Source organism: Candidatus Methylacidiphilales bacterium, assembly GCA_030054035.1.
Lineage (GTDB): Bacteria > Pseudomonadota > Gammaproteobacteria > JASGCS01 > JASGCS01 > JASGCS01.
On the sequence record JASGCS010000009.1, the window covers coordinates 1 to 57,671 of the forward strand.

The 57,671-nt window shown below is 35.2% G+C and carries 50 protein-coding genes, 1 tRNA gene and 1 rRNA gene (1 of these 52 running past the window's edge); 38 read left to right on the forward strand and 14 right to left on the reverse strand.

All coding sequences use genetic code 11. The features are described from left to right. The 3 genes from QM538_06235 to QM538_06245 form a co-directional block, all read left to right on the forward strand. Positions 1–991, forward strand: a 991-nt coding sequence (locus QM538_06235) for a hypothetical protein (GenBank protein ID MDI9348087.1), incomplete at its 5' end; no start/stop codon positions are given. A 48-nt stretch (positions 992–1,039) separates the two neighbouring features. Beyond that, positions 1,040–1,753: an MBL fold metallo-hydrolase gene (locus QM538_06240; GenBank protein MDI9348088.1), complete on the forward strand. Its 714-nt coding sequence runs from the start codon at positions 1,040–1,042 to the stop codon at positions 1,751–1,753. A gap of 9 nt (positions 1,754–1,762) precedes the next feature. Beyond that, entirely contained in the window at positions 1,763–2,623 is an 861-nt protein-coding gene (locus tag QM538_06245) for a cytochrome c oxidase subunit 3 (GenBank protein ID MDI9348089.1), read from the forward strand. On the opposite strand, the gene QM538_06250 is transcribed toward QM538_06245, so the two are convergent. Continuing rightward, on the reverse strand, positions 2,620–2,817 hold the full coding sequence (locus tag QM538_06250) for a twin transmembrane helix small protein (protein ID MDI9348090.1): 198 nt from the start codon (positions 2,815–2,817) through the stop codon (positions 2,620–2,622). The two genes, QM538_06245 and QM538_06250, sit on opposite strands and share 4 nt — an antisense overlap. 20 nt (positions 2,818–2,837) lie before the next feature. On the opposite strand from QM538_06250, the gene QM538_06255 reads away from it, so the two are divergent. The 4 genes from QM538_06255 to cyoE are packed head-to-tail and all read left to right on the forward strand — an operon-like array spanning position 2,838 to position 6,025. Next, positions 2,838–3,611 carry an SURF1 family cytochrome oxidase biogenesis protein gene (locus QM538_06255; protein MDI9348091.1) on the forward strand — a complete coding sequence of 258 codons (774 nt, stop codon included), beginning with the start codon at positions 2,838–2,840 and terminating at the stop codon, positions 3,609–3,611. Further along, positions 3,595–4,104: a hypothetical protein gene (locus QM538_06260; GenBank protein ID MDI9348092.1), complete on the forward strand. Its 510-nt coding sequence runs from the start codon at positions 3,595–3,597 to the stop codon at positions 4,102–4,104. Before QM538_06255 ends, QM538_06260 begins: the two co-directional genes overlap by 17 nt. Continuing rightward, the gene (locus QM538_06265) at positions 4,101–5,147 is read left to right on the forward strand and encodes a COX15/CtaA family protein (protein ID MDI9348093.1); all 1,047 of its coding nucleotides are present in this window, start codon (positions 4,101–4,103) and stop codon (positions 5,145–5,147) included. The genes QM538_06260 and QM538_06265 overlap by 4 nt, the downstream gene beginning before the upstream one ends. Then, entirely contained in the window at positions 5,144–6,025 is an 882-nt protein-coding gene (gene cyoE / locus QM538_06270) for a heme o synthase (protein MDI9348094.1), read from the forward strand. The genes QM538_06265 and cyoE overlap by 4 nt, the downstream gene beginning before the upstream one ends. Here cyoE and rpoH read toward each other — a convergent pair. From rpoH to QM538_06285, 3 genes are read right to left on the reverse strand one after another with little or no spacing between them, the layout of a single operon-like run. Further along, positions 6,018–6,941 (reverse strand): RNA polymerase sigma factor RpoH, encoded by a 924-nt coding sequence (gene rpoH / locus QM538_06275; GenBank protein MDI9348095.1) that lies wholly within the window; start codon positions 6,939–6,941, stop codon positions 6,018–6,020. The two genes, cyoE and rpoH, sit on opposite strands and share 8 nt — an antisense overlap. Positions 6,942–6,988: 47 nt before the next feature. Next, entirely contained in the window at positions 6,989–7,885 is an 897-nt protein-coding gene (locus QM538_06280; protein MDI9348096.1) for a permease-like cell division protein FtsX, read from the reverse strand. Beyond that, positions 7,882–8,574 carry an ATP-binding cassette domain-containing protein gene (locus tag QM538_06285; GenBank protein ID MDI9348097.1) on the reverse strand — a complete coding sequence of 231 codons (693 nt, stop codon included), beginning with the start codon at positions 8,572–8,574 and terminating at the stop codon, positions 7,882–7,884. Before QM538_06285 ends, QM538_06280 begins: the two co-directional genes overlap by 4 nt. A gap of 114 nt (positions 8,575–8,688) precedes the next feature. On the opposite strand from QM538_06285, the gene QM538_06290 reads away from it, so the two are divergent. Genes QM538_06290 through QM538_06310 form a run of 5 tightly spaced genes read left to right on the forward strand, consistent with a single transcriptional unit; the run spans position 8,689 to position 12,611 of the window. Beyond that, positions 8,689–9,945, forward strand: coding sequence for a pitrilysin family protein (locus QM538_06290; protein ID MDI9348098.1), 1,257 nt, complete (start codon positions 8,689–8,691; stop codon positions 9,943–9,945). 55 nt (positions 9,946–10,000) lie between these two features. Continuing rightward, complete coding sequence (locus tag QM538_06295; protein ID MDI9348099.1) at positions 10,001–11,281, forward strand: pitrilysin family protein; 1,281 nt, start codon at positions 10,001–10,003, stop codon at positions 11,279–11,281. Next, positions 11,278–11,832 carry a 16S rRNA (guanine(966)-N(2))-methyltransferase RsmD gene (rsmD, locus tag QM538_06300; protein MDI9348100.1) on the forward strand — a complete coding sequence of 185 codons (555 nt, stop codon included), beginning with the start codon at positions 11,278–11,280 and terminating at the stop codon, positions 11,830–11,832. The genes QM538_06295 and rsmD overlap by 4 nt, the downstream gene beginning before the upstream one ends. 14 nt (positions 11,833–11,846) lie before the next feature. After that, positions 11,847–12,338 (forward strand): pantetheine-phosphate adenylyltransferase, encoded by a 492-nt coding sequence (gene coaD, locus QM538_06305; protein ID MDI9348101.1) that lies wholly within the window; start codon positions 11,847–11,849, stop codon positions 12,336–12,338. Positions 12,339–12,359: 21 nt separating this feature from the next. Next, positions 12,360–12,611, forward strand: coding sequence for a YfhL family 4Fe-4S dicluster ferredoxin (locus QM538_06310; GenBank protein ID MDI9348102.1), 252 nt, complete (start codon positions 12,360–12,362; stop codon positions 12,609–12,611). Here the strand turns inward: QM538_06310 and QM538_06315 are convergent. Then, positions 12,578–13,765, reverse strand: coding sequence for an anhydro-N-acetylmuramic acid kinase (locus tag QM538_06315; protein ID MDI9348103.1), 1,188 nt, complete (start codon positions 13,763–13,765; stop codon positions 12,578–12,580). The two genes, QM538_06310 and QM538_06315, sit on opposite strands and share 34 nt — an antisense overlap. Then, positions 13,762–15,132: a M23 family metallopeptidase gene (locus tag QM538_06320; GenBank protein ID MDI9348104.1), complete on the reverse strand. Its 1,371-nt coding sequence runs from the start codon at positions 15,130–15,132 to the stop codon at positions 13,762–13,764. The genes QM538_06315 and QM538_06320 overlap by 4 nt, the downstream gene beginning before the upstream one ends. 231 nt (positions 15,133–15,363) lie before the next feature. Here QM538_06320 and QM538_06325 point away from each other — a divergent pair. The 3 genes from QM538_06325 to katG all read left to right on the forward strand — a co-directional run bounded on the left by QM538_06325 (position 15,364) and on the right by katG (position 19,431). Then, positions 15,364–16,914, forward strand: a 16S ribosomal RNA gene (locus tag QM538_06325). Between the two features lie 87 nt (positions 16,915–17,001). Continuing rightward, positions 17,002–17,078 (forward strand) — tRNA-Ile (locus tag QM538_06330). Positions 17,079–17,145: 67 nt separating this feature from the next. After that, entirely contained in the window at positions 17,146–19,431 is a 2,286-nt protein-coding gene (gene katG, locus QM538_06335; protein MDI9348105.1) for a catalase/peroxidase HPI, read from the forward strand. A 24-nt stretch (positions 19,432–19,455) separates the two neighbouring features. Here katG and QM538_06340 read toward each other — a convergent pair whose 3' ends face one another. Further along, a complete protein-coding gene (locus tag QM538_06340) occupies positions 19,456–19,668 on the reverse strand; it encodes a hypothetical protein (GenBank protein ID MDI9348106.1) in 213 nt (70 codons plus the stop codon). 2 nt (positions 19,669–19,670) lie between these two features. Next, on the reverse strand, positions 19,671–20,990 hold the full coding sequence (locus QM538_06345; protein ID MDI9348107.1) for an SEL1-like repeat protein: 1,320 nt from the start codon (positions 20,988–20,990) through the stop codon (positions 19,671–19,673). 124 nt (positions 20,991–21,114) lie between these two features. Between QM538_06345 and QM538_06350 the strand changes: the two genes are divergently transcribed. From QM538_06350 to QM538_06385, 8 genes are all read left to right on the forward strand, one after another. Beyond that, positions 21,115–21,987 (forward strand): DMT family transporter, encoded by an 873-nt coding sequence (locus QM538_06350; GenBank protein MDI9348108.1) that lies wholly within the window; start codon positions 21,115–21,117, stop codon positions 21,985–21,987. Between the two features lies 1 nt (position 21,988). Continuing rightward, positions 21,989–23,368, forward strand: a complete 1,380-nt coding sequence (locus QM538_06355; protein ID MDI9348109.1) for a mannose-1-phosphate guanylyltransferase/mannose-6-phosphate isomerase — start codon at positions 21,989–21,991, stop codon at positions 23,366–23,368. A 12-nt stretch (positions 23,369–23,380) separates the two neighbouring features. After that, the gene (locus QM538_06360) at positions 23,381–24,331 is read left to right on the forward strand and encodes an FAD-dependent oxidoreductase (protein ID MDI9348110.1); all 951 of its coding nucleotides are present in this window, start codon (positions 23,381–23,383) and stop codon (positions 24,329–24,331) included. A 101-nt stretch (positions 24,332–24,432) separates the two neighbouring features. After that, a complete protein-coding gene (locus QM538_06365; GenBank protein ID MDI9348111.1) occupies positions 24,433–24,660 on the forward strand; it encodes a hypothetical protein in 228 nt (75 codons plus the stop codon). 18 nt (positions 24,661–24,678) lie between these two features. Continuing rightward, positions 24,679–25,857: a hypothetical protein gene (locus QM538_06370; protein ID MDI9348112.1), complete on the forward strand. Its 1,179-nt coding sequence runs from the start codon at positions 24,679–24,681 to the stop codon at positions 25,855–25,857. Between the two features lie 250 nt (positions 25,858–26,107). Continuing rightward, complete coding sequence (locus tag QM538_06375) at positions 26,108–27,667, forward strand: hypothetical protein (GenBank protein ID MDI9348113.1); 1,560 nt, start codon at positions 26,108–26,110, stop codon at positions 27,665–27,667. A 33-nt stretch (positions 27,668–27,700) separates the two neighbouring features. Further along, positions 27,701–29,278, forward strand: coding sequence for a hypothetical protein (locus QM538_06380; protein ID MDI9348114.1), 1,578 nt, complete (start codon positions 27,701–27,703; stop codon positions 29,276–29,278). Positions 29,279–29,308: 30 nt separating this feature from the next. Further along, the gene (locus QM538_06385) at positions 29,309–30,802 is read left to right on the forward strand and encodes a hypothetical protein (GenBank protein MDI9348115.1); all 1,494 of its coding nucleotides are present in this window, start codon (positions 29,309–29,311) and stop codon (positions 30,800–30,802) included. Position 30,803: 1 nt separating this feature from the next. Here the strand turns inward: QM538_06385 and QM538_06390 are convergent, their stop codons facing one another. Then, positions 30,804–30,950 (reverse strand): DUF262 domain-containing protein, encoded by a 147-nt coding sequence (locus QM538_06390; protein ID MDI9348116.1) that lies wholly within the window; start codon positions 30,948–30,950, stop codon positions 30,804–30,806. Positions 30,951–31,150: 200 nt separating this feature from the next. On the opposite strand from QM538_06390, the gene QM538_06395 reads away from it, so the two are divergent. From QM538_06395 to QM538_06405, 3 genes are all read left to right on the forward strand, one after another. Further along, a complete protein-coding gene (locus QM538_06395; protein MDI9348117.1) occupies positions 31,151–31,702 on the forward strand; it encodes a YdeI/OmpD-associated family protein in 552 nt (183 codons plus the stop codon). Positions 31,703–31,869: 167 nt separating this feature from the next. Then, positions 31,870–33,672 (forward strand): WG repeat-containing protein, encoded by a 1,803-nt coding sequence (locus tag QM538_06400; GenBank protein MDI9348118.1) that lies wholly within the window; start codon positions 31,870–31,872, stop codon positions 33,670–33,672. Positions 33,673–33,767: 95 nt separating this feature from the next. Continuing rightward, positions 33,768–33,917 carry a hypothetical protein gene (locus tag QM538_06405; GenBank protein MDI9348119.1) on the forward strand — a complete coding sequence of 50 codons (150 nt, stop codon included), beginning with the start codon at positions 33,768–33,770 and terminating at the stop codon, positions 33,915–33,917. A 535-nt stretch (positions 33,918–34,452) separates the two neighbouring features. Here QM538_06405 and QM538_06410 read toward each other — a convergent pair. Then, positions 34,453–34,659, reverse strand: a complete 207-nt coding sequence (locus tag QM538_06410) for a hypothetical protein (protein MDI9348120.1) — start codon at positions 34,657–34,659, stop codon at positions 34,453–34,455. A gap of 135 nt (positions 34,660–34,794) precedes the next feature. Between QM538_06410 and QM538_06415 the strand changes: the two genes are divergently transcribed. From QM538_06415 to QM538_06445, 7 genes are all read left to right on the forward strand, one after another. Continuing rightward, complete coding sequence (locus QM538_06415) at positions 34,795–35,346, forward strand: YdeI/OmpD-associated family protein (GenBank protein MDI9348121.1); 552 nt, start codon at positions 34,795–34,797, stop codon at positions 35,344–35,346. Between the two features lie 157 nt (positions 35,347–35,503). Beyond that, positions 35,504–36,241: a hypothetical protein gene (locus tag QM538_06420; protein MDI9348122.1), complete on the forward strand. Its 738-nt coding sequence runs from the start codon at positions 35,504–35,506 to the stop codon at positions 36,239–36,241. 19 nt (positions 36,242–36,260) lie between these two features. Beyond that, positions 36,261–36,737: a hypothetical protein gene (locus tag QM538_06425; protein ID MDI9348123.1), complete on the forward strand. Its 477-nt coding sequence runs from the start codon at positions 36,261–36,263 to the stop codon at positions 36,735–36,737. Positions 36,738–36,918: 181 nt separating this feature from the next. Continuing rightward, on the forward strand, positions 36,919–38,505 hold the full coding sequence (locus QM538_06430; protein MDI9348124.1) for a type I restriction-modification system subunit M: 1,587 nt from the start codon (positions 36,919–36,921) through the stop codon (positions 38,503–38,505). A gap of 9 nt (positions 38,506–38,514) precedes the next feature. Continuing rightward, the gene (locus tag QM538_06435) at positions 38,515–39,777 is read left to right on the forward strand and encodes a restriction endonuclease subunit S (protein ID MDI9348125.1); all 1,263 of its coding nucleotides are present in this window, start codon (positions 38,515–38,517) and stop codon (positions 39,775–39,777) included. 3 nt (positions 39,778–39,780) lie between these two features. Then, a complete protein-coding gene (locus tag QM538_06440; protein MDI9348126.1) occupies positions 39,781–42,831 on the forward strand; it encodes a type I restriction endonuclease subunit R in 3,051 nt (1,016 codons plus the stop codon). A gap of 771 nt (positions 42,832–43,602) precedes the next feature. Then, positions 43,603–43,974: an ASCH domain-containing protein gene (locus tag QM538_06445; GenBank protein ID MDI9348127.1), complete on the forward strand. Its 372-nt coding sequence runs from the start codon at positions 43,603–43,605 to the stop codon at positions 43,972–43,974. A gap of 187 nt (positions 43,975–44,161) precedes the next feature. On the opposite strand, the gene QM538_06450 is transcribed toward QM538_06445, so the two are convergent. Next, positions 44,162–46,030 (reverse strand): DUF262 domain-containing HNH endonuclease family protein, encoded by a 1,869-nt coding sequence (locus QM538_06450; protein MDI9348128.1) that lies wholly within the window; start codon positions 46,028–46,030, stop codon positions 44,162–44,164. Positions 46,031–46,359: 329 nt separating this feature from the next. Here QM538_06450 and QM538_06455 point away from each other — a divergent pair, with 329 nt between their 5' ends. Beyond that, positions 46,360–46,476, forward strand: coding sequence for a transposase (locus QM538_06455; protein ID MDI9348129.1), 117 nt, complete (start codon positions 46,360–46,362; stop codon positions 46,474–46,476). Positions 46,477–47,302: 826 nt separating this feature from the next. Then, positions 47,303–48,544 (forward strand): Abi family protein, encoded by a 1,242-nt coding sequence (locus QM538_06460; GenBank protein MDI9348130.1) that lies wholly within the window; start codon positions 47,303–47,305, stop codon positions 48,542–48,544. A 119-nt stretch (positions 48,545–48,663) separates the two neighbouring features. Here the strand turns inward: QM538_06460 and QM538_06465 are convergent, their stop codons facing one another. Continuing rightward, positions 48,664–51,789 (reverse strand): AAA domain-containing protein, encoded by a 3,126-nt coding sequence (locus QM538_06465; GenBank protein MDI9348131.1) that lies wholly within the window; start codon positions 51,787–51,789, stop codon positions 48,664–48,666. A 445-nt stretch (positions 51,790–52,234) separates the two neighbouring features. Here QM538_06465 and QM538_06470 point away from each other — a divergent pair, with 445 nt between their 5' ends. From QM538_06470 to QM538_06480, 3 genes are all read left to right on the forward strand, one after another. Continuing rightward, positions 52,235–53,776, forward strand: coding sequence for an RNA-directed DNA polymerase (locus QM538_06470; protein ID MDI9348132.1), 1,542 nt, complete (start codon positions 52,235–52,237; stop codon positions 53,774–53,776). Positions 53,777–53,948: 172 nt separating this feature from the next. Next, entirely contained in the window at positions 53,949–54,551 is a 603-nt protein-coding gene (locus QM538_06475; protein ID MDI9348133.1) for a DUF4433 domain-containing protein, read from the forward strand. A 4-nt stretch (positions 54,552–54,555) separates the two neighbouring features. Next, entirely contained in the window at positions 54,556–55,626 is a 1,071-nt protein-coding gene (locus tag QM538_06480) for a macro domain-containing protein (GenBank protein MDI9348134.1), read from the forward strand. A 173-nt stretch (positions 55,627–55,799) separates the two neighbouring features. Here the strand turns inward: QM538_06480 and QM538_06485 are convergent, their stop codons facing one another. Together QM538_06485 and QM538_06490 are read right to left on the reverse strand one after the other, a co-directional pair. Further along, the gene (locus tag QM538_06485; GenBank protein MDI9348135.1) at positions 55,800–56,315 is read right to left on the reverse strand and encodes a Panacea domain-containing protein; all 516 of its coding nucleotides are present in this window, start codon (positions 56,313–56,315) and stop codon (positions 55,800–55,802) included. 426 nt (positions 56,316–56,741) lie between these two features. Continuing rightward, a protein-coding gene (locus QM538_06490; protein MDI9348136.1) for an AarF/UbiB family protein crosses the window boundary here: on the reverse strand, positions 56,742–57,671 show its 3' portion. 621 nt of this gene lie beyond the right edge of the window; 930 of the gene's 1,551 nt are visible here — the last part of the coding sequence; the start codon falls outside the window, past its right edge; the stop codon is at positions 56,742–56,744.

Sequence of the window (57,671 nt, forward strand, 5' to 3'; positions counted from 1 at the left end):
TTTCTCCCTAGTACAAACCTCTGGCAATCTAACCCTCGCATCAGCATTAAACCTATCTAGTGCAACGATTAGACTCACTACCTCAGGCGCCAATGCAAACATTGATCTCGGTGCAAATGCCATTACCGCAACATCAATCTACCTTACTGCAGCAGGCAATATCATCGGCACAGGAACGCTTACCATAGGTACTAGTGGCAGCCTTAATGTAACTTCATCAAGTGGCTCTATCGGTACTGCAAGTAATGCAATCGCAATTGCTCGCACCTCGGGCATATGGGCATCAACCAATCTCATACTCTCAGCAACCAATGGTTCTATCTATATTAAGACCGCAACATCTGATGCTCTTGCAGCACTCTCTGCTGCTTCCTTTAGATTGCTTGCAACAGGAACTTTCTTCCTAGAGCAAACTGCAGGTACGCTCACACTTGCATCAGCGCTTACCTTCCCAACCGCAACCATCATTATTAAAAATAATGGAGCAATCCAATTTAATGCTTCAGCATCAATTACTGCAGCTGCTATTACCCTCAGTGCTACAAGTTTTACCACTGCAAATCATAGTGCCTATCATCTTCGTGCTCCATCATTATCCATTACTAGTAGTGCAGGTGATATTGCTTCAGAAACCAGCAAGCTAGTTATCTCAAGTGCTTCATCAGAAGTACCTGATTTTACTTCGCTCGTAGTTCGCACCCCAACCAGCAACAAAGCCTACCTCATTAGACTTGGAACAAAAGATACTGCTACGAATGCACTCAATCTCATAAAGCAAAGCACCTCACCAAATGGAACCATTATCTTTTATGATCAAATCAATCCTACGCAATTACTAGCCACTACTAGCTCAGCTACAAAGAAAAAACAATACGAAGGGTTTGTCTCGCAATTACTCTTTAATCTACTTGGCTCACTTGGCGCTGATTGTAGCAAGACTGGATTGCTTGCTTCCCTAATCGCAAAACCACTGTGCTCATTGAAGTTGTAGTGCGCAGGTTGTATGATCTAAGTGTCATGGTAAGATTATAATAGTAGCTTGAGTTTAATTTTTAGACAGTTATTTGATGCTTCTAGTTCAACGTTTACTTATATAGTAGGCGATTCTAGTGATGGTTCTGCTTGTATCATTGACCCTGTTCGGGATAATGCAGAATTATATATTCGTTATGTTTCACAGTTACAATGTCGATTATTGCTGAGTGTAGAAACACATGTCCATGCGGATCATATCAGTGCTGGTGATACGCTGAGAGAATCCACAGGGTGCGCAACAAGGATTGGCAAAGAATCTAAAGTAAACTGTAGTTCAGGTTTTTTCTCTGATGGTGAAAAGTTACAGATTGGAGCAATTACTTTGGTATGTTGGTACACCCCTGGACATACAGAAGATAGTTATTGTTTTTACAATGAAAGCACTAAACAATTATTTACTGGTGATACGCTATTGATACGAGGTTCTGGGCGAACTGATTTTCAAAATGGTAGCGCAGTCCATGCTTATAAAAGTTTGCAAAGATTATTACAATGTTCTGATGATACCATCGTGTATCCAGGGCATGATTATCATGGGTTAACAATGTCAACCATTGGTGAGGAACGGATGTATAACCCTAGATTACAATTTCCAAATGAACAGGAGTTTGTGAGTCACATGAATTCCCTTAACTTCCCAAAACCAGAACGTATGGATATTGCTGTTCCTGCTAATCAAGCCTGTGGAAAGATTGTAAATAATAACTATATCGGTTAAAATAATTATATGAAAAGTGAAGGCTATTTTGTTCCACACCATGCGTATTGGCCAATCGTTGGGTCAATTGCTTTGTTCATGGCTTTTATTGGTGCGAGTAACTGGTTAAATGGCAATATTGATGGCTCGTTTTTATTATTTGGCGGGTTAATTCTGTTGTTGGTAATGATTTTTGGTTGGTTTTCAAAAGTAGTCGCTGAAAGTGAGGCTGCTATGTATAACAGTCAGGTTGATCGCTCATTTCGCTGGGGAATGGCATGGTTTATTATTTCTGAAATTTTTTTCTTCGCTGGTTTTTTTGGCGCTCTTTTTTATATTAGACAATTTTCATTACCTTGGATTAGTGGAGAAGGTCATGGTTTTTATACTTTTACTGAGCTATGGAATTCATTTGTATATACTTGGCCTTCAAATGGTCCAGCTGGATTAGGCGGTGATTTTAAAGCTATGCCTCCTTGGGGAATTCCTGCGATAAACACAGCGCTGTTGTTAACTTCTGGAGTAACAATTACATTGGCGCATCATGCACTAAAAGAAAATCATAGAAAAGCACTAGTGTTGTGGATGATGGCAACAATACTTTTAGGCGTACTTTTTGTTGGATTACAAGGGTATGAATATTATCACGCGTGGTCAGAATTAAACTTGACATTAAGCAGTGGTGCGTACGGCTCTACATTTTATTTATTAACTGGGTTCCATGGATTTCATGTTACCATTGGTGCGATCATGCTGATCGTTGTAACGTTTCGTTGTGCGTTAGGTCATTTTAAACCTGAAAGTCATTTTGCTTTTGAGGCCGTAGCTTGGTATTGGCATTTTGTTGATGTGGTGTGGCTCGGTCTGTTTGTATTTGTCTATTGGCTCTAGATTCCATGCGGATGGAGATATCCGAGGCGATAACTGACAAATAAAATTACAAAGATTGTGACTGATAAGCCGATTCTGATAGTGAGAGAACGAAGTAGTCTATTCTTTTTGCTAGAATCTTTAATCAAGAAAAATAGTCCAGCGCCTAGTGCAATAATCGTAAAGATGAGAAGTATTGAAATTATAACTTTCATAGGATGCCCAATATAATACCATGAAATTAAATTCTGGCAAAATGTTTAGAAGACTCAGTCAGTTGCTATTTATTTTTATTGGAATTATCTGTTTATCAGCATCATATTGGCAGTATCAGCGTGGTCTTACCAATCAAGCCTTATCCCTCGGTCTGTCTTCAGTTAATCGTACGGGGTACCACCAAAGCACAGGCAAAGAATTATCAGATCTAGGCTCCGAGATATCTCATGTTTTAATTGACTTACAATTTGATGAGATGAACCCTCAGTTTTTTTTAGAACCTAGGTATCGTGATGGGGTGGAAGGCAGAGAATTGTTAACACCATACCAAGCTGATAATATGATTATAATGGTCAATCGTGGATGGATAGCAATGCAAGATAGTCAAGTTTCAGAGTATGTAAAAAAACCACCTGAGCAGATACAGGTGAAAGGGTATTGGTTGCGCTATAAAAAACCAATCAATTGGCTACTAAATACCCAAGCTGAGTTGTTCTACCCTAATAGTCTAATTCGAAGGATTGCTTTGTATGATCTTGAATATCTAAAAAGATTTTATCAATTTCCAATTGCCAGTGGGATTTTGTTAGCTCAATCAGCAAAGCTTATGGTTGCGGAGAAAGATCGCTTACTTGCGCCGATTCTTACCAACCATGTTGCGGAGTTACCTACCCCGTATCCTGCGTACAAAAATTACGGTTATAGCGTGCAGTGGTTGATATTTTCTTTTTTTGCTTTTGGATTTTTTATCAGGACAGTATATCTGGAGAAACGAAATGAAAAAATCAAATAGAACGTTACTGTATCTGATCTGTGCGGTATTTACTCTACCCTTCATCAGCAGTTTTTTTGTTTTAAGGTATTATCACAATAATCCACAATCGTTTGATACCAAACAACATGGAGTGTTAGTTTCAGGATCTGTGGTGGTACCAACATATAAGCAAAATACTACCCCATTCTCGTTAGTCTTGATACAAGATAAGTCTTGCAATGAGATTTGTGCAAAAACTAAAGCAATCGTATCTAGAGTAATTATGCGGCTAGAAAAACAAGCGTCGCTAATTCAATTACTAGAAGTAGAATTGAAGCGAGATGATGCTTGGCAAATTGAATTGATGGGCCAATTAAAAAAGACGCAACATTCACAAACTGAATCAAGTACGGAAAGTTTCCTGGTCTTGTTTGATCACCAAGGGTTGGCCGTGCTTGTCTATCCTATTGTTGTTCCACCTAAAGATCTTCTTGACGACCTTAAATCTATTTTAAAAATTTATAAAAAATGAATTATTCTTTTGGCGCGCCGCGATTATTTTGGATTGTAGCATTTATTCTGAGTATTACCATCATAGTATTAGGTATTACGACAAGATTGTTTGATGCGGGATTATCCTGCCCAGATTGGCCATTATGTTATGGAAAGGTTACCCTGGTTTTTGATGAAACAGTACACCAAGAGATCAATCAAGGTAATCCAGATGTTCCATATGATTTGTTTCGAGTTTCTCTCGAATTTATCCACAGAGCGTTAGCAACGCTACTTGGTTTAATCAGCGTTGGTTTGTTGCTCTATAGAGTTACTCAGAAACTTACTTTTTCATTTCACCCCTCGTTTTTACTTATACTCGTAGCTTCCCAGGGTGTGTTTGGAATGTACACAGTTACCCTGAGTTTAGTTCCTTGGGTCATTGTTGTTCATTTGCTTTTGGGGTATGTAACCGTAAGTTATCTTTGGGCGCTATCAGTCTCTTCAGTTATTCAAAGACATAAACTTCAGTTTTATCCAATGTGGGTTTCACGGGGGTTATTGATTTGTATTCTTGTTTTGGTAATTCAGATTGGCTTAGGTGGCTTGGTAACTGCTACTGGCGCGTCACTGGCTTGTGTGGGGTTTCCCGAATGCAATCAATATTTTATTCCGCCGTTGGAACTGAACGCTGATATTTTATTTTTACCAGCAACACTTGAACAGTTGCAAACCATTCATTTTATACACCGAGTTTTTGCCTTTATCGTTACCACTATTTTAATACTATATATGGTGCTAGTTTTTCGCTTATGCGCAATGTCGCATATTAATTCTCAAAATCCATTGGCGTTACCAAATCATTTTCAATGGAAACCACTGCGTCAAGGACTGTTACTACTAGCAAGTTTACTTGCTTTGCAATGGCTTTTAGGTGTTTTAAATGTCGTTATCGCAAGGCCATATGTAGTAGCATTGCTCCATAGTATCAATGGCTTAACCATGGTGTTGTTATTGTTGTTTTTGTATATTAAGATTACTCCACAGAAACGATCTCTTTCAGATTTAATAGCTAAACCATGATCAGACCCTTTCTTGATTTAATTAAATTGAGAGTGGTTAGCATGCTAGTATTTACTGCTTGGGCAGGTATGATAATCGCAGTGTTACACAATCATCTAATGCCATCAATGATGGTATTGGTATATGCTACGATTGGGATTTTTTTTGCATCTTCTTCTTCTGCTTGTCTGAATCAGATCTTTGAGCGCTATATTGATGAACGCATGAAGAGAACCGCACTGCGTCCATTGCCAACTGGCTCTATATCTCCATTTGTTGCTATAGTAATTGCAATCGTTTTATTTTTAATTTCAATGGGCGTTTTGTATTATTTAGTAAATCCCATTACCTGTCTGCTGACATTATTCTCATTTATTTTTTACAGTTTTATATATACACTTTTCTTAAAAAAAAATACTGCACAAAATATTGTAATTGGAGGTTTGGCTGGGGCACTTCCTCCTCTGCTTGGTTGGACTGCAGTTACTGGTACTATTGATCCTTTTCCGTTGCTATTAACCGGTATTATTTTTATTTGGACCCCATCTCATTTTTGGGCGTTATCAGTAGCGAGAAGAGCGGAATATGCTACAGTAGGATTGCCTATGTTACCAGTAATGTACGGTGTCCCCTTTACAAAAGCCTATGTGCTTTTATACTCCATACTACTGGTAGTAGTGAGTTTGTTACCTTGGATAGGTACATTTGCAGGTATTATTTATTGTGGTGGCGCAATTGTATTGGGCGTTCGTTACTTATATCTTGCGTTTAGGCTGTATGCTGAGCCAGCAGATCAAGATAGTTTTGCTATGCCACTGTTTAGATTTTCAATACAGTACATTATGTACTTATTTGCTGTACTAGTACTTGATAAAATATTTTCTTATTTGTTTAACTAACTAAGGGAAGTGAAACTCGCTCACGCATTGTAGATAATGCTCTTGATTCAAGTTGGCGAACGCGTTCAATGGAAATCTTAAACTCCTTAGCAATTTCATCTAGCGTTGATTTTTTATCACTTAAGTATCTGAGTTGAATTAATTTTCTGCTTCGTTTGTCTAAACCCATCAGAGCAACTGAGAGCAACTCATGTTTAGTAGCATCTTCATCTTGTTCGCTAGCAAGTTCAGTGGGTTGCAAATGTTTCGGAGCCGATAAATAAATTGATTGAGGTTTGTTTGAACCGCTCTCATTGCCGTCACTTTTGTTTTCAATAGCTATATCAATAGATGAGTCCGATTGACACAACCTTTGCTCCATCATCCTCACTTCTTTCGTTCCGACTTTTAATTCTTTGGAGATTAAATTGATTTCGCCATTACTAAACCATTGCTTTTCTTTTTTCATCGCTCGTAATCTATAAAATAACTTCCTCTGTGCCTTGGTGGTAGCGATTTTTACAATCTTCCAGTTTTTAATAATAAACTCATGGATCTCTGCCCGTATCCAGTGAATGGCAAAGGTAATTAAGCGAACTTTATGTTTTGGATTAAACCGTTTAATTGCCTTGATTAGGCCAATATTGCCTTCTTGAATTAAATCCTGTAATGATAATCCATAACCCTGATATTTTTTTGCGATATGTATGACAAAGCGTAAATTAGATAAAACTAGCTTTTCAGCAGCGATCCTGTCGTTATTTTTAATCACCTTATTCAAAAGCAATAGCTCATCTTCAGCGCTCAAAAGGGGGTGTTTTCTAACTTCATTAAGATACTGCTTAAATTGAGCATTCCCGTTATCGCCACCTTTGTAAGGGATAAGTGAAACTGAGCCTATTATTTGAGGCAAATTAGCATTAAGTGCGGTATTCATACAATAATTATAACACCCTATGAGCTATTTTTCAAGTAATACTTAAGTTAGCTTAATTTTATAGCTTCTTTTAAGTGATTTTCAATTGAAAGATGGGCTGAAAGCCAACCCACAAGACAGCCCAGCATTATCATAGTGATGGAATAGCCAGCTAATGATGGAGGCTCATGGTTAGGCAGGATAGTTGGCAGGTCCTGTATGTAATACGAGCAGAGTAACAACAAGGCAGTCGCTGTCATAGAACCAAGTAATCCTACCATTAAACCAAAATAGTAGTATGGTCGTTTGATGAAGATAAAACTAACCCCACAGACCACTTGTACTTTAATAAATCTGCTCTGTTTGTGAATCTCATTACTAATGCTGTTGCTCATAATAAGCACCATGCCCATGAGCAGCAGTATTCCTATAATTGAGATAATCCGATTTGCTATAGTTGAATAGGCATGGATTGTAGCAAGCCATGTACGATCAAGTTGAATAGTATCTATTAAGGTAAGCTCGGCAATTTGTTTTTGGAGTTGTTCTATAAATTGGTTATTGTTATGATTAATATTTAAATGAATGATGAATGAGTAGGGCAGAGGACTGCCGCCATCTAGCAAAGAATCTTGTAGCTCTTGGTCTGGCATATTGCTGGTTAATTGTTTGAGAAGTTGGTCTGGAGACAGTACCTGAATTTCTCGCACCTGTGGAATTGCTTTTAATTGATTGCTTAATGTAATAATGTCTTCTTCTTGTGCGCCATGTTTGGCAAATGCAGTAACGGTGTAGGCATCTTGCCAGTCTTGTTTAATAGATGAAAAGTAGTTTGTAATGATAAAAAAACCACTTGGCAGAAAGATAGCAATTGCTACTGCTAAGATGGTTAGTGAGCTGGTGATTTTGCTATGCGTGAGCATGGTTATGCATTGTCTAATTGCGTATATTTGTTCTTGCATCATGTCTGAAGTTGAGTAGTGCTGTCAATTTGGATTTTACCTTTGCTTAGTGAAATATGTCTACCTGGGTAATGTCGCATTAATGAGATATCGTGGGTGGCAAGTAGCACGGTACATTTATTCTGATGTATTTTTGCAAAGAGCTCTAGGATATTTCTTTTGAGTTGTTCGTCAAGGTTTCCGGTAGGCTCATCTGCTAGGATTAGACTCGGAAGATTTGCAACAGCTCTTGCAATACTAACTCGTTGCTGCTCACCACCTGAGAGGGCGTTGGGCATGCTTTTTGCTCGGTGATCTAATTGGACTAGCCGTAATGCGGCATAGGCCCTATCTTGTATGTCATGTTTGGTATACCCTGAAGACTGCAAGGCAATAGCAACATTATCATGTACCGTGAGGTATTCAATAAGTTTAGGTTGTTGGAAGACAAAGCCAATTTTCCTTCTCAATTGCTGTAGTTGGGATGGGGTGATAGATGAAACATTTCTTTTGTTGAAAAGAAGAATGCCGGTATTAGGCTTCTCCATTCCAACGATAAGTTTTAACAATGTAGATTTTCCTGCTCCTGAATGTCCTGTCAGATAGCAGAAAGTCGACCTCTCAATGTTCATAGTTATTGAGTCAATAGCGTTCCCAGTTTCTGCGTAAGATTTGGTTACCCTAGAGAATTCTAATATGGAGTTGTCTTGCATAGAAAGTAATTAGTATATAATAACACCGCCTGTATGTTTCGTGATATCCTTTTAATTATCTTGGGCTTTTGTGTGACATCGATAACGGAAGGTGCCGAGAAAATGCCTAATTCTATGAGTTCCGAAAGAGTCTATAGTAAAAATTTAACCAATGGATTAAAGGTCTTAGTTAAAGTTGACCAACGCTCCCCATTAGTAACTCACCAAGTTTGGTATCACATTGGTTCAGCCGATGAGACGCCAGGAACCACTGGAAAAACTCATTTACTAGAGCATCTCATGTTCAAGGGTACGAAAAAATATCCTAAAGAATCAATTTCAAAAACTGTATCAAAACTTGGAGGAAATGACAACGCTTTTACTTCCAGTGATTATACGGCTTATTTTCAGAATATCCCCAAAGAACATCTTGCTACGATGATGGAGATAGAAGCTGATAGAATGGCCAATTTAAAAATATCAAAAAAAGAGTTTGAAAAGGAATTACAAGTAGTGAGAGAAGAGCGTCGTCTCAGGGTATCAGATAATCCGCAAAGTAAACTCTATGAAAATTTTCTCTCGGCGGCCTTTGCTAATAGCGGTTATAAAATACCAGTGATAGGATGGGATGAAGATTTAATTTCTCTGCGAGTAGAAGATGTGCAGAGTTGGTACGATCAATGGTACGCCCCAAACAATGCTACGCTAGTTGTGGTTGGAGATGTAATTCCCAAAGAAGTATTTGCGTTAGCCCAAAAATATTATGGAAAAGTTAAACCTAAACATGGTATTCGCCGTCAGCGTCCGATTGAACCACCTTTAAAACATTCTGTGCACATTGACATGAAAGCAGAAAATGTTTCACCACTAGTTATTGTCGGCTACCATGTCCCAGGATATTTAGCAAGTAAAGAAGAGAGCCTTGCGCTCGCCATGCTTTCAATGGCATTTGCAAATGGAGAGAGTGACTGGTTGTACCGTACGCTAGTATTAGAAGAAAAATTAGCACTAACGGTAGAAGCACATTATGAGTTAGAAGATCGCGGCACTACCCTTTTCACTATAAACGCAGCGCCGACACCAGGTGTATCTTTAGTAACGCTACGAGATCGCATCAAAACCCTTGTATCACAAATTCCCGACTCATTATTTTCTTCTCAAACTAGAAATAAAATAAAAAATCAATTGCGCTCTGCTAAAGTATTTGCACGAGATTCAATTTTCTACCAGGCGATGCAATTAGGCGTACCTGAATCAGTACAAATTGCTTGGGATGAATATGCTTCAATTGAAAATGCTATTGAAGCTATTTCTGAAGAAACCTTGCGTGTGACTGCAAAAAAATGGTTTCAAATTGATGCGACGGTAACCGCAACGTTAAACCCACAATGATATGTTGCTTAGAGGTTGGTGTTTTATTTTCATTGTATTACTCTCAGGAGTGCCAATGACTAAATCTATTGCAGTGAGTTTGCCGATTCAAGAATGGAGAGATGAAACAGGAGCACGAGTGTTATTTGTTCCTCTCAACCATATTCCTATGGTTGATATTCAGGTGATACTCCCTGTCGGTTCTTTTTTAGATGGAAAAAAAATTGGCTTAGCTACTGTAGCCAGCAAATTAATTGGCACGACTCTGACCACAATGTCGCGAGTGCAATTTGCAGCGGCGTTTGAATCCACTGGCGCTTCTATTGATGTCCAAGCAGGTAATACCGCAACTACTCTTAGTGTTAGATCATTACAAGATGAACATATACTCAGTGAAGTAGAGCGACTAATCTCATTAGCACTTTCAGAGCCGAATCCAACTGAATCTGATTTGCGCCAAGTAAAAGATAGCATCCTGCATCAACTAGAAAATCAAAAATCTGATGCTGGAGATCAGGCTTTTAAGAAAATAAATCAATTACTTTTTGCTGGCCACCCATTCTCAAATCCAGTGCTTGGAGAAATTCCTACCGTGCAATCAATTGAATTAGCTGAAGTAAAAAAAATCTATTCCTCTCAATACACTTCAGCAGGCAGTATTGTTATTATCGTTGGTGATTTGACCAAGGCCCGAGCACAGAAACTTAGCAGCACAATTCTAAATGCATTACCAAAAAATCCAATCACACCTCTACCTCCACTACCTAAAGTGCCGGAAGAAAGCACCGCTAAGCCTGTATCCGTAGCAATGAATACCGAACAAACTCATCTACTCTATGCGATGCGTGCTCCCAATCAACAAAGCGATGATTTTTACCCACTAATGATCGTTAATCATATATTTGGAGGGAATGGATTTTCTTCTAAACTGATGAAAAGTATCAGAAGCGATGAGGGGCTGGCATATAGTGCGTCAAGTTGGTTGCAACCTGTAGTGGGAGGCGGAGTACTGTATATCTATGTGCAAACTAAAAATAAAAGCAAAGAACGCGTGCGTCAACTTATTTCACATGAATTAAATAATTTTAAACAAAACAAAGTATCAAAGGCAGAGTTTCAGGATGCGCTTGATAATTTAATTCGTAAGGAAGCTTTTTTGACAAACAGTAATAAAAAAATCGTTGAGCTTCTGGCAACTATTGCGCTCTACAATCTCCCTTTAGGGTATCTTGAAATGCGAACAAAACGATTAACTTCTATTTCTCAAAAAACTGCATTAGAAATATGGAACACCCACTTGAGTAAACAAGCGTGGGTTGAGGTCTCTGTGGGACCAATTGAATCCTCAGTGCCGTGACCATTCGTATTTCTGGTGGTGAGCTTAATTCAAGATTGCTCCAAACCAATCTAGATAAAACGTTAAAACCGACAACTAATTTCCTTAGACAGGTACTATTCAATTGGTTAGGTCTTGAAGTGCACGGTGCACATATATTGGATCTCTGTGCTGGAAGTGGTGCAATTGGGATTGAGGCACTTTCCAGAGGTGCTTCGCATGCAACCTTTGTAGAGAAGCAAAGTATGCTTTGTAAAGGGATTGAAGATAATTGTAGAAATTTCAAAATTGAGCAAACTAAATTTGAAGTGGTTTGTTTAGATGTAATATCTTATTGTGAGCGTGTAGCGAAAAAATACCATGTCGTATTTATTGATCCTCCATATTCAGAGCATGCACTAATACCGCAATGTATTGATGCGTTAATTCGTTCAGAAAGTCTTACTCATCAGGCAAGTATTATTTGCGAGACATACGCAAAAACCCCTCCCTTTCAAAGTGCTTTTGTGAAAATGCTTAAAAGAAAGCAAACTAATACGAGTGCGCTTACTTTGTACATGTATCTAGCATAAAATACCTAATTACCATGTCTAAGACTGCAATTTATCCAGGCACCTTTGATCCAATTACCCTCGGGCACATTGATATTGTCCAGCGTGCAAGTATGTTATTTGACCATGTCGTGCTAGCAATTTCTGCTAATCCTTTAAAAAAGACTTGTTTTAGCGTAGAAGAACGGGTAGAAATGTCCCGCGAAGCGCTAGGATTTTTAAAAAATGTACAAGTAGATAAGTTCCACACCCTTGCGGTTGATTTTGCCACTCAGGTTGGTGCAAAAATCATCGTGCGTGGATTGCGGGCTATTTCAGATTTTGATTATGAAATTCAAATGGCAAGTATCAATAGTCAATTAGAAGGAACTGTGGAAACGATTTTTTTAAGTTCCGCTAAAGAATTATCTAATGTTTCTTCAAGTATGGTTAAACAAATTACATTCTATGGCGGAGATTATTCAAAATTTGTTCACCCCGCTATTATTCCCTATCTATCAAATGTTTCAAAAGAAAAGCTGTTGTAACTAGAATTACTAATTATATAAATGACTTTAAGAATTACCCAAGAATGTATTAACTGCGATGTGTGTGAGCCAGTTTGTCCTAACAAAGCTATCTATATGGGCAAGGAGATATATGAGATTAATCCAGATTTGTGTACAGAATGTGTAGGGCACTTTGACAAACCCCAATGTCAAGTAATCTGTCCAATAGATTGTATTGAAGTTAACCCTTTAATACCAGAAACTAAAGAACAACTTCTTCAAAAATTTAAACGATTAGTTAATGTGCCATAACAATCAGTAATTGAACCATGCACAAGATGGGTGCGTGAACCAGTTACTGAGCTTAAGTCAATTGAGATATTCCTAAGTTTACAATCGGCAAAATAAGCAAAGGCCATTGCTTCGCAATAATCAGATGGAATCCCAAAACCATCCGAGCGCTCTACTAAACATGGATCGGATATGGCAGTGATTCTCTCCATGAGAAAATTATTTTTAACACCGCCACCACAAATAATAATTCTTTCGAGAGAATCGCCATACTTTTGGCAAGCTTGTACACAGGTCTGAGCAGTGAGCTCAACTAATGTGCTAAGAATATCACCTTTTGTGCAATGCGGATACTTATTTAAAAATTTTTGTAGCCAACCTATATTAAAGTATTCTTGACCAGTGCTTTTAGGTGGTCGTTGATGAAAATATGCTTCGCTGAGGAGCTCTTCTAGTAATGTATGTTGAACATTACCTTTTCGGGCAGTTAAACCTTCTGCGTCATAGGACATACCGTATTGCGTTCTGCACCATTCATCAATGAGTGTGTTGCCAGGTCCGGTATCAAACGCTATCATTGATTCGGAATTTTCCGTTGGGAGGAATGTTACATTCGCTATACCGCCTAGGTTTATAACTGCTCTGCGTTCTTGATTATGCGCAAATACCGTTCGGTGAAAAGCTGGAGTCAGTGGTGCTCCTTGTCCGCCATTAGCAATATCACTTTGACGAAAGCCACTAATGACAGGAATCGCAGTTACGCTATTAATTAAATCTGCATCTATTAACTGAAAGCTAAATGGCGCATAGGATAAAGGTTGATGCCTAATCGTTTGACCTTGATACCCAATGGCATGAACAATTAAATCTTTGAAAGGATCTGTCCTGAGCCTTTCATCAATAATCTCACAGCACACTTTTGCGATTTCTTGGCTCAAGCCATAGCAAGTTTGTAATGACACTTGATCGCCAGATTCACGAAGTTGTCGCAAACGGTTTTTTAGAGATATATTAAATTCACTAAATGCGCTATCTAATAATCGTACGGTTGCGTTTGTGCATTCAACCAAGACATAGTCCACCCCATCAAGACTAGTGCCAGTCATTAAGCCTACGATATTCCTAGGCTTATCTCGTTCAAGCTCGGTGACTTGTTTGCTGGGATCATTGTTCATCGGTAAATACTCCCTTGCGTTGCTCCATTATTAATTTCATTTTCTTTGTTTTCTTTTAAAAGTAAAAATCGCTCATACGCAATACGCGAAAACTCTCGCCTCTGGGTTGCGGGTATATCTTTGCCACTAGGGAATTCTACCTTACTTGGGTCGACATATTTATCATTAATTAATAATTCAAAATGGACATGAGGGCCAGACGACAAGCCTGTGTTACCAACATATCCAATAATATCTTTTTGCTTGATATATTTTCCTACATAGGTGCCTTTGGCAAATCTTTGCATATGCCCATATAAGGTGGTGTAGTTGCCAGTATGCTTAATTTTTATGAGATTACCGTATGAACCTTTATACCCTATGTATTCAATTCTACCATCTGCAACAGCATAGATAGGAGTCCCTATGGCAGCAGCATAATCAACACCAAAATGACCTCGCCAAACTTTAAGAGTGGGATGATAACGATTAGTGCTGAATCGTGAAGAAAGTCTGCTCAAAGCAGGATCTACAGGCTGCCGTAGAAAACTTTTTTTAATATTCTTCCCCTTGTCATTATAATATTCTCCTTTGCCTCTGTCATCTTCAAAGTATAGCACTTTAATGGTTTTTTTCTTTTGATGGACCGGAACATACTCAGCTATCAGTATCTTATTATTTTTATAAAACACCCCATCTCGGTAAATTGTTTCATAGATAAAGTTAAATACATCTCCTTTCTGTAATTCGTTGCTAAAATCTAAGTCCCAGACAAACAGCTCTAATAATTTTCTAACTACTGCTTGAGATATATTTTTTCTATTTCCTTCAGCAATGATAGAGTCTCGGATGGTTAGACTTACAAATGTATCTCGGTAATCTAGTGGGATTGATTTGAGCACTGCAGAATAATTGGATTCATTTTGAGTAATGACAAGTTGTTTAGTGTCATTGAGGTCATACTCAAGCTCAAGAATTGCACCGTCTATAGATCGTAGCAGTCTAATGTATTTACCTGGGCTTAAATCCTTGGTTACTTTGCGCACGAGGGGGATGTTGTTTATTTTATTTATAATCTCAGATTTTATTTTTGCCATAGTAAGTATATCAACTAATTTTTGATTTTTTGAAATTTTTAAATTGTACCAAATCCCCGTGCCTCGGTTAGCGACATCAATGTCAATTGAAGAATTTTCTAATGTGCTTAAAGGTATTTGAATTTCTTCTTGAATTAACGTGGGGGGCGAGAAGTAAAGATATATCAATCGAAGTGAAAATAATAAAACAAATCCAATGCCTCCTCCAATAACTATCTGAGCAAGCAATGGGCCCCTATAGAATCTAATTGCGGTTTTTGAAAAGCCCTTAAATGGGTTCTGTGAAAACATAACTATTTTGACTAAATGTCTTTGTAATATCTTACCTTTTTAGAGTATAATAATGAACCCAAAACTAACTTTGGTTAGTTTTTTCTTTTACAGTTTAAAACGCATAGTCAGTAGTAATAACAAAATTAAACATATTTGTTCGGGCATTTGATTAAGGTCATTCATTAGAATCGAACTATGGAGATATTCTGAATTTATTTAGAATATTGAAGTAGTTCAAAATATTAAAAAAATACGAAGAGTTTGATCATGGCTCAGATTGAACGCTGGCGGCATGCCTAACACATGCAAGTCGAACGGTAACGCGAGTAACAAGTCCGCAAGGATGAGTTGCTTGGCGACGAGTGGCGGACGGGTGAGCAATACATGGGAATTTTCCGTATAGTGGGGAAAAACTTGGAGAAATCCAGGCTAATACCGCATAATCTCTACGGAGGAAAGGGGGCGCCGAAAGGGCTCTCGCTAAACGATAAGCCCATGTCCGATTAGCTAGTTGGTAGGGTAAAGGCCTACCAAGGCGACGATCGGTAGCTGGTCTTAGAGGACGACCAGCCACACTGGGACTGAGACACGGCCCAGACTCCTACGGGAGGCAGCAGTGGGGAATCTTGGACAATGGGGGAAACCCTGATCCAGCAATGCCGTGTGTGTGAAGAAGGTTTACGGATTGTAAAGCACTTTCGGCGGGGAAGAAAATAATGGGGCTAATACCTTCATAAATGACGTTACCCGCATAAGAAGTACCGGCTAATTCCGTGCCAGCAGCCGCGGTAATACGGAAGGTGCAAGCGTTAATCGGAGTTACTGGGCGTAAAGGGTGCGTAGGTGGTTATGAAAGTCAGATGTGAAATCCCCGGGCTCAACCTGGGAACTGCATTTGAAACTCCATAGCTAGAGTGCGATAGAGGAAAGTAGAATTTCTGGTGTAGTAGTGATATACGTAGATATCAGAAGGAATACCAACGGCGAAGGCAACTTTCTGGATCGACACTGACACTGAGGCACGAAAGCGTGGGGAGCAAACAGGATTAGATACCCTGGTAGTCCACGCCTTAAACGATGAGAACTAGCTGTTAGGGACTTGATCCTTAGTGGCGTAGCTAACGCGTTAAGTTCTCCGCCTGGGGAGTACGGCCGCAAGGTTAAAACTCAAATGAATTGACGGGGGCCCGCACAAGCGGTGGAGCATGTGGTTTAATTCGATGCTACGCGAAGAACCTTACCAGGGCTTGACATCCAAGGAATCCTGCAGAAATGTGGGAGTGCCGCAAGGAACCTTGAGACAGGTGCTGCATGGCTGTCGTCAGCTCGTGTCGTGAGATGTTGGGTTAAGTCCCGCAACGAGCGCAACCCTTGTCCTTATTTGCCAACAGGTAATGCTGGGAACTTTAAGGAGACTGCCGGTGACAAGCCGGAGGAAGGTGGGGATGACGTCAAGTCATCATGGCCCTTATGCCCTGGGCTACACACGTGCTACAATGGTCGGTACAGTGGGCAGCCAACCCGCGAGGGGGAGCAAATCCATAAAGCCGATCTCAGTCCGGATCGGAGTCTGCAATTCGACTCCGTGAAGTCGGAATCGCTAGTAATCGCGTATCAGCCATGGCGCGGTGAATACGTTCCCGGGCCTTGTACACACCGCCCGTCAAACCATGGAAGTTGACTGCACCAGAAGTCGTGAGCCTAACCGCAAGGAAGGCAGCGCCCACGGTGTGTTCAATGACTGGGGTTAAGTCGTAACAAGGTAGCCGTAGGGGAACCTGTGGCTGGATCACCTCCTAAAGAGAAGAACCTTAGCGAATGCCCGGATAAGTATTTTTAGTTTTTTATTATTACACTATCGTTTAACTGTATATTTCAATCTCACTTGGGTCTGTAGCTCAGGTGGTTAGAGCGCACCCCTGATAAGGGTGAGGTCGGTGGTTCAACTCCACCCAGACCCACCAATAACCACCAAATTAAATGCAATATATAAATTAAGTAAGATTATAATTTATGTTATAATATTTTAGAATGATTATAAATTATGGAGAACAAATGAAAAATTTAATTAAAGTATCAAAATATAGTTCAATTAGTTTATTTGTAGGGTTTACCACTACATTATTGTTAATGCTTTCAACTCAAAATGTTTTGAGTGAAACTTACAAAGATGAATTTAAACCGAGAATAAACCAATCATGGTGGCCTAATCAGATTGACTTATCGGCATTAAAAACTGGCGATAAAAGATTAAATCCTTACGGAAGCGATTTTAACTACGCAAAAGAATTTAGTAAATTAAATTTGGTAGCCGTTAAACAAGACATTAATAAACTACTAACTACCTCACAACCCTGGTGGCCAGCAGATTATGGTAACTATGGACCTTTCTTCATCAGAATGGCTTGGCATAGTGCTGGTACATATCGTACTATTGATGGAAGAGGTGGTGCAGATGGTGGGCAACAAAGACTTGATCCGTTAGCAAGTTGGCCTGACAATGGTAATTTAGATAAAGCGAGAAGATTATTATTACCCATTAAATTAAAATATGGCAGATCCCTTTCATGGGGTGATCTTATGGTTTTAGCAGGTAATGTAGCCTTAGAAAATATGGGATTTCAAACTGCAGGGTTTGCTGGTGGTAGAACAGATGATTGGGAGCCAGAATTAGTATTTTGGGGTCCAGAAGCAAAATGGATGGGAAGTGACCGAAGAGACAAAAAAACTGGTGAGTTAATGAAACCGCTCGGCGCAGCACATATGGGTTTGATTTACATTAATCCAGAAGGACCACAAGGCAAACCAGATCCAGTCGGTTCTGCAAAAGATATCAGAGAAACTTTTGCTCGTATGTCAATGAATGATGAAGAAACTGTTGCCTTAATTGCTGGTGGGCATGCCTTTGGAAAAATGCATGGCGCAGTAAAAGGAAATTGTAATTCAGTTGAACCTGGTGCGGCACCTATTGAACAGCAAGGGTTAGGTTGGAAAAATTCTTGTGGCAAAGGTAACGCAGAAGATACACTAACGAGTGGATTAGAAGGCGCTTGGACTCAAACTCCAGTTAGATTTTCTACTCTGTACCTAGCTAATCTTTTGAACAATGATTGGGAAATATCAAAAAGTCCAGCTGGTGCAATTATATGGACATCAAAAAAATTATTAAATGCCGCGCCTGACGCTCATGTGCCTGGTAAAACAGCACCAGTGGTTATGAATACTGGCGATATGGCCCTTAAAGCTGATCCTGCTTATAACAAAATTGCAACTAGGTTTTTGAATAACCCAGAAGAGTTCAAAAAAGTATTTGCTAATGCTTGGTTCAAACTTGTCCATAGAGATATGGGACCAAGAGATCGATACCTTGGCAATGATGCTCCGAAGCAAATTTATATTTGGCAAGATCCAATTAGTAAGCCAAATTATAAAACTCTCTCAGATACTGAAATTGAAACTTTAAAAGCAAGTATAGCAAACTCAGGTTTGACTGTCTCGCAGATGGTAAAAACTGCTTGGGCAGCTGCTTCAAGTTTTAGAGCGAGCGATATGCGAGGTGGTGTTTCCGGTGCAAGGATCAATCTACTCCCACAAAAAAATTGGGAAGTTAACGAACCTCAGGAGCTCAATAAAAATCTTGCAGTGTTAAAAGCTGTACAAGATAAATTTAATGAGGCTAGTTTAGGCATAAAAGTTTCACTAGCAGATATTATTGTATTGGCTGGTGTAGTTGGAATTGAAAAAGCTTCATTAAACGCTGGAGTAAAAGTAAGAGTTCCGTTTACTTCTGGAAGAGGTGACGCTACTCAAGCTCAAACCGATGCTAATTCTTTCATGTATCTAGAGCCAACAGCAGACGCATTTAGAAATTATTACAGTAAGAAAAGTTTGCGACCAGAATTAGACATGATGGTGGATAAAGCAAGTCAATTAAATCTCACTATTCCTGAGATGACTGCACTGATCGGTGGTTTGAGAGTAATCGGAGCTACCTATGCTAACACTAACCTTGGCGTCTTGACCAATAAACCTGGTGCTTTGAGCAATGACTTTTTTGTCAATCTGTTAGATACGGCACATGTCTGGGAAAAGAGTGCTTCAGACAATACCTATGTCATTAAAGATAGAAAGACCGGCGCAATTAAATACACTGCAACTTCAGTAGATTTAATCTTCGGTTCAAGTGCAGACCTTAGAACGATTTCTGAAGTCTACGCCTCGTCAGATGGTAAGCTTGAATTTATTAAGAATTTTGTTTTAGCATGGAGCAAAGTTATGGATTTAGATAGATTTGATCTAAGACATGACTTACCGTAGCAAAACAGCGCAGTAATTATTAATTTACTGGTTTGAATTATTTTGGTTAGTGTTACTCGCTTTTTGTTTAGCGAGTAACCACCAAATAAAAAGTATTGGAACCCCAACTATCGGAATCCAAAAAATTACAAATTTAACCGCGACTAGTATTAAGCCACCAGCAAAGGTAAAAATTTTTATTTCAAGATATATTGATCTTACATAGCGTATCAATGCTTGTATTTTTGACTTACCCATTGTTATCTCTGAAGTTCTTTTATCGCATCTGGATAGCCTTGATTGGCGGCGACCTTGAGATATTCTTTAGCTTTGCTAAGATCTTGCGTGACCCCTACTCCTTGTTGGTACATAAGGCCTAGACTAAATAGCGCGTGGGGTTGTAATTGTTTAGCGGCGGCTTCGTAATAGTAAATAGCTTTACTTAAGTCAACTGCCACTCCTTTGCCTTGAGAATAAATAAATCCTAAAAAATCTTGTGCATCAGCATGTTCCTTTGCGCTTGCTTGTTCAAAGTACTCTTTTGCTTTTTGATAGTCTTGCTTCAAACCAAGTCCATTAAAGTACATCAGCCCTAAAGTAAACTCTGCAATTGGACTGTCTTTAATTGCAGCTAGCTCAAAGTATTCTTTGGCTTTACTAAAATTCTGTGGGGTGCCTTGCCCAATGTAATACATTAAACCAAGGTAGGTTAATGCCTGAACATTAAGTTTTTCTGATGCCTGTTCAAAATATGTTCGTGCCACTGCAAAGTCTTGAGGCACACCTTGTCCTAGGTAGGATAAAAATCCAAGATTCAGCTGCGCTTGTTCGTCTCCTTGCAAAGCGGCTCTTTTGTACCACTGCACAGCAATCTGGTAGTTTTGAGCTACGCCTTGCCCGAGCTGATACATTCTGGCAAGGTTGCTTTGTGCATGGGCGTTGCCTTGCGCCGCAGCAATTTCATAATGCTCACGCGCTTTGCTAAAGTCTTGAGATACTCCTTGACCTTGCGAATAAAGATACCCTAAGTAATCTCTCGCTTCACTATTGCCAAGCAGAGCTGATTTTTCAAACCACGAAAACGCAACCTTTGGTTGTTGAGCTACACCCTGTCCTTTAAAATACATCAAGCCTAAATTATATGGCGCAAGATTATCTCCCTGCGCAGCGGCCTGTTCAAAATAAGCTCTAGCTTTTTGAAAGTCTTGGCTCACACCTTGCCCATACAGATACATCAGTCCTAAATTGTTTTGGGCGTCAGTGTTACCTTGTGAGCTGGCTTGAATATAATAATCTTTTGCTACGGAAAAATTTTGAGAAACGCCTAACCCCTGCGCGTACATTAATCCAAGTTGGAATTGTGCTTTTGAGTTTCCCTGCAAAGCAGCTTGTTCAAAGTACCCTCTTGCTTTTTTATAATCTTGAGAAACTCCTAATCCTTGTGCGTACATTCTGCCTAAGTAAACTTGTGCGTTGGAGTTACCTTGTTTTGCTAATTCAATTTGAGTTTCAATGGACGAAGTGTCGTTTGCCAGTGCAGAGGTTATTAAAAAAATTGAAATGATTAATTGTAGCAACATTAATAAGGTATATTTTACTCATTTATACATTTTTATATTGTGTAAAATACAACAATACCAATACAGTTGAATCAATAGACAAACAGAGAATCAATAGGTGATAAAAAACTATAAAGGAATTATCATGTTAGTTACTTCAGTACTAGGGTGGTCATTAGGCACGGTATTTTCAAAAATGGCATTACTTGAAGGCGCCTCGGTATTACCATTGTTTGTTGTGCAACTAGTTACTAGTTTTATTTTTGTTGTACTATTTGTAATAGTATTTGAAAGGAATGGGCAAGACCACTCTAAACGATACTGGTGGTTAGGATTATTAGAGCCAGGGCTGGCATATTTAGTTGCCACCTATGGTCTAGCGCTCACCAGCGCGACAAATGCTGTAGTAATTCAATCCTCAGAAAGTTTTATGATCGTACTAATTGTTTTTATGGTATTTAAAAGTAGAATTACCATTATTCAGCTCGGCGCAGGCTGTGTGTTATTTATAGGAGCATTATTAGTATGTGTTCCTGATCTGAGCAAATTGTTACACCTTGATGAATATGGCAAAGGTGATTTGTTGATTTTAATCGGTACCTTTTGCGCGGCTTTATATGTTTCTTTGACTTCTAAAATAATTAAAGGCAATGTCATGCCTGGCCGATATATGATGTTTCAGTTGGGTGTGGCATTGGTAAGTTTAATCTTATTCGTGAGTATAGTTGATAGCCCATCTTTGTTTCAAGTAATACCTGCAATAAACAAATGGTCAATTGGCTCAGGAGTGCTCACCTTTGGAGTATCGTTTATTTTATATCTCTACGGAATGCGGTATACCTCGGTTGCAACCAGCGCATTTGTTTTATGTTTGACTCCAGTATTTGGAATAGTATTTGCCTTTAGCATCATCGGTGAAAAATTCCAAACCCTAGTAGCGTATGCTGGCTTTGGGTTAGTGTTGATAGGTATGTTAACCATGTCTTACGAAGAGAAAAGATTGGAAAAAATTAGTTAACATGTTAGGGGTGATTTTAGCAGGAGGTTCAGGAACTCGGTTGTGGCCACTCTCACGAGATGAGTTTCCTAAACAATTTTTAACCTTAGTGGGCAATTATTCACTCTTTCAAGATGCCGTGCTACGAGCTAAAACGATATGCGATACCATTATTATAGTTGGCGCAGTAGAGCATAAGTTTATCATTCTAGATCAGTTAAAACAAATCAAGCAAAGCGATACCTGCAAATTACTTTTAGAAAGTAATAAAAAAAATACCGCACCGGCAATAGTAACCTTAGCAAAAATATTACTGGGTGGTGCTTTCGCTGAAGTCCCGATGCTAATCTTGAGCGCAGACCATAGTATTGAAACCTCAGATAGATTTAATAGCGCTGTGATTAAGGCAGGGGAATTAGCTAAAGAAAATAAAGTAGTATGCTTTGGAATAGTTCCAACCCACGCCCATACTGGGTATGGTTATTTGGAAGTAGATGCGCATTCGGTAATTTCATTCAGAGAGAAACCAGATAAAGCAACTGCGGAATCTTTTTTAGCGCAAGGCTCATATCTTTGGAATGCCGGGATCTTCTGTTTTAGTGCAAAAACTTTAATCGCTGAAGCTACACAACATTGTCCAGATCTTCTCAATGAAATTTCAAAACTCTCTCTACCAGTAACGTTAGAAGCCATAACAATTTTAGAAAAGTACCCTAGTACTATGCAGACGATTTCTGTTGATTACGCAATTATGGAACGCACGAAGAACCTAGCGTATGTATCACTTCAAAATGCTTGGAGCGATATAGGGTCATGGGATGCGCTTACTGCGCAATTACCCCATAGCCAAGATAATTGTGCTATCGTTGGCGAAGTAATAAGCACAGATTGTCAACAAAGTCTTTTATATGCTACGAGCAAACCTATCGTAGCAGTAGGATTGCAGCATATCGCAGTCGTTGATACTCCCGATGTTTTGTTAGTAGCTTCTTTAGAAAAATCACAACAACTCAAGGCAATTGTAGAAACCGTAAGGGAAAAATATCCTAACCTCACTAGGGAGGCAAATACCACGCATAGACCATGGGGTACTTATACCATTATTCAAGTCGGAGAGGGATATAAAATAAAAAAGATCATGGTTTTGCCCAACCAAGCATTATCACTTCAATCGCATGTTCATAGAAGTGAACACTGGGTAGTTATTACTGGAGAGGCAACGGTTACTAATGGAGAAGAAATTCTCGTTTTGCGCGTTAATCAATCTACCTTTATCCCGGCAGGGAACAAACACCGTTTAGAAAATAAAACTTCGCAACCGTTGATACTTATTGAAATTCAAACTGGCAGCTATCTTGGCGAAGATGACATTAAAAGATTTGATGATAATTATAATCGGTAGCTAATAGTATTTATGAATATTTTAGTCATCGGCTCTGGATTGGTTGGTAAATTGTCAGCGCTAGAGTTAACCAAGCGAAACCATTCAGTACAAATACTAGCGAACCACTCCCAAAAAAATATTGCCAGTAGCAATGCAGCTGGGATACTCTTCCCACTGCAACCTCAACTGGCTTCGCAGCAGATCATTACCTATCTAGAGAAAAGCCATATTTGGTATGATTCCTTTGCATCTAATCTTTCACAACGCAGTAGAGCGCAACTACGGTATCGGCAAAGTGGCATGCGAGCCTTGCTTCAACCATTTGACACTACGCATAAGATTTTTCAGCACACCATAAAAGAGAATGGTATTTATTTTTCTAAAGGTAAAACCATTGATCCTAGGGGGCTCCTAACTACTTTAGATGAAGTATTGCTAGACAATAATGTCCAATCAATCAATGGTGAGATTAATCATGTCATAATTGATCATGATCGTATCTACGGAGTTTCAATAGGTCACACGGTACTAAGTGCAGATGCATATATATTTTGTCTGGGAGCTTGGACCTCTAGCTACCTACCTGCCATCCCTAAAGTTGTGCCAACCAGAGGTATATTATTACTCTGCTCATCAAACCATTGGCTAGTTGAAACCCCTCTGGTGTTTGACAACGGATACATTGTCCAACATGCTATCCATCAAGTAATCATTGGCACTACGAGTGAAGCAGTCAATTTTTCAACCCAGTATGACAACAACATCATTTCCCAACTTAAAAAAAATGCAGAAAAACATCTACCCTCAATTCAACAATTGACCGTAGATTCTATATTGCTAGGCTTTCGACCTACCTGTGATCAGATTCAGTGTGGCAGGCATCAAGACCTAGTCAATTGCTACTTACACTATGGGCATGGTGGGCATGGGGTAGCTTGTGCGCCAGCGAGTGCATGTGATTTAGCTGAGAAAATAAAGTAAATGAACTCAAAAGTTGACTCAAAAATTTGACTCAAGTGTTGTAAAATAAAAAAATATTATTTTAAAGTAAATTATTAGTAAGAATAAAAAAAGGAGGAAAAATGGAACATCAAGTTAAAATTACTAAAGAAAAGCTAGAACTTTATGCTAAAAGTATATATCGCTCCAGTGATACTAAGCTTTCAGATACAGCCAATCCTACTACTGAAAGTTGTGCTAATAATAATAAATCAAATTCAACTGAAAGTGACTCAAAAAAATTATTTGACGCAATGCCTGAGGGCATGGGCTTTATCGAGTTATTGAAGAATCTTCCTCCGGCAAAATAGGATACTTTCCTGTAGATAATGACAATAGAAGTAGTCACTTCTAATAAGTTTGGTATCGCCATAGCTAGTGAATGTCAGTTCATTACAAAAGGGAATTCCAAAACGCAAACGCCAGTGCATATTATCAGAGATAGTGCAAATAAAATATTTCAAATTCATAATAGCATTCCTATAGGTATTTTCTATACTGGGTCCTCAGCTATATGCGGTATTGCAATTGAACAAATCATTAAGGGATATAGAAATAGCAAATATCCAGATAGTCTTACAGACATAACGTTGGAAGATTATGTAGAAGGATACGCAAAATCATTTGTTATCTATTTGAATGAGTTAATTAGAGATGAAAATAAAATAATTGATAATGATAATGTACTTAATTATCTTAAAAAAGAAATTAATTACATTGAAAACATAGAAAATCAGAAATCTGAAACCACTTCTACAGATTGTTACGAATCTAAAGATCAAGAAAGTAATATCACTTATGAATTTATAAAATTAAATTATAGTAAATCTAAGGAGGAACTAAAAGAGGAACTAAAAAAAAGATTAGTCGGTATTGATACTAAAGATTTATATAAAAAAATAGAAGAAGTGAGTTTAGAGCGTTGTAGGAGAGCAGGACGCGCTAATGATAATGTGACAATTTATTTCATTGGATATGGAAAGAATGAAATATCTCCTACAAAAGTTTCAGTAGCTATTGAGGAGAAAAAAGAATTTAATATGATTGTAACAAGAAGAACTGACTCTGAGTATATAAAATCTTTAGAAGTATTTGGAAAAGACTGTCCTTCTGTCACTTTAAAAGAACCTGTATATAACCCAGATGAAATCAAACAGGGAATATTAAATCGAGTTTATGAAAGTGGTAATGCGCCTGACGATTATTCGACAGAACAATTGGCAAAGAATTTTTTTCAATATTTTGATATAAATTTAAAATTAATTATGAATCCCTATATTGATGAGATAAAAGAAAGAATTAAGAATATTGAAAATATGTCCCCAATGCAATTAGCAATTTATACAGAATCATTATTAGTTGATCTTTCTACTACTATTGATGAATACTGCTTTCCCCATACTATTGATGTTGTGTTAATAACAAAATACGAAGGTTTGTCATGGGTAAAAAAGAAATTCCAGTTTCAAATTAAGGACAAACATAAGTTTGTTAATCAATATCCTTAAAATAAGCTAACGCCATAGCACTATGGGCATGGCGGGCATGGGGTAGCTTGTGCGCCAGCGAGTGCATGTGATTTAGCTGAAGCAATAGGTCTTGAATAGAAAATATTTATCCATGATCTTGAGCGCTGTGTTCGGATACGAAGTATGTAGCGTAAGTAACTGTGTTAAGATGTCTTTTACGATCTAATTCAATCAAAAGATCAAATCCAACCAGAAAACCAAATCCAACCAGAAAACCAAATTCAAAATTATGGGCTCAAAACATACCGCAAACGATTTTTATACTTTAAGTTATCAGTACCCTTTAATTCATTCTCATTCTGAGACACTGGGTGCCGCATTTGTTGAGATTGAGATTTATAAAAATATAAATGCAAAGAACTTAAAAACTGTGAATGGGTACATAGTTCATATGAAACACAGGGTAGTAATCAATAACTTAAACCCTCAAGTCCAAGTGTTTAATGATAATACTGGCGCCTCCTATAATTATATTGGCGGTATTACTAACTCAATGCTCATCATACCAAATGTCGTCGGCGGTGTATTGCCAACAATCACCACGCTAAATGTGTATCCAAAAACTCTAAATGCCGCTGTTCAGACATCGGCAACAAATTCCAGCAGCTCTGGTAGTTCTTCATCTACAGAGTCTACCACTGGCTCTTCTGATTCTTCAACTAATAGTTTTAGTGCAGGAATTTCTGGGGGTCTATTTGGATTTATTCCTACTGGTAGTTTGGATTTAGGATATTCTGGTTCTTGGAGCAAAACAAGTTTTTCTCAGGATTCGACTGGAACAGGTAAATCATCTGATACTAGTGCTTCAGGTTCTGATTCTATGACGGTTAAAGATTGGTCTTGTGTGGCTAGAAAAAATTCAATTAATAATAGTATTATTTGGGAATGGTCTCAGATTTATCCTGTAGATATTATGCGATATTACGGCTTGAGACAACCAGATGGTGATTTTTTATACCTCCCTCCTAATGTTTCTGATAAATTAGTTACAACAGCAAATCCACTTGGGAACACTACAGATACTATATACTTACCACTACCTCCGAGTGACTTATCATTAAAAGGTGTGGATTTTGTACATAGAATTGCTTGGCAATTAGATTATCCGCCAGATGCTTTAAATAATGACCCCTTAAGTTTGCTAAGTTTTCTTCATAGCACCCAACTATGCCTAGTTACGCATGGAGTTGAATATAGTGAATTAAAAAATTGGGGGATTAGTTATTCTGATCTCACAGAGTTAAATGCCTTTGGCACTGACAACTTTAGTTTGCTGATGACTTCTTTGACGCCTATTGATACTTCCACGACTGAAATACCTGCTACGGTCAGCACTTCAGTGTTATCTCATATACGAAGTAATCAAGGAAATGCACAATGCCTGGTTTCACCTATTAACGATTTAGTTGTGCAGACTAATTCCTTTTCATTAATAAATGCAGAGCTAGCAGCACAGTTCTCATCACCATCCCCTACGATTACAATAAATTTTAAAATAGCAGATTTAGATACTAACTATGAATTATTCTTGCTGCATAGAGTTGATGGAAGCGATTCAATAAATCTAAACTGGACAGTAAATAATGTATATAGTGGTGTTCTTACAATTTCAAGCGATCTACATATGGGAGAAAACATACGATCTGCTATTACCTTAAGAAATTTATTAAATTTTGCTTCTACTAGCTATCTAGATTACCTCCTTGTAGGGTTTAATACCATTAGTGTTTCTGTTTCGCGATCTACAAACACTACTAGTTATAGTCTTACGGGCGTTTCAATACAGTGAGAAAACCAAGACCAGCTCCTAGCTTAAATTTATATGCCACTTGGTACTAGAAGAAAGGATAATTCTGAAACACTACAGCTTTCCGGACCGCCAGGTAATCGCCCCTTTCTTAATCTTGATCTTTCATTGTCCGAGCGCGAAAAGGTAGCTATTATCAATGAAGTTTTTGCATTTAATAAACAGGCACTAGCACAACAGTCAGGTGTTGGGTTAAGTCATCAAGGTTACTATTTAAAGAGTATTTCTCGGAGTTTTCAGTCAAAAGCGAGAATAAAAAACAATTTAAGCAATGACGATAAATTAGTTTTAGGAGTTTATGGAAGATTTGGACTTTATTTTAACAGAGGACTTCGTGTCAAACCTGGTACAGGCAACAATTCAGAAAGCCATGCAAAAGCTCTACTTGACTACACATTAGAAAATAAGCTTCAAGGTGAAATGCTTCCAGGCGAAGATCTATTAAGCGCTTTTGATAGATTAGTTCAAATAAAATTTATACCTAAAACTGGAACAATGTCAGCAGATAGAAAGGCAATATTACGGGATGAAAATAAAAAAGCATTAGCACGAAGTGGTGAAATCGGAGTTGCGCTTCAAGAATATGATTACTATGCAATAAATACCACATCATTGTTACTAGATCAGATAATTGAAAGAAATGCCGAATATTTTAATTCAGGAGAAACTTTATTTAGAGTTTCTAGAGCTAAAAGAGGTGTTTTTGCCAGCGACTCGGAAACTCGTAGTCCGGGTAATGCGTTAAATCCAAAAGTTCGTGTTACATTGGGAAGTATTTTGTATGAGCGTGGATTTATATCTACTTCTTCAGAAGCTGATTCTGTTCTAAAAAGATATTCTGATAAGAGTTTTGGAGGAGAAGGTGTAACACAAGGATCTTCTATTCCTACGGATGAGGAAGAGGTGTTGTTTGTCATTTTAAATAATGGGAGCGCTGCTGGAATTGATATTTCAGGGTTTAAATTTAATCAGGAAAATTTTCCTGTAAGTTCAGGAGAGTTTTTACTTAATCGAAATAGTCGATTTAGATTATTAGCAAGGACTATTCCCGAACCGGGCACAAGAAGAATCGTTGTAGTTTCAACTCTTGCTCATGAAAGTATTAGTCGCGACGCTCCAGTATATGATATATTTAATGGTAGCCGTTTTGAATCAGGTGATATAGATGACGCTATTTCAAATTTTAGAGAAAGAAGAACTCGTGATAGTTTATCTGATAAGGAAATTGCAGAAGCTTTTGAAAATAGAATTAAACCTCCAACAGATATAAGAGAAATAGTAAGGCAATTCGGGGAGGATGAGAACGCGCATTCTTCTGCCTCTGGCACTGATCAAAATTCAGATTTTGAAAAACTATTAGTCGCCGATCAAATACAAAATCAAGCAGATTCTTTTCTTGCAACAAATCCTGGAAACTTAGGAACTGCAACTGGAGGGTTGAGTTCTGAAACTTCAACTATTTCCTCAGAATCACCTACTGTAAATCCAATAGCTTTACAAACTAGCGAAACAAGTACTTTAAGTGAGGCCAGTGTTCAAGCTGAAGCGCTTGAAGGTGAAATTGAAGCAATTAGTGAATTGGCAGTTTTATAAAATAAAAAACAATTAAAGGATGGAGAAAACATGGCAAAAAATAACATAATTAGAGATTTTTATTCTTCTGAATATGATCAGATTTTAACTGATAGTAAAGGTGTAGTGTTCGGAAAATCTTATACTGTCTATGAAATTTACAAACAATCAAATGTAAGTAATCTAGAAAAGATTAATGGTTACATTGTTAATGTCAAACAAAGGATTGTAGTGCCTAATAATTCTTTTACACCTGGTGCGAGCAAGACCACTTCCTATCTCAACTATCCTGCGATATTACAAAATACTATTACTTTAAATCTTTCTAAAAATGCACAGGCTAAGGTTTTAAGTTATTCTCCTAAAACTTTGGATGTTGGGGTGTATTCAGATACTGTGACGACAGAAAACTCAACCGTGACTAGAAACAACCAAATAAATACTGGATCTAATACCAGTAATGTCAATAACTATGTCGTAGCTCTAGATGGGGGTTTTTATAATGATATCCCAATTGGAAATGTTTCCTTAAATTATTCGCAAGGTTGGAATAGCGAACATTTAAGAGATTATTCTAATGGTAAAAGTTCTCGGCTTCAAGGAAATTCATCTTCAGGTTTTTCTATGAGCGTTAAAGATTGGAATGTTATCGGATCCTTTGATCCTTCACAAAATATGATGCGATGGGTATGGGGGCAAGCTTTCCCATGGAACACATTGCTTTACAATCAACTAAATCCAGATGGAGTAACAATAGCGTGCCCTAGTTTTGTGGTGAATCGCTTAGTAGATGGCTCATTGCTCTTACCGCCAAGTGAACTTGCTATGTTTGGTTTAGATTTTACTTCGCGAGCAACCTGGCTGATAGAGTATCCAAATAATGTCGCTGTAAATACAGATGAAATTATAACAGTAACTCATCAAACCAAACGATATACTGCATCTCATGCAATGCAGAGTGGTACATTGATTTTATCTTTAGATAGTGATGATTCTGCAAGCGCAATGACTTACAATTCGCCAAGTATTAATCTGAGCCTCTATTCGCTAGCTCCACTTGATGTTGGATCTACAGTGGTAAACTTTTATACTGATGAATTTACCCTTGCACCTCAAAACCCAACAGATCAATTCCTAATTTCATCAAGGGATAATGATATTGTTATTAGTGGGGTAGGTTTTGATGCTAATATGTCATCAAGTCTATCAGACAACACTACATCAATACAAGTCCAATTTAAGATAGCAGATTCCTATAAGGATTATAGTATTGGTTTAAATCATGTAATACAATTAGCAGATCAAAGTCAAGTAGCATCTCTTAATATTAGTTTAATTGTAACAATAGGCACAGTTGAAAAAATATTTACGATTAATTCTATCGGACCTTCTCAATTAGTAATACCACTAAGAAGTATTTTTGACAATACCTCACTTGACGCACAGGACTTTCTTTCAGTCGGATTAAATGCTGTAACTATTTCCATAAATAATACAGGAACAACCCCAGTAACGTATAGTTTAAAATCTATTCTTGTAGGGTAAGTTAGGCAACACTTGATTTTTCTTGTTGATTGACTTCTAAAGTCTCTAAACATTTAAGTGCTACCAATATTATCAGACTTAAGGTGGTTAATCTCTGCTGACCATCAATAACAATATATTTTTTATTTTCAATGGTTTGAAGCACCAGGTATCCTAAATATTGAAGTGTCGTTAATGCCTTTCATGTATTTCAATCTCAATTACATTTTACAAGTTATTCTGCAATAAAAAAATAGGCTTACCAATTAATATGCAAACGCTGAAAAATATGATAGGTATGAAAGAATATAATATACTGGAATCATAAGCGAAGGATAATGTGGAAAGTATTTAGTCCTAGGAACTAATATGAATTTAGAAATCTATTATGCGAGAAGTAAAAAGCACTGGCGTGATTGGTTGGTGCGGAATCATATTCGGACACAATCAATTTGGTTGCGCTATTATAAAAAATCAATAAATAAACCTTCTCTTAGCTGGAGCGAAGCAGTTGATGAAGCGCTTTGCTTTGGCTGGATTGATAGCGTAAAGAAAACCTATGATAGTGAAAGCTATATCCAATGCTTTAGTAAACGCAAAGAAAAAAGTATCTGGTCAAAAATCAATAAGAATAAAATAAAAATATTACAAAAACAAGGACTTATATTTCCCGCAGGTTTAGCAGCAGTTGCAACTGCTAAAAAGAACGGTAGTTGGATTTTTCTTGATGAGATAGAAGAGGGAGTCGTACCATCTGACTTACAGAGCGCTTTAGAGAAAGCGAAACTTGTATCCCAGTTTAATCAGTTAAGCCCATCACTTCGTAAACAATACCTAGTGAGTATTAAATCTGCTCGGTTAGCAAATACGAGAATTAATAGAATACAATTAACCTGCAACTATTTGCAAAAAAATCCATAGATCACCTGAAATGAACATTGTTTGCAGAAATTAGTACAGTCCTTGTTATATACCTCATCTATGATTTGGTACAGTTTTAGGGGGTAAGGTCATTATCTATGTGATTGTGATTTTAAAATGTATTATAATTGTTATATCCCATCTAAAACTTATCGTAGGCCTAAACAATGTTCAAAAAATCACAGCTCTTTTCTGATCTTAGAAAATTATTTAAAATTAAATTATCTCATTTTGTTGTTTTTTTTATTTCATATATTATTATTTGTGCCGTAGGAACAAAAATACTTTTAGAGTTAAATAGAGAACCTGAAATATTTCCAAATTGTACTGATTCATTTAATGCAAAAATAAATAATAGAGGGGGGTATGTGCCTAAAAAAAGTGTTGCAGAAGTGTTACACAAGGGCATTAATATTTACAACATTGATGCAAGCGCACTGAAATCTATACCTTGTGGAGCATCTGGGATGGGTTACATTAACAAAGAGGGTGTCATTATTCTCCCATTTAATTACGAGAATGCACGTTCATTTTCAAAAGATGGAACAGCATTCGTTAAGCATAAGGATAAATGGGGGGTGATCAATACTAAAGGTGAGTTCATAATTTCGCCGAGATTTGAATTGATCAAGGACCCCTCCTTCAATGAAGGAAGAACTTTCAATGAAGGAAGAATTATCAATGAAGAAAGAATTTTCAATGAAGGAAAAATAGTAGGCGAAGGGTTTTGTCTGGGGGGCGACGACTGGGGCGACTGTACCTACATGGGGTATGTGAACTCAAAAGGTGAGATAACATTTCCCCCAAAATATTTATTTGTTTTTCGATTTAATCGATTTGGATTTGGAGTATATTATAATCATTTTGATTCTGAATATGCTCGTTTATTACATTATTCCTTGGGAGGCTTATTTACAGAAAATAGAGAGCTTGTTGAAATTAAATCTGGGCTCGTTAATGTTAATGGAGAAATTATCGTGCCAGCGATTTATGAAACTATACGCGAACTCTATACTGATGGAAGTTATATTGTAGTAGGTCAAAGTGAGAAAGATGGAACGAATAAATATGGATTAATTAATGTAAAAGGAGAAAAAGTATTACCTATTAAATACACGAGCATGTTGTTTTTTAGTAAGGAGCATATTCAGGTAAGTTTTGATAATGATTATAAAAAGGGAATTATTAATTGGAAAGGAGAGGAAATCATACCTCCAAAATATGATGTTGTTAATCCATTCTATGGCGAGTTGTTTTATGTAAAACTATTTGAGAAATGGGGGTTAATTAATTCCAAAGGAGAGGAAATCATACCTCCAAAATATGACGATATAAATAATATAAAAGAAGGGTATCTAGCAGTAAATAAAAACAAGAAATGGGGATTAATTAATTCCAAAGGAGAGGAAATCATACCTCCAAAATATGACGATATATATTCTATGAAAGAAGGGTATCTGGCAGCAAGTAAAAACAAGAAATGGGGATTAATTAATTCCAAAGGAGTGGAAGTTGTATCACCTCAATATGATTTGGTAAGCAATTTTAATAGTAACGGATTAGCTATTGTTAAACTAAATAATAAATGGGGTTATGTAAATGCTGAGGGTAAATTAATTTCACCGCTTAATTTTAATGCTTATGATTTTGCTATTAATTCAGATGGGGAATTAATACTTAAGCGTAATAATGCTAGCTATACTAATGTCAATGTCATATCCCCTTTAAATCATTTTATTAAGAGTAACCGGGTTTCTTATGATGATCCTGAATGCAATTTATTTTCAGGTTTAATTTATTGTTCATATTTTGAGATATCTGATTGTGAATATCACGCAAGGGGTGATTGGGCTCTTTATAATTCAGAAGGAAAATTATTGTTCAACAATAGTAATTTCTCAATACCAAGATCATCGCAGATACATAATTCAGAATTAATTCCTATTTATTTTAAAAAATGTAATAGCTAGTTAGTAACTATCATTGATGAAAAAGTCAACAATTGCCGTAAAATAAAAGCCCAGTTTTTTTGGACTTTAGTAGCCATGGTGTAATATCAAAACTTATGGGCACAAAACATACCGCAAATGATTTTTATACTATAAGTTATCAGTACCCTTTAATTCGTTATAATTCTGAGACTTTGGGTACCGAATTTGTTGAGATTGAAGTTTATAAAAATGTAAACGCATACCAAATATCGCCGGTGGTATAATTCCAACAATCACCACGCTCAATGTGTATCCAAAAACTCTAAATACCGCCGTTCAGACAGTGGCATCAAATTCCGCTAGTACTGGCAATTCTTCATCTACAGAGACTACCAGTGGCTCTTCTCAGTCTTCAGTTAATAGTTTTAGTGCGGGACAATCTGGGGGTCTGTTTGGGGCAATTCCTATGAAATTATAACAGTAACTTATCAAACCAAACGATATACTGCTTCTCATGCAATGCAGAATGGTAAATTGATTTTATCTTTAGATAGTGATGATACAGCAAGTGCAATGACTTACAATTCACCAAGTATTAATCTGTGCCACTATTCGCTAGCTCCACTTGATGTTGGATCTACAGTGGTAAACTTTTTTACTGATGAATTTACCCTTGCACCTCAAAACCCGACAGATCAATTCCTAATTTCATCTAGTACAATTAACAGATCAAAGTCAAGTAGCATCTCTTAATATTAATTTAATTGTAACAATAGACACAGTTGAAAAAATATTTACGATTAACTCGATTGGACCTTCTCAATTAGTAATACCACTAAGAAGTATTGTTGACAATACCTCACTTGACACACAGGACTTTCTTTCAGTCGGATTAAATGCTGTAACTATTTCCATAAATAATACAGGAGCAACCCCATTACTGTATAGTTTAAAATCTATTTCTGTAGGGTAAGTTAGGCAACACTTGATTTTTCTTGATCGCTGACTTCCAATGTCTCTAAACATTTAAGCGCTGCCAATATTATCAGACTTATCTAGTAATATGCAAACGCTAAAAAATATGATAGGTATGAAAGAATATAATATACTGGAATCATAAGCGAAGGATAATGTGGAAAGTATTTAGTCCTAGGAACTAATATGAATTTAGAAATCTATTATGCGAGAAGTAAAAAGCACTGGCGTGATTGGTTGGTGCGGAATCATATTCGGACACAATCAATTTGGTTGCGCTATTATAAAAAATCAATAAATAAACCTTCTCTTAGCTGGAGCGAAGCAGTTGATGAAGCGCTTTGCTTTGGCTGGATTGATAGCGTAAAGAAAACCTATGATAGTGAAAGCTATATCCAATGCTTTAGTAAACGCAAAGAAAAAAGTATCTGGTCAAAAATCAATAAGAATAAAATAAAAATATTACAAAAACAAGGACTTATATTTCCCGCAGGTTTAGCAGCAGTTGCAACTGCTAAAAAGAACGGTAGTTGGATTTTTCTTGATGAGATAGAAGAGGGAGTCGTACCATCTGACTTACAGAGCGCTTTAGAGAAAGCGAAACTTGTATCCCAGTTTAATCAGTTAAGCCCATCACTTCGTAAACAATACCTAGTGAGTATTAAATCTGCTCGGTTAGCAACTACGAGAATTAATAGAATACAATTAACCTGCAGCTATTTACAAAAAAATCCATAGATCGCCTGAAATGAACACTGTTTGCAGGAATTAGTACAGACCTTGTTATATACCTCATCTATGATTTGATACAGTTTTAGGGGGTAAGGTCTCTGACGATAGGGTATGCTTAAAGTGTCAATCTAAATTGCTGAACTATGTCATGTAAAATATTATTATGAAATATTACTTAGAGATTAAAGTAATTGGCAAAGAAAATGGGGCTGAGATTACACCTGAAACCACAGATATTACGGATCTTAAAGAGATACTAGATGTTGCAACTAAGTTGTTTAATAATAGTAAACTGCGCATCTCTTATATTCCAAAAAAAGGATCTGCTTGTCATCAGTTTCATGTACAGGATAAATCAGCTATTGAAAAGACTGATTTAACTATTGCCAAAATCCTATCATGTAATTCTGTAAATAATTCCTATGATTCAATCTTAAAATTGCAAAAAAAAGCGAAAGATAAGCTATTAAGGTATGAAATCAGCACATCATTGCAATCCGACAAACCGCTGATAATTAGCCAAGACACTAATTATATTCTTGAAGATAAAGAATGGGTTGATGCTGATTTGTATCTATATGGAGAAATAAATATATTAGGTGGTCTGGAGAAGCATAAAATTAATATTAAAACCGATACCTACGGTAATGTGGAAGTAAATGCAAAGAAAGAAGAGATTGACGGAATTAGCAAACATCTATACAAAACCACAATTGGCTTAGGGGTGCATTGCAAATTATCTTTAACAGATGAGATAAAAGACGCAACGCTATTTGAAATTATAGAATACGATCCAAAATACGATGAACAAGAGTTTATAGAGTCAGTTAAAAAATCAACACCACATTGGGCTGATGTGCCTGATGCGGTGGAATGGGTAAAAAAACTCAGATCTGGTTAATTATTAAATATTGGAATCCATGGAAAGTAAAAACATACTTTTAGACACTAATTTTTTAATATATTTAAACGATAGTACTAGTAAATATCACGAAAACGCTAAAGGGTATTGGGAATATTATCTAACGAATAATTTTACAATTTATTTATCTACAATTGTTATTGCCGAGTATTTGGTAAAGGGAAGTTATCAAGACTTAAAAATAAATAAATGCAAAATATCTACATTTACCATTGCACACGCACAACAATTTGGAAATATCCAGTCAGAATTTGTTAATGATCAGATTCAGAATGTAGATAAAACGAAAGGGAAAGATCAAAAAGCAAGACAATTTAGTGTTGATCGTATGATTTATGCTCAGGCTGTGGTACTAGAAGCTAATATTATCACAAATAATATTAGTGATTTTAATTTAATTTCTAATAATAATAATAAGATAAAGATAATTGATTTAAGTATTGAATATGGTAATACTTACGGAGTCTTATTCTAGGTCATGAATACCACTGATATTGCGTGAGACTATTTGCAAATCAAACAATAAAATAGTTATCACCAAACGCTAATCAGGCTAATTCTCTTCTATATTTTTAATGGTAATACATAAATGATAAGTGAGATAAAAAATCACTTCTAAAGTTGTTAAGATTAGTAAGCTACGGTATACTAGGTGTATGAAAGAGAAATCTAAAGAAAAGATTATAAATGAAAACACCAGTGCCAATGAAAAGGCAGAATTGCATCGCACTATCTGGCAGATCGCAAACGACCTTCGCGGGAGTATAGATGGCTGGGATTTTAAACAATATGTGCTAGGCTTTTTGTTTTATAGATTTATTTCAGAAAATATCACCAGTTATATAAACAATCAACAAAGAAAATTAAAAGAACAAGCCAATTTTAATTATGCTTCAGTATCCGATGAACAGGCAACTAAAGGGAGAAAAGCTATCTTACAATCAAAAGGTTTTTTTATTTTACCAAGTGAATTGTTTGCAAATATAAAAGCAAGCGCAAGCGATGACAGTAACTTAAACACTACTCTTCATAGGATATTTAAAAATATAGAAAACTCTGCAAAAAGTTTTGAAAGTGAAGATGACATGAAAGGATTGTTTGATGATATTGATGTTAATTCAAATAAATTGGGCAACACCGTTGAAAAAAGAAATGTCTTGCTTTTAAAATTATTAAACGCTATTGGAGAATTAAAATTAGGTGACTTTAATGATAATACCATTGATGCTTTTGGTGATGCGTATGAATATCTAATGACCATGTATGCCTCCAGTGCAGGTAAATCAGGCGGTGAATTTTTTACCCCCCAAGAAGTGAGCGAGCTTCTTGCAGAGATTGCTACCATAGGAAAAAAGGAAGTAAATAAAGTCTATGACCCCGCTTGTGGTTCAGGCTCATTGCTTTTAAAGTTCGCCAAAGTTCTCGGAAAAGATAATGTTCGAAATGGATTTTATGGCCAAGAAACCAGCCTAACTATCTATAACCTGTGTCGTATCAATATGTTTCTGCATGATATTAATTTTAATAAATTTAATATCGCTCACGGCAATACGCTTATTGACCCAAAACATTGGGATGATGAACCCTTTGATGCCATTGTTTCCAATCCACCATATTCAATAAATTGGGAAGGTGATTCTAATCCACTGCTTATAAACGATCCGAGGTATTCTCCTGCAGGAGTGCTTGCCCCTAAAAGTAAGGCAGACCTTGCTTTTACTATGCACATGCTTCATTGGCTTTCACCAAGCGGAACAGCTGCTATTGTTGAGTTCCCTGGAGTTCTATATCGTGGTGGCGCAGAGCAAAAGATTAGAAAATATTTAGTTGATAATAATTATATAGATACTATATTTCAACTCCCTCCTGACTTATTTTATGGCACAACTATCGCCACTTGTATTTTAGTATTGAAGAAAAATAAAACAGATAACAAAATATTATTTATTGATGCCTCAACCGAGTTTATTAGAAGTGGCAATAAAAATAAATTATCAGATGAAAATAAAAATAAAATCCTAGAGACCATTAAAAAAAGAAAAAATATAGAGTACTTCGCAAAAATAGTAGATAACAAAGAAATAGCAAAGAATGATTTTAATCTTTCTGTTTCTAGCTATGTAATCCAAAAAGATACGAGAGAAGTAGTAGATATAGAAGTATTAAATAAAGATATTGAAAGAATCGTTAAAAGACAAAATGAATTAAGAACAGCGATTGAAAAAATAGTCAAAGAATTATAAAAATAAAATATGCCAACCACAACCTCTACAATCCACAAACTTATTTCTCAACTATGCCCTAAAGGTGTGGAGTTTAAAGAGTTGGGGGAGTTAGGTGTATTTTATGGTGGGCTCACTGGTAAAAGTAAGAATGATTTTAGTAATGGTAATGCAAAATATATTACTTATATGAATATATTTTCAAATATTTCAATAAATACAGAAGTTTCATCATTTGTTAAAATTAATGTTAATGAAAATCAAAATAAAATTAAATATGGAGATGTATTATTTACAGGTTCTTCAGAAACACCATATGAATGTGCTATGTCGTCAGTGTTAACAACTAAGATAAATGAAAATATATATTTAAATAGTTTTAGTTTTGGTTTCAGATTCAATGAAAATATTACAATTATTCCAGATTTCTCAAAATATCTTTTTAGAAGCAATGAATTAAGACAACAAATAAATAAAACAGCAAATGGTGTTACAAGATTTAATGTTTCAAAAAAAATATTTTCTAAAATCAAAATCCCCATCCCACCTCTACCAATTCAAAAAGAAATTGTAAGAATATTAGATAGTTTTACCGAATTAGAATCCGAATTAGAATCCGAATTAGAATCCGAATTAGAATCCAGAAAGAAGCAATATGAATATTATAGAAATGAATTATTAACTTTTGGTGATGAGGTGGAATATAAAGAGTTGGGTGAAGTATTATTAAAAACTGAAAATATTAAATGGAAAAAAGTTTCAGATGAAAATTATAAATATATTGACTTAACCTCCGTAAATAGAGAAAATAATAAAATTGAAGTAACTCATAACATTAATAAATTAAATGCTCCAAGTAGGGCACAACAAATTGTTTTAAAAGATGATATTATATTTGGAACAACAAGACCTACATTAAAACGATATACAATAATATCAAATGAATTTAATAATCAAATATGTAGTTCTGGTTTTATTGTTTTAAGAGCAAATAAATATATTGTAAACCCCAAATTCATTTATTATATTTTAACTACAAAAAGTTTTTATAACTTTGTTGAAAATAATCAAGAGGGTGCAAGTTATCCAGCGATATCAAATAGTTTAATTAAATCTTTCAAAATCCCCATCCCACCTCTTGCTGAGCAGAATAGAATTGTGGCTATACTTGATAAATTTGATGCATTGGTAAATGATATATCTATTGGTCTTCCTGGTGAGCTAAAGGCTCGCAGGCAACAATATGAATATTATAGAAATGAGTTATTAACGTTTGGTGAATTAGTAAAGTAATCTGTGGAAAATTACAATCCTCGTCTAAATATTATTGCTCAAAATACTGAAAGTACGGTAGTCGCTGAATATATATCTGATAGTTCAGGAGTAAGGGAAACAGGTTATCAGAATGAGTTGATGTTAGAGAGGGAATTGATAGTGCAGTTACAGAAGCAAGGCTATGAGTATTTGAGCGTATCAAATGAAGTGATGTTGATTGATAATCTACGGATACAATTAGAAAAGTTAAATACTATTGAGTTTACTGATAGTGAATGGGAGCGTTTCTTTAGTAGTGAAATAGCTAATGCGAATCAAGGTAGTAAAGAAAAAACAAGAACAATACAAGAAGATTGTATAAAATCATTTAAAAGAAATAATGGTGAAGTAATTAATATTAGTCTTGTTCGCAAAGAAAATATTCACGATAATATATTGCAGGTTATCAATCAGTATGAGGCAGAAGATGGACAGAGAAAAAATAGGTACGATGTTACTATTTTGGTAAATGGCTTGCCGTTAGTTCAAATTGAACTTAAAAAAAGAGGGGTGGCAATACAAGAAGCGTTTAATCAGATTAATAGATACGCTCGGGAAAGCTTCTGTTCGGCATCAGGCTTGTTTGAGTATGTGCAGTTGTTTGTGATATCAAACGGCACACATACTAAATATTATAGCAATACCACAAGGGCAGGGCATATAAAAGAGCAAGGTAGAGAAAAAAAAACTGGAAAACAAAATAGCCATAGTTTTGAATTTACGAGTTGGTGGGCAGATAGTACCAATAAACCAATTACAGATTTAATTGATTTTACTAAGACTTTTTTTGCAAAGCACACTATATTAAATATTCTTACTAAATATTGTGTATTTACCGCTGATCAGATTTTGATGGTTATGCGTCCCTATCAGATTGTTGCAACTGAGAAGATTATCAATAAAATTCTTATTGCTAGTAACTATAAAAAATATGGTAGCGTTGAGGGTGGTGGATATATTTGGCATACTACAGGATCAGGTAAAACACTTACCAGTTTTAAGACTTCACAGCTTATCAGTAAGTTGAAAGCTATTGATAAGGTGCTTTTTGTGGTGGATAGAAAGGATTTAGATTATCAGACGATGAGAGAGTATGAGAAATATGAACCAGGAGCAGCCAATAGTAATACCAGTACTCAAAAACTACAAAGACAGTTAGAAAATTCAGACGCGAAAATAATTATCACTACCATTCAAAAACTTTCCAGATTTATACAAACCAACAAAACTCATGGAATATATAGCAGTAAAATTGTTATTATTTTTGATGAGTGCCATCGCTCACAATTTGGCGAAATGCACATGGCTATCACAAAAGCATTTAAAAATTATTTTATTTTTGGATTTACTGGCACGCCAATATTTGCAGTGAATGCTTCAACTAATGGTCGTGTTAATTTCAAAACTACCGAGCAAGCGTTTGGGGATAGATTACATACTTATACCATTGTAGATGCTATTAATGATAGAAATGTTTTGCCGTTTAGGGTGGATTATGTTTCTACTATTCGCGAAAAAGAAAATATAGAAGATAAACATGTGCTTGATATAGACAGAGAGAGGGCATTTCAAGCACCTGAGCGAATTAGTAATGTTGTGAAATACATACGAGAGCATTTTGATCAAAAAACGAAACGGAATGACAACTATAGAATAGATGCTAGGCGATTGAATGGCTTTAATTCTATTTTTGCAGTATCGTCTATTGAAGCTGCAAAAGCATACTATTCAGAGTTTCAAAAACAAATGAAAGAAGTGGGCAGTGATAGTAGATTAAAAATCGCCATCATTTATAGTTTTGGAGTGAATGATGAAGTGGAGGGTACTATAGATGAAAACTCTGAAAGCACCGAAAATTTAGAAAAGAGTGATAGAGATTTTTTGGATAATGCAATTAAAGATTACAATACAATGTTTAAAGACAACTTTGATACTACCCCAGAAAAGTTTCAGAATTATTATAAAGATGTATCAAAGAGAGTAAAGGCAAGAGAGGTAGATTTATTAATAGTTGTCAATATGTTTTTAACTGGTTTTGATGCTACCACTTTAAACACCTTGTGGGCTGATAAAAATCTACGATTACATGGGCTGTTGCAAGCGTATTCACGAACAAACAGAATATTAAATAGCATTAAAACCTTTGGAAATATTGTATGTTTTAGACCTTTGGAAGAGGCTACTAATGAATCTATTGCATTATTTGGTAATAAGGAATCCAGAGGAGTCGTGCTACTTAAAACCTACCGTGAATATTATGATGGATATACAGACAGTAAAGGGGAAAAAGTAAAAGGATATATAGATTTGATAAACGAACTTGTTCAAAACTTTCCAATTGGCACTCGCATTGAGAGCGAAGAGAAGCAAAAGGAGTTTATAAAATTGTATGGGAGTATTTTGAAGTTGAGTAATATATTAGACGCTTTTGATGAGTTCAGCGAAGAAGGTCAGCGGATACTTACTAAACGAGACATACAGGACTATCATAGTATGTATATTGATTTATATACTCTATTCAGAAGATCAGAAAATGGTGAAAAGGAAAATATAAATGATGACATTGTTTTTGAGATGGAATTGCTTAAACAAGTGGATATCACTATTGATTATATCTTGGCATTGATTGAGAAGTATTACAAGGACCATATGATCAATAAAGAAATATTAGGAGTTATAGGCAAAGCGATTGATGCAAGTGTAGAGTTACGAAACAAAAAGGATTTGATTATCCAATTTATAGACACCCTACACAAAGAAAGTGATGTAGATAAAGACTGGTCAAGTTATATAGAGGAAAAAAAGTTTTCTGAATTAGATGAACTTATTAAAAAAGAAAATTTAAACAAAGAGGAAACTTATAAGTTTATTCAAAATGCTTTTATAGATGGGCGTATCAATGGCTCAGGAACAGTGATGGATAAAATGTTACCAGCGATTGATTTATTTGCCGATGATAACCAAGCATTAATAAAAAAGGAAAGCATTCTAAAGAAATTACAAGCATTCTTTGATAGATTTTTTGGTGTATAGTAGCGCCATTGAGTCAGAGGTCTAACCTACTGTGCTGATGCAAACATCAGAGTGCTTAGCACTATCAGTGTATGGCAAGTATAACTACAAAAGGTAACTGCAATGATAATGCAATAATTCTTTAGAACCTTAAAACAAGAAGAAGTATATCGCAACCAATATGATACTTGGGCAGAAGCACAAGCAGGGATATTTAATATTGTGAAACAATACAATGCCACATGGCTTCATCTAGCATTGGGTTACCGTACACCAATTGAATATGAAAACAGAGTAAAAACAAAACAAAATGAATTACAATATGCAAACTAGCTTAAGAGAAAACACTCCAAGAAAAGGGGGCCAGTGCACCTACGATTTTGTGCGGTTTAAGGTGGTAAGGTCACAATCGCTAGCTAAGTTCTTCATGATATAAGCGCATTGCTATAAAAGTAAATTTAAGCCCATTGTCAAGCGATTTACTTGGGGTTGCATTTTGTCATCCGATACACTCACTTTGATACACCTATGGCTATAGTTTTTCGTTAGCATATTTATCACTTAACGCATTGTCTAAGATACCCAAATTACCTTTGCATTCATTCATGCGACTTGACATTGAATAAAGTAAATTACTATTGGGTAATAGTTTGTAGAAATATCAGAATTATCATTTAGAATGTAATCATATGAATAAAAATTATTTAAATAAGAAAGAGTTGAACGAATACCTTGCAGGGGTTAAGGGAAATAAACACCTATTGTTGGGAAACGGCTTTAAATAAACTGTGTATGAAAGTTCTTTTATCAATTAAACCAATCTACGCTAATAAAATATTTGACGGAAAGAAGATGTTTGAATTTCGCAAAGTGATATTTATTAATCCTAATGTTAATAAAGTCATTGTCTATGCTTCGTCTCCTACCCAACGGGTTATTGGTGAATTTGAAATAGATGATATTATAACTACCAATCCTAGCGAGCTTTGGAAAAAAACAAAGAAATATGCTGGTATTTCTGAAGTGTTTTTTTATGAATATTTTCAAAATAGAAATATAGCTCATGCAATTAAAATTAAAAACTCAAAGTTGTATAAGCGATCACTTGATTTACAAAGTATTATCAAAGGTTCTCCCCCTCAGTCGTTTTTGTATATTAAATAATTGAGTAGCATCCAGAAGTATTTCAACTAGACACGACCACAGAGCGCACTCAAGTATTAATCACTTATGCAATTCTTGCGAGTGGTGGGTTAGAATGACCAAGAATCTCATCGAAGAAATGGTGCAGACGATGAGGTAAGATCATCCCATCACTGAGCCATTACAGAGGTGGTCTGAGTATATAGAATTATTTATCAAAGATAAAGTTTGCAATTCTAGTTGCGGCTTTATCGGTAGCAGTGTTAATATCTTCAGCTGTCCAATTATCTTTAGAATAATCAGTTAAATCCAACGCTATTTTAAACTTACTATCTTTATATCCAGCCTTCTCTTTGATAGATTTTATTTTTTTGGTCCTAAACCAATCATTGCTAATAGATTTATTGATGTCTTCTTCAAGTAGGATTTTATTTCCTAGTTTGTTTACTAAATATTCGAATTCTTCTTTAGTATTAATATTTGCATCTTTTCGGATACTTTCTTTATTTCGCCCACTTGAAGGCATGATGTGTTCAACATTCACGCTATTATCAAATGTAAAGACCTCTTGTTTATTTTTTGCGTATAAGTAGTCATTGATATAAACAAGTGTATTATTATCACATTCTTTGATATGATCTATTTCTTTTTCATATTTCCAGGCTTTAGTAATGTGCTCATCAAAGAAGTTTTTTATTTCTTCTATAGATATGCTAGTATCAGTAAGTTTATTATTTATGAAAAATAGAAATGTTTTAAATTTACTGTTTGAGTACCCACTTTCGCTTATTTCTAACAAAATAAATAATCTTAATAGACACTCTGATATTTGAAAGACTTTAGCTTTTACATCTTCTTCCTTATACTTAAAAAGGTAATTGGATAAAAAAAGTTTAGAATTTACGTTTAACTTTAATAGAATAATAACTAAGGGATCACTTTTTATCTCGCGCCATATATTTGCAAATTTAGTTATGTTATCGCAAAACGTGAATGGTTCATCTAGCAGTTTCTTATTCTTTTCTAAAAAATAACTTCTTAATCCTGGTGTAGTAACATCTGTTGACTCTAAATCTTTAGATGTATAATCTCTTTCAGTAGAACGCATATAGTACATATACTGTTGTAAAATTGAATCTAGGTCTACAATACTTTGTGAATTTAATGCATCAGCGATTTTGATTAGATCTTGCCATTTATCAATAAAAACTTTCTTCTCGTTATCTTCGGAAGGAACTTTATTATAAAGCTTAGCGGAAATAATATCAGCATCTGAAAGTGGCATACCTGTAGAATTAAGTGAATTAAACATTGTTATTGCTTGGTTCTCTTGCCAGGATTTTATCTCAATAACCTGGCATTTATTAAGAAGTGTCTCGGCAAAAGTGTTTAATGTATGTTTATTGAAACTCTTGTCATCGTTTAATTTCTTATAGAAAAAGTTAAAATTACGAAAATGATTTGTATATTTATTGTTGGTCTTTTTGAATTTAAACTTGACTGCGTTTATTTCAGCAGTGACAAAGTCTTTAGCCTCAATTATATTTATAAACTCATCTTTATAAAGCTCATTCATCGAATCATTTATTAAATAGTTTATGCCTTGAATCTTTGTTTGGTTTTTTATCTTATTAAGTATTTCTAACTCTTCATCTTTGTAAAAAATCTTGTAAATATTAATTTTTTTTAATATCAGCACATCTAAGATTGCTTGTTGATTTGAATCATTGGCGTCTTTTAATTTACTAATTTCAGTCTCAATTGTTAATAATAATGCTTTAATTAAATATATAAATGTAATTGTCCGCTGTTGACCATCAATTAAACTTAATTTATTACTATTATTTGTATCTGAGCTGTCAACTATAATCGTTCCAAAAAAATACGGATTTAAATCCTTGTTATTTTCTACAGCAGTAGAAAAAGAAACAATGTCTTGCCATAATTTATCACACTGAGATTCACTCCAAGAATACGCGCGTTGATATGAAGGAATATGAAAATGCTCTGAACTCGAAGGCCTTAGCTTTAAATATTCGCCAATTGTTTTAAGTTTTGGTTCAATTGTTTTATCCATAGTAGATTCTCAATTTCATTATACAATAATTCTAGACTATGATAATAAGATAACTGAATTACTGAAAAAATATCCTCAGAAGAAACAATTCATCTAGCACAACCTACATCACTCCTAACCTATTACCAAGAGTATCAAAAGTCATAGTATTTGATATTTCAAGTAAATGATGAGCATCACGATAGAATGTATGACCGTCTATAGTGCAGATGACCTTACCCCCTAAAACTGTACCAAATCTTCGATGAGGTTTATAGTAAATTAAAATAAACCAAAACTGAGGATTTAAGTATGAAAAAGATTTGTTTTACTGAAGACAAATAATCGCCATCTTGCAGAAGAATGCTGCAGGTATTGATATCGCTACCTTGTGTCGTGAACAAGGTATTACTCCTGGCACACTGTACAACTGGCGTCATAAGTACGGAACTACGGATGTTTCTTAAAGCAAAGAAACTTCGCCATCTGGAACAAGAGAACGGTACGCTCAAGAGAATAGTTGTTGACCTTACCTTAGAAAATATCGCCATCAAGGATGTCCTTTCAAAAAACTTCTAAGCCGTGCATCTAAAAAAACAGCTGCAGGGTATCTCACCGCAACCTATTCATTCAGCATGCGAAAAGTATGTGCTATGTTTGGTTGTGCTCGTTCTAGCATACGGTATCAATCTAACACATAGGATGATACGCAGATCATAGCACTCCTGAAACAACTAGCTGGTACGTTTAGTAGTGCTGGATACCTGATGCTCCATGCCAAAATAAGAGAACAAGGGTATATCATTAACAAGAAGAAAATATACCGAATATACCGAGCATTACAGCTTCAAGTAAGGACTAAGCGTAAGAAAAAGAGGTACAAAACAAGGTCAGTACTCCTTCCTGCAACCATGGTTAATTCTAGATGGTCTATGGATTTTGTTGCAGATCAATTGGAACATGGTAGGAGAATCAGAATTCTTAATGTAATTGATGATTACTCAATGAAGATCATAGGTAGCACTTGGATTTATCCAACCAGGAAAACCAACCCAAAACGCATTTGTTGAAAGTTTCAATGGTAAGTTTAGAAATGAACTACTCAATCAAGAGTACTTCAAAAATATTCAAGATGCCAGAGAAAAGATTAGTAACTATCAGAAGTATTTCAACGAAGCACGACCACATAGCGCACTTAAGTATCAATCACCCATGCAATTCTTGGGTGCAGTAGGTTAGAATGGAAAAGCAATTTACATGTGTCTCGTCTTTATCAAAGAAATGGCTTAGTCGATGGGGAGAGATCAAATGTATGATAAAGAAGTTAAACTAGTCAATTCTATACATGATTTATATGAAATAGTATCGCAAAATTGCATAGAAATTCCAGATAGAGATTCATTTATAGAACTTGTTAGGTCTTCATTTGAAAATATATCTGATAGACGAAGTAAGACTAAATTTAATCATCCAGTATTAAATGGTGAGGATTTTGTTGATATACTTAAAAAACGCGGATTAACGTTTGATAAAAATGAAGCCGAGTTTATTAATTTTATTGATTCTGTCAATTATCATAGATTTAAAAATTATTTAAAACCATTATTAGTTATTGACAGCCGAAAAATTGATAACTCTATAAAAAAAGTAATTAAAATCGCTCGTGGGATTCATTCAAGCGCCGATATCGAATCGTTCAAGAATTCTATAGCACATTCATTTCCTAATATAAAAATAAAAAAAGGCGCCTCTTGGGAAATTGCTTATAGTTATTATTTAATTGACGCTCAATTAAGAGAAATCGTATTAAGTGCAGTTTGTTATTTTGAAATAACTCTTAGATCAATACTTGTTGATATATTTAAATATGAATATAAAAATCATCATGGTTATAAAGCCATCATTGATGAACTAAAAGTAGTTGATTTATGTTCAATTAAGGAAAATAAAAGCTCTAAAATAATAATTGACAGATTATATAAATTAATAAATAATTATAGTAAAAGTAAAATAATGAAATATTATGAAGCACCCCCTATGCATTATCTCTTGGAAGAATCTAGCTTTGGGAATATTATAGATATAATTAAATTATTATATTTAGTGAAAAAAGAAGATATATTATTGTGTAAATTTAAACTAGGTGACAATAGAAATTATTTTACAGATTTCATGATTATAATCAAAACGTTAAGAAATAATTGTGCGCATAATAAAAGCTTGTTAGCTTTTAATTATGTTCGAAAAATTAAGACGGGTGTAAGCATCAATCATAATATTTCTCACGCACTGTTAATTATTGAATATTTATTCTTTGCTTTTCCTAATAGTAAGATTAAACAAGATATTAAAGCGCAATATCGTAAAAAACTTTCAGCATTTTTTATTGACATGAAAAACCCTAAAAACGATTTTCTAATAGGATATTGGCGTCAGATAGGAATTGAGTATGGAGAATACTATATGAATTTGTACAAAAAAGCTATAAGAGGTGATTTACCATTTCCGATCAATAGAACTGGGGAAGGGTCCTAACCGCCCCAACCTAAGAGGTTGGGGATGGGCTAGGGGTTGCTTGGAATCCCACCAAGACAATTGTATAAAATTATAACATTATTTTATGATGATGGGTAGGTCAGTGTAAGAAAAAGTATCTATGTGCTCTTACTGTTTTTCCATGTATTAATTCTTTCAATACATTGTTGCATATCGTCTCTAATTTCATATACCCAAAACCTGAGTATATCCCATCCAAGTTCAATCATTCTATTGTTTCTTAATTGGTCTCTTCGGCATATCTCTCCATCCCAGTTGCGATGGTAGTACTCACCATCTACTTCTATGTTGAGTTTTCTATCGCCATACAATAGTGCGAAGTCAAGAATATATTTATCTATTTGGTATTGTGGAATGGTATGAATGCCAGCTCTATACATTTCACTATAGAGTTTCTTTTCCCATTCAGAGACTTGGTTGGGGTTTGATACCTGTGGATATATATTGGTACAATCATCTGTGGTTAAGTTGCGTGATTGTGGATTGTTTTCTAATGTAGAAAAATACTCTACAAATGATGCAAGATGTGGTACTTGAGAGTTGGCGCAAGCATTTTTATCACCCACGACGACTAGATGTGCTCGGGCACGAGTGATGGCCACATTAAAGAGGTTGCTGTTTTGTTTAAGAAAATTAATTGCACCTTTTTGCATTCCAGTACTCAGTACAGGTGAAAAATAAATTATATCCCTTTCATCACCTTGAAAACTATGAATTGCATCTATGATTAAATTATTGGCATTAATTTTTGAGTTGAGTAGATGGTTTTGCATAATGAGAGTTCTTATATAATTTGCCTGCGCTCTAAATGGAGTAACAACTCCAATGCTACCAACATAATTATCTTCCAGCAGTACTATTTGTAAGTCTTTAACTAATGCCTTTGCCTCAGCTTCATTATACGCACTCCCAGTTGGAGGTCTAATAACACTGCCTTCAATATTAACCCAACGAATTCCAGAAGTATACATTTTTGGAGTTACTAATTTGGTATAGTTTGTTGCGATTAAAAGTTTATTTTGATAGTAATGTTTATTGGAAAATTCAATGATAGAAGCATGGCTTCTATAATGCTCACGCAGTTCAGTTACATTATTTGGTTGGCAATAGGTCATTGCCAGACTAAAAAGTGAATTATAAGTATATGACCATCCGATATTATTTTCTTCTAGTGCGTAGTTAATCAGCAACTTCTGATCTATCCAATGATCAATACCACTAATATGGCGCAACTGTTTGTCGTCTCCGATGATTACTGCTCGTTTCGCTCTGTAGAGAAGTGGTAGTATAGAAGCGATATCACATTGCCCTGATTCATCTATCACCACCAAATCAAAATAATTAGGCTCAAAAGGAATTCTATTTTTCACTGAGAGTGATGTAACTATCCAACATGGTACTGCATGAGAAAGTTCTTGTGTTAATTTATTATATTGAGATTGGATTTCTTTTGCTAGGAACTTTTCTTTGTTGCTGATAACTATTTCCAGCAGTGTACTGTAGTTATTTAATTTTTTTCTATGTGAATTTTGTATCGTTGCAATTTGTTGTGATACCCAGTCTTGCCAAAGCAGTAGTGAGTATTTATTGTAGTCATGCTTGATTGATATAAGTTCTTTTGCTAATTCAGAAAGCTGCTTTGAGCGTTGAAGTATTTTTAAGGCATGAATATATTTATTATAGGTAAGATACTCGTTATACTTATTTTGAATAGTATCGTAACAATCAAACCACGGTGCTAGGGTAGCGTCATTATAAGGTAGCACTGGCTGCTCTAGCGGTGGGCTCCATTTTGTTTTTAATGAATCAAATGTAGCATGAATGTTGTTAAATTTATTTTTACGCAGCAAAATCCAAAATAATCTCACCAGTAGATTATTATTTGCCTTCACTCCTTCTTGCAGACTGCAATTGAATGCATCTAACGCTGTGTGTATTTCTGAAAGATTGCTATTCCTGCAAAAATCAATTTCCTCTGCAGTAAGCAATGTATGTATTGATTTAATTTCTTGATCTAGGGTATCTACAATATTTCTATGCATGATTAGTTCTTGCTCTTTAGCATGAATATCAGAAATCATCGATGAAAGCGTTTTGATTGTTTGAAGATAGCTATGATATTGATTGGTAGTATTATCTTTTTGTGGAGCAGTAAGCAACTGCAAAAAGTGCTTTGCCAGATTATCTTGGTATATCCCAGCGCCGACTCGTACAAATAATGACTGACAACCAAGGTTAGCTAAACGCTCTTCAACCACATCAACCGCTTTATTATTTTTACTAGTAAATAATGTTTTATTTCCTTTCCAAATATTATTGACTAGCACATTTGCCACTACTTGAGATTTACCAGTTCCAGGAGGTCCAATTACCACGCTTAATGTTTGTGTCAAAGATTTTTTAACTGCTTCTTTTTGATCAATGCTGAGTGGGGCTATTTCAATAATCGGATCGGAATCAACCTCTGAAACAGGTGAGATGGTGCTGGGATTAAAAAATTCACCTAAGGCAGTGTTTGATATATCTTGTAATGATAGTTCTGATAGTTGTTTTAATTCAGATTCTAGTCCCAGGGTAAATGGCGTGCGTTCCGCAACTACTAATACTGCATTGTTGTAAATACCTTTAGTACCTAGTTCAGTAACTGATAATGCATCTCTCAATAGAAGCGCATTTATTGTGTCTACCCATGGCCACTCACTTCTTATTGATTGCAGTTTACCTATGAGGCAATTTAATTCAGTGAGCGATGTTATATTCGGTATTTCAAGCTCATGTTCTAACTGATTTGCTTCAGCTATATATTCATTACTAAAACCATTTGAAAATAGCTTAACAATTTTCTTATTTACTTTTGGTAAGTTATCTTCTAGCGTTATACTATTATTTTCTGCTAATACAGAAAATAATAGTATAGGTTCAAGATAATGAATAATAGTTCCAGATTTTAATTTCTGTGGTCTCAATATAACTGGATACCCAAGACTCAGCGCCAATCTACTTTTATCTTTTCTAATTCTACTGAGTAGCTTGTTTGCCTGATCACTTTTAATTCTTTGCGTTTCAAATATATCTTCTAATGAAGGCAATGCGACATATTCCACTTCTTCATTTCTATTGCTAGAGGTTGCTACGCTAATACCTTCATCTTCTTTATTTATACAAGAAAGATAGTATTGACAAATTCTATACAATAAACTTGATTGATTTGTATTGCTAGCCATCGCTATTGTTACTTACTCTTAAGTTATTTGACCATTAATAGTATTTTATGCTAATCTTCAATCTCAATAATAATCTTAGCTAGATGGTCGCTAACAATTGAAATATATTGTGCGCTCAAGTATCATTTATCTGTCCAATGCTTGAGTGCAGTAGGTTTGCATGATCAAAAATCTCATCGAAGGAATGGTACAGGTGATGGTGGAAGGTCAGATGAGCTAGTTATACCACACCATAAACTGCATCAAGCACTGTGATGTAGCGCACCAGTACAAAATGGAAACAATATTGTCAAGTTAAAACAAAATGATTTACAATATGTTAACTAGCTTAAGAGAAATCACTCAATGAAAAAGAGACTAGCGCTGTACGAAAAAGAAAGTGGCAATTATAAAAGCTATATACTAGCTCATTCTAATAAATTAACGGAAATTACTGATATCTTAAGTGACGGATAAAATTAAAAAAATAACAGATTTATCTGACACAGATGCTAGAATTTTCTTCTTAAAAGAAGAGAGCTATTTTACATTTGATTTACCTGTATATTTTACTTTCAATAATCTACTTCAAGAAATATCAGATCAATTAAAATCAACACCTTTAATTATAAATAATATACAAGCAAAGAATTGTGAAAAGGTTAATTATAAACTAATCCATAATAAGAATGGTAGGTATTCTTGGAGATCACTTCAACTTATTCACCCAGTGATTTATGTTTCACTTGTTCATGAAATAACTAAAAATAATAATTGGGGAATTATTATTGATAAGTTAAGAGATTACAAAGCTAAAAATGTTGTTGATTGTTTAAGTATGCCATCTATTTCAGAAGATGATAAGTCTCAAAAAGCAACTCAGATTATAGTTTGGTTACAAGAAATTGAACAAAAGTCAATAGCTTTATCTTTGGATTATGAATATATATTTCAAACAGATATTGTTAATTGTTATGATTCAATTTATACTCACTCAATATCATGGGCATTACATACAAGAGAAGAAGCAAAGAAACCAGGAAACAGAAATAATTTTGATTTAGTTGGTGTGGTAATAGACAAATATTTACAATCAATGTCTAATGGGCAAACAAATGGAATACCACAAGGTAGTTTATTAATGGATTTTATCGCTGAGATTGTATTAGGTTATGTTGACTCTGAATTAAGTGAAAGAATAAAAATAAATGATATTAATAAAGAAGAGTTTAAAATTCTCAGATATAGAGATGATTATAGAATATTTGTAGATAATCCACAAATAGGAGAAAAAATAATAAAACACCTAAGTATTGTTCTCGCAGAATCAGGATTTAAAATTAATAGTGATAAAACAAAATCGTCAAAAAATATTATCAATGATTCAATCAAGGAAGATAAATTGTTTTATATCCATAATTATAAGTATTCAAAAAATATTCAATATGAATTACTAGTTATAAATAATTATGCAGACAAGTATCCAAATTCCGGAAGTCTTAATAAACTCTTACAAAAATTATTTAATAGAATAGAATCGTGGACAAGCACAAATCAAAACATAGAAGTAATAATTGGAATATTGATGCATATAGCATATAAAAATCCAATAACCTACCCTATAGCCGCATCGATTTTAAGTAAGTTTTTAAGCTTACTTTCTAATGATCAAGAAAAGATAAATATTATCGTTAAAATAATAGAAAAATTTAAAAAAATACCTAACACAGAACATCTTGACTTGTGGCTGCAAAGAGTAAGTTTAAATTTAAAAAATGATATTGAATATCTTGGAAGTCTTTGTGAAGTAGTAAAAAAAATAAAAAATATAGAAGTAATGGATAATAAGAAAATATGGAACAGCGAGTGGGTGAAAGGCTATCCTGAATTGTATAAGATTATAGAAAGTACTAATATAGTAAATTCTGAAATAATAGAAAAAATTGAAACTGTAATTAGGGAAGAAGAAGTTTTATTATTTGGAAAGAAAACGCAGTACTATAATTAGAATGTTAAAATAAATTATTTACGATTACTTTGATTGGTCTTCTCAATTAGTTATACCACTAAGAAGTATTATGACAGCGCCTCTCTTGACATGGAACAATGTATAGATACTCTTGGGAAAATAGTAACTAAAAATATCAGCACTTCCATGTATCCACTTATAATATTATCCTATGACTGAAATTTATATTTATCGCATGACTCATATTCAAAATATTCCTCATATTTTGAATCATGGATTAACAACCTTAAGTTCCCCAAATAATAATCCTGATTATATAGCTATAGGAAGCAGACAGATTATTAAGAAAAGAGAGAGATCAGAAGAACGCATACCTTTTTATTTTTGTAAAAAAAGCCCGATGCTTTATTGTATTCAGAATGGGCATTACGTGTCTCAAAAAACTAGCCCCCATCAGATAGTATACCTAGTTTCAAGTATTTCAATATTGGGTTCTATGAAAGTTAATTATTTTTTTACAGATGGCCATCTTCTATCTGGCAACACTAAAGTATTCAGTAAAGATCGCATTAATGATATTTATTCAATCTTAGATTTTAATGCAATTAATGCTATATATTGGAATGATAATTCTGAAATAAAAAGGAAAAAGGAGGCTGAATGTGTTGTTGAGCAAGACCTGCCCTTGCATTCTCTGATTGGGTTCATAGTATATAATAAAGATGCTTTTGAATGTGTTTCTGGTTTTGTTGAAGAAGCTGGTTTCGCAGATTTAAAAGCTAAAATTAAAATAGATTCTAAAGCTTATTTCTAATTAAATGATAAAGTACATCAATGACGGCAACTTATTTGAAAGTGCTGCTGATGCTTTAGTTAATACAGTAAATACCCAGGGGGTAATGGGTAAGGGTATTGCACTACAATTCAAAGGATACTTTAAGAAAAACTTTACAGTTTATAAAGATTATTGCAAATCAGGAAAATTAAATGTAGGTAGTTTGTTGTTTGTTGAAGATAGCTCACTCCTCTATGGTAAGAAACTCATAATAAATTTTCCAACAAAAACAGAATGGAGAAAACCATCAGAATATTCATATCTAGAGAGTGGATTAGCTGAATTAAAAAAAGAAATTATTAGCAGAAATATTTCATCTATTGCTCTACCATTACTAGGTGCAGGTAATGGAGGTTTGGAAGTAGCTAAAGTGATAAAGCTGATTGATCGCTATTTACAAAATATACCCAATTGCACTATTGAGGTTTATCTGCCAAATACTATCTATAGACTAAAGAGAAATAAAAAAGATGTTGCACTAACACCTGCAAGAGCTTCTTTGCTTGCAGTGCTATATGACATGGTTGATTATGGTTATGATACAACCAATTTTGCTACTCAAAAAATTATTTATTTACTACAGGAATTTGGAGCAAGAGAATATTTTAAATTAGACTTCAAAAGTGGAAAATATGGTCCTTATGCTGATACTATTAGGCATATTTTGTTTGGCTTGCAGGATGCTTATATCTTTGGAAATATTGACAAAAATCTAAAGCCATTTGAACCATTTGGGTTAATGTTAGACAGAAAAGAAGAAGTGCTGAACTACTTATCTCAACCAGATAATAATCATATTAGCAGTATTGTTGACATGGTAAAGAAATTTCTGCAGGAAAATAAATTTTATTCAGATTATTATCTTGAGTTAATTACTTCAGTTGGTTATATTATCAAAAATAATACTAACTGTGATCTTGAATCTATTAAAGTTGAGTTAATTAACTGGGGGGATGCTTCTGGTAATTTAAATAAAGAAGTTTTTGCAAATGATAAATTCCTACCGCAAATCATAGATTTAATTACACAAAATATTAGACATAATAGCAATTAGCACTCCCTATAAAAGTTGTATGTATATAATGTGTACTAAAACCTGCAACTAGTAGACAATCGTATTCGTCAATAAATCCTAAACATATAATTGGTCTGGACTTGGGGCCAAACTGTTCGATAATGGGTTCAGTGAGCCTTATTTCAGCTACATATTTTTGTAATGTAGACAACCTAAATAAGTTTCTTGTTTAAACTTTTATAAAAAATAAAAGCATCAGGGTAGCTTTCACTTGAATCAAATTCATCTTCATAGGTCATTTGAGCGCTTTTTGAATTTGCCTCCTTATTGTTCCAAGCCCTACGCCATGATGATATTTGTTCATGGGTAGCTTCCCTGACTGTTGAAGTGGAATGTCCTTCAATAATAAATAACCAATTGTCAAGTAATTCTAATTGATATTTGGAAAGTAAATCTAGATTTGGTTGTCCGTTAGGAGTTATCTCGCGTACCTGATCATTCCATGTCGCAGATTGGACAGTATATTTATCAGTAGATTTTATGCTCTTAATTTCATCATATAAAGTTTGTGGTACTGGGCCTTTCTCTAATGCTAAATACTTTAAATTTAAAGCTGGAATTCCAACTTCTCTGAGGTGTTTAAAGTCATAAAAACTTAATAATTTATATAATAATTGCTGTGTAATTGACCTGTTATTTGTTATTTTGTATTTAGTAGCAATGTACATTGTTCAGTATTTCTCTATCTAAATCTGTTTTTTTCATAATAATATTTTACTTGACATTGCACAGTACGCACTATAATTCAGAAAAACTCTTTCTGGTAGTTTAAACAACAGCACTTATAAATTAAATGGGAGAATAATATGTGCATAAGAAAATAGTTCAGTTGATGGGGCAGGCCATTGTTCGGATACGAACTTCTGAAGAAGGCCCTGAAGCTATCGGCTAATATATTTAGCGACTTGGGCATAGAATCATACCCAAATTATTTGATGTTCTCACTAGAGCATTACAGTGATCTAGTAGAGGGGATGTTGAAAATCAAAGAAACGATATATATGGTAAAGAAACGATTCAGAAACGATTCAGAAACCAAAATCAAAATCTCTTCAATGAAATGGCACAGACGACGAGATAAGGGTCAGTTTAGCTCAGGGTCTAAAGAAGTAAATCATGCCGAGTAGCAATGTTGCTATGATTAGTAGCATGGTTAGTCGTGTTTGTGATTTCTTGAGGATTAGTAGCTCGTCATGGGTTTGCATGGTTTGTTTGGTTAGCCTAATAAATTGTTTGTTGATTGTTTCAAAAGATTGGGTGCTGAGGATGGTGTCTGCCATTTGCAGTACTTGTACGAATCGTTTTACTGAGTTGGTGATGGATCGTTGGTCGGTGAGCCATTGTTTTATTTTAGGTTTAGAGTATGCCCAGAGGTCAATGGATGGGTCAAGTTGTCTTGCTAGTGATTCTAGGTGAAGCACTGTTTTTTGCAGGAGGAGGAGTTGGGGTTGGATGTTGATTTTATGTTTTTTGGCTGTGGAGAAGACCGAGAAAAGTATTTTGCCAAATGATATATCTTTTATTTCTTTATTATGGAGCATGGTGACGATCTCTTCTAGGTCTCTGATAAAGGAAGGTATGTCAGTTTCATCAGGAAGCCACTCTGAATCAATATGGAGTGAGGCTACCATTTCAAAATCTCGATCAAGGAGGGCAAAGATATTCTTGGCTAGGTAATATTTATCTCGTTTGCTAAGTCTACCGATGATGCCAAAGTCTAGTAAGATTAGTTGTGGTTGTGCTGGGTTTTGAATATCTATAAATATATTGCCTGGATGAATATCGGCATGAAAGTGTTCAAAGTAAAAAATCTGTTCAAAGAAAATATCTAGGATTAATTTTGCGATTTGTGTTCTGGAAATGTTTTTTGTGTCTAGGCGCTCAAGTTCGGTAAGCGATACTCCATGAAGCTCATCCATGACTAGTACGGTTTGATTGGAGAGTTCATAGTTGATGGTTGGTAAGATTACAGGACGGCTGGGTAGGTGTTGGTACTGCTGCTTAAATGAACGAATTGCTTTTGC

What these genes read in the sequence shown, in the direction of transcription:
- QM538_06245 (MDI9348089.1), top strand. Translation starts at nt 1,763, where the DNA reads ATGAAAAGTGAAGGCTATTTTGTTCCACACCATGCGTATTGGCCAATC.
- QM538_06250 (MDI9348090.1), bottom strand. Translation starts at nt 2,817, where the DNA reads ATGAAAGTTATAATTTCAATACTTCTCATCTTTACGATTATTGCACTA.
- QM538_06255 (MDI9348091.1), top strand. Translation starts at nt 2,838, where the DNA reads ATGAAATTAAATTCTGGCAAAATGTTTAGAAGACTCAGTCAGTTGCTA.
- QM538_06260 (MDI9348092.1), top strand. Translation starts at nt 3,595, where the DNA reads ATGAAAAAATCAAATAGAACGTTACTGTATCTGATCTGTGCGGTATTT.
- QM538_06265 (MDI9348093.1), top strand. Translation starts at nt 4,101, where the DNA reads ATGAATTATTCTTTTGGCGCGCCGCGATTATTTTGGATTGTAGCATTT.
- cyoE (MDI9348094.1), top strand. Translation starts at nt 5,144, where the DNA reads ATGATCAGACCCTTTCTTGATTTAATTAAATTGAGAGTGGTTAGCATG.
- rpoH (MDI9348095.1), bottom strand. Translation starts at nt 6,941, where the DNA reads ATGAATACCGCACTTAATGCTAATTTGCCTCAAATAATAGGCTCAGTT.
- QM538_06280 (MDI9348096.1), bottom strand. Translation starts at nt 7,885, where the DNA reads ATGATGCAAGAACAAATATACGCAATTAGACAATGCATAACCATGCTC.
- QM538_06285 (MDI9348097.1), bottom strand. Translation starts at nt 8,574, where the DNA reads ATGCAAGACAACTCCATATTAGAATTCTCTAGGGTAACCAAATCTTAC.
- QM538_06290 (MDI9348098.1), top strand. Translation starts at nt 8,689, where the DNA reads ATGAGTTCCGAAAGAGTCTATAGTAAAAATTTAACCAATGGATTAAAG.
- QM538_06295 (MDI9348099.1), top strand. Translation starts at nt 10,001, where the DNA reads ATGACTAAATCTATTGCAGTGAGTTTGCCGATTCAAGAATGGAGAGAT.
- coaD (MDI9348101.1), top strand. Translation starts at nt 11,847, where the DNA reads ATGTCTAAGACTGCAATTTATCCAGGCACCTTTGATCCAATTACCCTC.
- QM538_06310 (MDI9348102.1), top strand. Translation starts at nt 12,360, where the DNA reads ATGACTTTAAGAATTACCCAAGAATGTATTAACTGCGATGTGTGTGAG.
- QM538_06315 (MDI9348103.1), bottom strand. Translation starts at nt 13,765, where the DNA reads ATGAACAATGATCCCAGCAAACAAGTCACCGAGCTTGAACGAGATAAG.
- QM538_06320 (MDI9348104.1), bottom strand. Translation starts at nt 15,132, where the DNA reads ATGTTTTCACAGAACCCATTTAAGGGCTTTTCAAAAACCGCAATTAGA.
- katG (MDI9348105.1), top strand. Translation starts at nt 17,146, where the DNA reads ATGATTATAAATTATGGAGAACAAATGAAAAATTTAATTAAAGTATCA.
- QM538_06340 (MDI9348106.1), bottom strand. Translation starts at nt 19,668, where the DNA reads ATGGGTAAGTCAAAAATACAAGCATTGATACGCTATGTAAGATCAATA.
- QM538_06345 (MDI9348107.1), bottom strand. Translation starts at nt 20,990, where the DNA reads ATGTTGCTACAATTAATCATTTCAATTTTTTTAATAACCTCTGCACTG.
- QM538_06350 (MDI9348108.1), top strand. Translation starts at nt 21,115, where the DNA reads ATGTTAGTTACTTCAGTACTAGGGTGGTCATTAGGCACGGTATTTTCA.
- QM538_06355 (MDI9348109.1), top strand. Translation starts at nt 21,989, where the DNA reads ATGTTAGGGGTGATTTTAGCAGGAGGTTCAGGAACTCGGTTGTGGCCA.
- QM538_06360 (MDI9348110.1), top strand. Translation starts at nt 23,381, where the DNA reads ATGAATATTTTAGTCATCGGCTCTGGATTGGTTGGTAAATTGTCAGCG.
- QM538_06365 (MDI9348111.1), top strand. Translation starts at nt 24,433, where the DNA reads ATGGAACATCAAGTTAAAATTACTAAAGAAAAGCTAGAACTTTATGCT.
- QM538_06370 (MDI9348112.1), top strand. Translation starts at nt 24,679, where the DNA reads ATGACAATAGAAGTAGTCACTTCTAATAAGTTTGGTATCGCCATAGCT.
- QM538_06375 (MDI9348113.1), top strand. Translation starts at nt 26,108, where the DNA reads ATGGGCTCAAAACATACCGCAAACGATTTTTATACTTTAAGTTATCAG.
- QM538_06380 (MDI9348114.1), top strand. Translation starts at nt 27,701, where the DNA reads ATGCCACTTGGTACTAGAAGAAAGGATAATTCTGAAACACTACAGCTT.
- QM538_06385 (MDI9348115.1), top strand. Translation starts at nt 29,309, where the DNA reads ATGGCAAAAAATAACATAATTAGAGATTTTTATTCTTCTGAATATGAT.
- QM538_06395 (MDI9348117.1), top strand. Translation starts at nt 31,151, where the DNA reads ATGAATTTAGAAATCTATTATGCGAGAAGTAAAAAGCACTGGCGTGAT.
- QM538_06400 (MDI9348118.1), top strand. Translation starts at nt 31,870, where the DNA reads ATGTTCAAAAAATCACAGCTCTTTTCTGATCTTAGAAAATTATTTAAA.
- QM538_06405 (MDI9348119.1), top strand. Translation starts at nt 33,768, where the DNA reads ATGGGCACAAAACATACCGCAAATGATTTTTATACTATAAGTTATCAG.
- QM538_06410 (MDI9348120.1), bottom strand. Translation starts at nt 34,659, where the DNA reads ATGTTTAGAGACATTGGAAGTCAGCGATCAAGAAAAATCAAGTGTTGC.
- QM538_06415 (MDI9348121.1), top strand. Translation starts at nt 34,795, where the DNA reads ATGAATTTAGAAATCTATTATGCGAGAAGTAAAAAGCACTGGCGTGAT.
- QM538_06420 (MDI9348122.1), top strand. Translation starts at nt 35,504, where the DNA reads ATGAAATATTACTTAGAGATTAAAGTAATTGGCAAAGAAAATGGGGCT.
- QM538_06425 (MDI9348123.1), top strand. Translation starts at nt 36,261, where the DNA reads ATGGAAAGTAAAAACATACTTTTAGACACTAATTTTTTAATATATTTA.
- QM538_06430 (MDI9348124.1), top strand. Translation starts at nt 36,919, where the DNA reads ATGAAAGAGAAATCTAAAGAAAAGATTATAAATGAAAACACCAGTGCC.
- QM538_06435 (MDI9348125.1), top strand. Translation starts at nt 38,515, where the DNA reads ATGCCAACCACAACCTCTACAATCCACAAACTTATTTCTCAACTATGC.
- QM538_06445 (MDI9348127.1), top strand. Translation starts at nt 43,603, where the DNA reads ATGAAAGTTCTTTTATCAATTAAACCAATCTACGCTAATAAAATATTT.
- QM538_06450 (MDI9348128.1), bottom strand. Translation starts at nt 46,030, where the DNA reads ATGGATAAAACAATTGAACCAAAACTTAAAACAATTGGCGAATATTTA.
- QM538_06460 (MDI9348130.1), top strand. Translation starts at nt 47,303, where the DNA reads ATGGGGAGAGATCAAATGTATGATAAAGAAGTTAAACTAGTCAATTCT.
- QM538_06465 (MDI9348131.1), bottom strand. Translation starts at nt 51,789, where the DNA reads ATGGCTAGCAATACAAATCAATCAAGTTTATTGTATAGAATTTGTCAA.
- QM538_06475 (MDI9348133.1), top strand. Translation starts at nt 53,949, where the DNA reads ATGACTGAAATTTATATTTATCGCATGACTCATATTCAAAATATTCCT.
- QM538_06480 (MDI9348134.1), top strand. Translation starts at nt 54,556, where the DNA reads ATGATAAAGTACATCAATGACGGCAACTTATTTGAAAGTGCTGCTGAT.
- QM538_06485 (MDI9348135.1), bottom strand. Translation starts at nt 56,315, where the DNA reads ATGTACATTGCTACTAAATACAAAATAACAAATAACAGGTCAATTACA.